We start from the raw sequence: 54898 nt of genomic DNA on the forward strand, positions 1-54898 counted from the left end.
ACGAGCAGCCGCGCGCCCCAGGTCATGCCGGTCCGCACCGGGCGGCGCACGGTGCGCCGGTCCGGACCGGGCTCCGGCGGTGCGCCGCCGAGCCCGCGCCGCGACGACGTGCCGGTCATCCGCCGATCCGACCGGCGGAGGAGGCGAGCGCCGACGCCGAGCGCCCGGCGCGCAGCGCGACGACCTGGGCGACGATCGACACCGCGGTCTCGGCCGGGGTGCGGGCGCCGAGGTCGAGACCGACCGGCCCGTGGACAGTGGCCAGGGCGTCCTCGGTGACCCCGGCGGCGAGCAGCCGCTCGCGGCGCGCGGCCTGGGTGCGCCGCGACCCGAGCGCCCCGAGGAACCCGCGGCCGTGGGCGAGGCCGTCGAGCAGGGCCGCGTCGAAGGCCGGGTCGTGGTCGAGCAGCACCAGCACGTCGGCCTCGGTGAAGGCGGCGACGGCGGCGCGCGCGTCGTCGACGGTGGTGACGGTGCGGGCGCTCCAGCCGAGCAGGCCCGCCTGGGCGTGCAGGGCGGCCCCGAGCGCACCCTCGCCGACGACCAGCACCGACGGGACCGGCACGAGCAGGTCGACCAGGACCGCGGTGCCGTCGACGTCGAGCCGCTCGGTGGCCGTGGCCCCCCGGCGCAGCAGCGCGCGGGTCTGCTCGGCCGCCGCGGCGGTGACCCCGCCGAGGTCGCCGGTGGACTCCTCCAGGCCGGGCCCGGTGAGGACGAGGGCCGCGCCGGTGTCCACGACCGACAGCAGCGCGGCGGGCCGACCGGCCTCCAGTGCCTCCCCCAGCGCGGCGGCGGGACCGGCGGGCAGCGGGTGGGCGAGCAGCGTCGCCCCGCCGGCGCAGGCGAGCCCGGCCGCGACCGCGGAGGACTCCCCGACGTGCGCCTCGCGCACCGTCGCCGTCCCGGACGCCGCCTCGGCGGCGAGCGGGTGCGCGGAGTCGTCGAGGGCACCGAGGTAGAGCAGGCCGCCGACCTCGCCGTCGGTGGTGCCCGCGACCAGCTGGCCGGACTCGACGGAGCCGAACCCGTGCCGGTCGAGCACCCGGACGACGCCGATCCCCGGGCCGCCGGTCACCGCCCAGCGGCGCAGGGCCGCGCCCAGGTCACGACGGGGGTCGGCCGGTGGCCGTGCCGCGGAGGAGGTCGCCGAGGTGCTCACGGTCGCCAGGGTAGCGACGGGGCCTGACGGTGAGCTGAGAACGGGCTACAGCGCGCCGCACAGGTTCAGCGTGTTGCCGTCCGGGTCCCGCACGTGGGCGACCCGCTGCCCCCACGGCATGTCGGTCGGGTCACCGGAGACGGTGCCGCCGAGCTCGACGACTCGTGGGAGGAGGGCGTCGACGTCGGCGGCCGCGCCGACCTCCGCCGAGAGCAGGAACCGCTGCGGCCCGTCCGGGGCCGACGCCTCGCACACGACGCCGAGCCGGGCCCCCGACAGCTCCATCCCGAGGTAGAACGGGGCACCGTCGGCGGGGAAGCGCGCGGTCTCGGTGGCACCGAGCAGGTCGCGGTAGAAGCGGGCGAGCCGCTCGCCGTCGCCGCTCACGAGGATCGTCTCCAGGGTCATGCCCGTACCGACCGTCGCGGCGGCCCGATCTCATCGGCGACGTCGGACAACGCCGGCGCAGGCGTGGACGGTCGGCACCGCCGGCAGCACCGTCCAGCCGAGCGCGGAACCCCGGATCACCGCCCCGGACCAGGTCGGACCGGCCTGTCCCGGGCGAGACGTGAGCACGGACGGGGATCACCCGCCCCTGCGTTGCACCGAACACCGGTACCGCCGTTCGGGCCATCACAGGGTGACCACCGCGACGGCTGCGTTCCGGAACCGTACGATTCCGGCACGCGTTGTACGCGTCGAACACCCATCAGACCGCGAGTCAGGAGTCATGGACCCCACCTGCAGTCCGCGCGCCGACCGTCCCCGTGACGGCCGGCGACCCCGCATCGTCCTCGTCCCCGCCCACGCCGTGCACATCCCGGCCGGGCCCGAGACCCGGGCGGTGACCTCCCGGTGATCGGCACGATCCTCGGCATCCTCCTGGGCATCCTGGTGGTCCTCGTGATCACCGCCCTGACCGGCTACTTCGTGGCCCAGGAGTTCGGCTACATGGCCGTCGACCGCTCCCGCCTCAAGGCCCGTGCGGCCGAGGGCGACACCGGAGCGTCCCGTGCCCTCGACATCACCCGTCGCACCTCGTTCATGCTGTCGGGCGCCCAGCTCGGCATCACCGTCACCGGCCTGCTGGTCGGTTACGTCGCCGAACCGCTGATCGGCAACGGCATCGGTGAGCTGCTGGGCCTGGTCGACGTCCCGCTCGGCGTCGGTGTCGCGATCGGCACCGTGATCGCGCTGCTGTTCGCCACCGTCGTCCAGATGGTGTTCGGCGAGCTGTTCCCGAAGAACCTCGCCATCGCCCGGCCGGAGCCGGTCGCGCGGTGGCTGGCGCTGTCCACCAAGACCTACCTGGCGCTGTTCGGGTGGCTCATCCGGATCTTCGACGCGGCCTCCAACCTGCTGCTGCGTGCGCTGCGGATCGAGCCGGTGCACGACGTCGAGCACTCGGCCACCCCGCGCGACCTCGAGGCGATCATCGACGACTCGAAGGACTCGGGTGACCTCAACCCGGAGCTCGCGGTGCTGCTGGACCGCGCCGTCGACTTCGGCGACCGCACCGCGCGGGCCGCGATGATCCCGCGGCCGCGGGTGTCGTGGGTCCGCGCCGACGCGACCGTCGAGAGCCTGGTCGGGCAGATGGCCGTCCAGCACTCGCGGTACCCGGTGCTCGGGCCGCCCGCCGAGGCGGCGGACCCGGAGAACGCGCTGGAGCTGGTGGGCGTGGTCTGCCTGAAGGACGTGCTGGCCCTCGCCGACCGCGACGACCGGCCGTTCGACGAGGTGCTGGTGTCGGACCTGATGCGGGCCCCGGTGCTGGTGCCCTCGTCGCTGCCGCTGCCGCAGGTGCTGGCCCAGCTGCGCGCCGACGACGAGGAGCTGGCGTGCGTGCTCGACGAGTACGGCGGCCTGGCCGGCGTCATCACCGTCGAGGACGTCGCCGAGGAGCTCGTCGGTGAGATCACCGACGAGCACGACCAGGCCGGGACGGACCAGGCACTGCGGTCCGACGACGGCTGGGTCGTGCCGGGTGACCGGCACGTCGACGAGGTCGGCAGGCTGATCGACGCCGAGCTGCCCGAGGGCGACTACCAGACCGTCGGCGGTCTGGTGATGGCCGAGCTGCAGCGGCTGCCGGACGCCGGGGACGCGGTCGTCGTGACGATCGCGGCCGAGAGCCCGGACGACGAGGACCGCGCCCTGCGCCTGGTGGTGCAGGAGGTCGACCGGCGGGTCCCGTCGGCGGTCCGCCTGGAGTGGACCGAACCGGTGTCCGCCGGTTCCGAGCAGGACAGCGACGAGCGGGAGCTGCGGGCATGAGTGCCTTCGAGATCGTGGTGTCGATCCTGCTCGTCGCGGCGAGCGCGTTCTTCGTGGCCGTCGAGTTCGCGCTCGTCGCCGCCCGGAACTACCGCCTGGAGGAGGCCGCGCTGACCTCGGCGTCGGCGCGGGCGGCGCTGCGCAGCGCCAAGGACATCTCGCTGCTGCTGGCGGGGTCCCAGCTGGGCATCACGCTGTGCGTGCTGGGGCTCGGTGCGATCACCAAGCCGGCCGTGGACTACGCGCTGCGCCCGGTCATCGAGGGCTGGGGCGTCCCCGGCGGGGTCGCCGGGGTGGCGTCGTTCGTCGTCTCCCTGATCGTCGTGACGTTCCTGCACCTGGTCGTCGGGGAGATGGCGCCGAAGTCCTGGGCCATCTCGCACCCGGAGCGCTCGGCGATCATGCTGGCGATCCCGATGCGCGCCTTCATGGTGACGGCCCGGCCGGTGCTGCTCCTGCTGAACGGCGCCGCCAACCGCTGCCTGCGGCTGTGCGGGGTCGAGCCGGTCGACGAGATGGCCTCGGGCCGCAACGCCGACGACCTGCGCCAGCTGGTCGACCACTCGGCGAAGACCGGCACCCTGGACCAGGGGCGCCGTGACCAGCTGGTCACGGCGCTGGAGCTGGAGCGGACCCCGCTCGGCGAGCTCGCGCGGGAGCCCTCCGGGGTCGCCGCGGACGACGACGTCGCCGCCATCCAGGCGACCTGTCGCCGGACCGGTCACCTCCGGCTGGTCGTCCGCGACGGCGACACCCCGATCGGGTACGTGCACGTCCGCGACACCCTGACGCGGGCCCCGGGGACCCGGGCCCGGGACCTGATGCGCCCGGTGCTCACCCTGTCGGCGGACACGCAGTACCACACTGCGGTGAACACGATGCGTGAGCAGCGTGCGCACCTGGCGCTGGTGGAGTCCGACGACCGCCCGGTCGGCATCGTCACCCTCTCCGACCTGGTGGAACGGCTCCTCCCCGAGCCGGTGTAGGAGCGACCCCGGACCGGGTACCCAAGCTGCGCCCGGTCCGGGGCGGTCCTACTCTGGGTCGCCTCCCGATCACCCACGGAGGTTGTGATGACCGCTCCGACGCTGCGTCCCGCCGATCTCGACGACACGGCGCTGGCCAGGCTCAAGCAGCTCGAGGACCGCATCGGCGGCCCGCTCGTGGCTTACCGGCCCGAGTCGCCCTACGCCGCGCTGACCGCCGAGCAGCTGGAGGAGGTGCGCCGCGCCGAGTCCGAGCTGGGCGTGCAGCTGCTGGCCTACCGGCGCTGACCCACTCACGACGAACGCCCCCGCCCGGATCCCGGGCGGGGGCGTTCGTCGGTCCGGAGCCTGCTCAGCAGCCGAGCAGGCGCGTCGCCAGGTAGGTCTCGACCTGGTCCAGGGCGACCCGCTCCTGCGCCATCGAGTCGCGCTCGCGGATCGTCACCGCCTGGTCGGTGAGGGTGTCGAAGTCGACCGTGATGCAGAACGGGGTGCCGATCTCGTCCTGGCGGCGGTACCGGCGGCCGATGGCGCCGGCGTCGTCGAAGTCGACGTTCCAGTTCTTGCGGAGCTGCGCGGCCAGGTCCTTCGCCTTCGGCGACAGGTCGGCGTTGCGCGACAGCGGCAGCACTGCGGCCTTGACCGGGGCGAGCCTGCGGTCGAGCTTCAGCACGACGCGCTTGTCGACGCCGCCCTTCGCGTTCGGCGCCTCGTCCTCGGTGTAGGCCTCGATGAGGAAGGCCATCATCGACCGGCCGACACCGGCGGCGGGCTCGATCACGTACGGCTTGTACCGGGTGTCGGAGGCCTGGTCGTAGAACGACAGGTCGACGCCCGAGTGGTTCGAGTGCGTCGTCAGGTCGAAGTCGGTGCGGTTCGCGATGCCCTCGAGCTCGCCCCACTCCTGGCCGGTGAAGTTGAACCGGTACTCGATGTCGACGGTGCGCTTCGAGTAGTGGGAGAGCTTCTCCTTCGGGTGCTCGTACTGCCGCAGGTTCTCCGGGTCGATGCCCAGGTCGGTGTACCAGCGGGTGCGCTCGTCGATCCAGTACTGGTGGATCTCCTCGTCGCTGCCAGGCTCGACGAAGTACTCCATCTCCATCTGCTCGAACTCGCGGGTCCGGAAGATGAAGTTGCCCGGGGTGATCTCGTTGCGGAAGCTCTTGCCGATCTGGCCGATGCCGAACGGCGGCTTCTTCCGCGACGTGGTCTGCACGTTCAGGAAGTTCACGAAGATGCCCTGCGCGGTCTCCGGACGCAGGTAGGCCATGCCCTCCTCGGACTCCACCGGGCCGAGGAACGTCTTCAGCATCATGTTGAACTCGCGCGGCGCGGTGAACTGGCCGCGGGTGCCGCAGTTCGGGCAGGGCACCTCGGACAGGTCGTTCGGGTCGGCCTGCTCCGGATCGCGGCCCTTGCGCTCGGCGAACTCCTCGGCCAGCTGGTCGGCGCGGTAGCGCTTGTGGCACGAGGTGCACTCGACCAGCGGGTCGGTGAACGCGTTCACGTGACCGGAGGCGACCCACGTCTGGCGCGGGAGGATGACCGAGGAGTCCAGGCCGACGACGTCGTCGCGGCCGGTCACCATGGTCTTCCACCACTGGCGCTTGATGTTGTCCTTCAGCTCGACGCCGAGGGGCCCGTAGTCCCACGCCGACCGGGTACCGCCGTAGATCTCACCGGAGGCGAAGACGAATCCGCGCCGCTTGGTCAGCGCGACGATGGTCTCGATCTTGGCGGAGGTGGGCTTGCTGGCCACTGGCGGTACTCCAGAGAAGGTGGTTCGGAGGTCCCCCGGATACGGGGCGTCCCAGGTTACCGACCCGCCGTGCATCCCCACCCCCTGCCCCGCCCCCAGCCCCGCCGCGGTGGCTCCGACCGGCCGACCTCGCACAGGTTCCTGCGACCTCGCACACCCTGCAGAGGCTGCGAGGTCGCAGAACGGTCTGCGAGGTCGAGCGCTCACGCGGCACGGTCCAGGGCGCGGTGCAGGCGGGCGACGGTCGGGGCGAACGACGCCGCGCTGTGCAGGTCGGCCCACACCCAGCGCACCACCGCGACGCCCTCGGCCCGGATCGCGTCCTCCCGCAGCTTCTCCCGCCACAGGACCTCTTCGAGGTCGCCGCCGGGGTCGAGCCGCCGGCCGTACTTGATGCGCCCGTCGAACTCCCCCGCCACCCGGGCCTGCTCCCACCAGAAGTCGACCCGGCCGAGGAACCGTCCCGCCGGATCCCGAAGCTCCTGCTGGGTGGCCGGTGCGGGCAGGCCGCAGGAGTGGAGGAGGAGCCTGCTGCGGGTCTCCCCCGGGCCGTCCGCACCGCCGTCGGCCGCGGCGAGCACCCGGCGGGCGGCCGGGGTGCCGGGACGCCGCGCGGACCGGGCCACGGCGGCGGCGAGCTCGTCGGCGGTGACGGCTCCGGCGTGCAGCGCCGCGTCGGTGACCGCGACCGCCACGACGAAGGGCAGAGCGCGGGCCAGGTCGACGACCGTGCGCGGGACCGTCGTCACCGGGACGCCGTCGACGACGGTGATCTCGTCCGCGGCGAGCGTCGCCGCGTGGCACCGCGCCGACGGCGCCGTCCGCGCACCGCTGCGCCGGTTCCTGGTCACCTCCACCCGGTCGAGCGGGACCCGCCACAGCCCGATCCCGTGCGTCGCCGCCGCCGAGACGTGGCTGAACACCGCGTCCGGGGACAGGGTGCGGACCGCCGCACGCACCGTCTGCCGGTGTCGTTCCACCGGTCCGAGGTCACCGGCTCCGACGTAGGCGCCGCGACGCAGCCGGACGAGCCGGCCCGAGGCCCGGAGCCTGCGGAGCTCGTCGTCGCCCACCCCCGCCGCGACCAGGTCCCGGCGCAGCACCGGGGCGGGCGAACAGGGCGCCGGTCGCGGGTCGGAGTCCATGTCCCCACCGTCGCCGCGCACCGGGAGCGGGGGAAGCCCGTCACCCGTCCGGCTGTGGACGGTCCCGGCTCGCGCCGGGCGTCGAGCGCGCGCTGTGGACAACCAGGCCCCTCCGCCGCACCTCGCACACGTTCCTGCGACCTCGCACGCTCTGCAGCGGCTGCGAGGTCGCAGGAACGTGTGCGAGGTCGGAGGTCAGCTCAGCAGGCTGGGGTGGTGGACGGGGGTGGCGCGGGGGGTGACCGTGATCAGGGACTCGTAGGTCGCCTCGGTGGTCGTGTCGGCCTCGGCCAGCAGCGGGTGCACGTGCTCACGGACCTCGAACGGCCCCAGGGCGCGTCGGTAGGCGTCGACGGAGTCGAAGCGGACGGTCAGGACCCACTGCCCGGCGTCCTCGATCGCCCGGCCCGCCTCACCCCCGCGGCAGCCCGGCCGGGCGGCCAGGAGCTCCAGGGCACGGGCCGCGCGCGTGGTGAACGCGGACTCCTCGGAGGGGGACACGCGGAAGCGGCAGACCAGCAGCACGGCGCGACGATAACGAACACGCCTACCATGTCGGGTGCGGCCGGCACGGCACAGCAGCGCCGGGGGGTGTGGCCGCCGCCTCCGGGGAACGGACGGGTCCACCACATGTCTGCCGCAGCCCAGACCACGCACGCACCGGGAGCCGGCCCGGGTGCGGACGACGACCACCACCCCGCGCCCGAGCCCGGCCCGACCCGCGACCCGCGCACCCTCGCCGCCGCGGGCGACCTGCTGCGGGCACTCGCCGCACCGGTCCGGATCGCCATCGTCCTGCAGCTGCTGGAACACTCCCGGTGCGTCCACGACCTGGTGGACGCGCTCGGGGTCACCCAGCCCCTGATCAGCCAGCACCTGCGGGTCCTCAAGGCCGCCGGGGTGGTCGAGGGCGAGCGGAAGGGCCGTGAGGTGCTGTACTCGCTGGTGGACGACCACCTGGCGCACATCGTGGTGGACGCCGTCGCCCACGTCGAGGAGGACACGTGACGGAGACGACCGACCGGACGACCGCGGCGACGATCACACAGCGGTCCACCGCCGGGCCGCGCGGCATCCGCGCCACCCGGCAGCGGGCCGCCGTCACCGCGCTGCTCGACCGCCTGGAGGACTTCCGGTCCGCCCAGGAGATCCACGAGGAGCTGCGGCGCGCCGGTGAGGGCATCGGCCTGACCACGGTCTACCGGACCCTGCAGACCCTCGCCGACGGCGGCGAGGTCGACGTGCTGCGGGTCGCGTCCGGCGAGGCGGTCTACCGGCGCTGCGAGACAGAGCACCACCACCATCACCTGGTGTGCCGCCGGTGCGGCGCCGCCGTCGAGATCGAGGGCCCCGCGGTGGAGTCCTGGACCGAGTCGGTCGCGCAGAAGCACGGCTTCACCGAGGTGTCGCACACCCTGGAGATCTTCGGCCTCTGCGGCCGCTGCTCGGCGGGCTGACGCCCCGGGCTCAGTCCCCGCAGCCGGGGACGGCGGGCAGCTCCCGGTCCCGGGCGAACGGGTCGGCCGGGCGCGGGTCCGGGGTGGGCGCCCACCGGCCGTCGACGAGAGCGTAGGTCCAGGCCGGACCGCGCCGCGCCAGGTCGGTCAGCGCGTCGACCAGCCGGTCGACGTCGGAGGGGCCGGTGCGCAGGCCCAGCGAGGCGCGCACCGCGTCGCCGCCGCCGGTGAGCCGCTCCAGCAGCGGGTGCGCGCAGAACCGCCCGTCGCGGACACCGATGCCGTACTCGGCGGACAGCGCCGCCGCGACGAGGCCCGCGGGCAACTCGCCGAGGGTGAACGAGACGGTCGCGGTGCGGTCGGCGTCGGGCCCGTCGTCGAAGCAGGACAGGACCCGCAGGCCGGGGGCGGTCGCCAGGCCCGCGCGCAGCCGGGCGGCGAGCTCGCGCTCGTGGGCGGGCACGGCGTCGTCGATCAGGTCCTCGAGGGTGCGGCAGGCCGCGCCCAGCGCAGCGGCGCCGAGCACGTTCGGGGTGCCGCCCTCGTGGCGCTGCGGTGCGGGCAGCCACTCGGTGACGGTCTCCCCACCGGCCACGGCGACCGAGCGGACCGCTCCCCCGCCCGCGACGTGCGGCTCGGCGGCGTCGAGCCAGTCCCGGCGACCGACGAGGACCCCGGCGCCGTAGGGCGCGTAGAGCTTGTGCCCGGACAGCGCGACGTAGTCCGCGCCCCACCCGGCCAGGTCGACGCGCCGGTGCGGGGCGAGCTGCGCGGCGTCGACGCACAGCCGGGCGCCCGCGGCGTGCGCGATCCGGGCGATCTCGGCGACCGGGAGGAGCTCGCCGGTCACGTTGGACGCACCGGTGACCGCGACCAGCGCGGCGTCGGGACGGGCGGCGAGCTCGGCCCGCAGCGCGTCGAGGGTCGCGGCGATGCTGCGACCGGCCCGCACGACCCGGTGCTCGGCGCCGCCGGTACCGCCCCGCCAGGCCAGCAGCGTCGCGTGGTGCTCCAGGTCGAGGGTCACCACCGGGCCGGGCACGGCGCGGGCGAGCAGGCCGAGCGCGTCGGTGGTGTTGCGGGTGAACACCACGACGTCGTCGGCGCGGGCCCGGACGAACCGGGCGACGTCGGCGCGGGCGTTCTCCACCAGGGCGGTGCAGACCTTCGAGGTCCAGCCGGCGCCGCGGTGCACGCTGCCGTGGTAGGGCAGCACCTGCGCGACGTGCGCGGCGACGCTCTCCAGCGCCGGCGCCGACGCGGCGGAGTCGAGGTCGCAGTAGCGGGCCCACCCGCCGTCGACGAGCGGGACGGTGAGGTCCGCGCCGACGACACGGGGCAGCGCGTGCTGGACGGAACGCGACAGGGCGAGGGTCATGATCGGGCCTCCGGCCGATCTCGGGGACCCGGCGTGGCGCACGGATCCGCGCTTGCCGACTGCGGGTGTCGCGTCGGCCCGGTCATCACCCGGGGCACCCCACCGCGGAGGAGGGTTGCCGTCCAGCGAGCCGGGGCTTCGCGCTGGCACTCGTGACCTTCGCCGCCGAAGCTAGCACACCGTCTCAGAAGGAGACACCGTGACCGTCGCCACCCCGGATAGCGTCTGAACGATGACCGACACGCAACCCGCCCCGGGCACGGTACGGCGGATCGACGTCCCGGAGTCCGGCGAGCTTGCCCAGCTGGCGGCGGTGTTCGACGACCTGCAGTACGTGCTGCAGTGCTGCGAGCACCTGGTGACCGCGCTCGGCGGTCCGGAGTCCGGCCCGGTCCGGGTGGCCGCCGACCCGGCCCTGGTCGAGGCACTGTGGACCGGCGCGGTGATCGGCTACGTGCGCTGCTTCTCCGGCCGCACCAAGACCCTCACGAAGGACGACCTGTCCACCCTGGAGCTCGAGGGTGACGTCACCGGGTTCCACGACATGATGTCGACGCTGCGCGACCACTACGCGTCGCGGCACGTCAACCCGCGTGAGTCCTACGAGATCGGCGTCGCCCAGTCCAACGACGGCGCCCCGCGCGGTGTCGCGGTCGTCTCCACCCCGCGCCCCCAGGTCGACGAGACCACGGTGCGGCTGCTCGGCCGGGTCGCCTACGGCCTGTCCGGGCTGGTGGACGCGCGGATGACCAAGGCCCAGAACGACGTGCTGGGCGTGGCGCACGCGATGACCGCGGGCCAGCTGGCGGCGCTGCCGATCGTGCACCTCAGCGACGCCGGGGAGGCGGACCCCGCCGGGGAGGGCTGACCGTCGTGCGGCCGTCCCGTGCATGGACGGCCGCACACCGGCTATCCGGTCACCGAACGTCCACGACGAGAGGTGACCCCATGACATCCCGTACGACGACCGCCGACGCCGTCCGCAGCGCCCTGCACGGTCTCGAGTTCCCCGCCTCCAAGGACGACCTGGCGTGGACCGCCGAGCGCAACGGCGCCGACGCCGCGACGGTCGAGGCCCTGCGTTCGGCACCGGCCGAGGACTACACCTCGGTCGACGCCGTCGTCGCGGCCGTCGACACCGGCGAGTGACGGGTCCGGCCGGGGGTGCGCCCCCGGCCGGGCGGTCTCAGCTCCCGACCAGCTCCGCGCGCATGCTCGACGCCGAGGACACGACCAGCATCAGCAGGGTGCCCATCGGCCCCTCGCCCAGCCCGGCCGCGGGGAAGGCGTAGCGCAGCGTCACGTCCCAGCCGCGCTCGCCGCGCACCACCCGGGGCGTGCCGAACAGGCCCTCCCCCACCCCGAGGCCGACCCGTCGCGGCACGTCGTGCTCCGGGTCCGCGGACTCCGGCAGGTCCCACGCGACGACGCAGGTCAGGTTGAGGACCGGCAGGCCCTCCTCCAGCTCGGTGCCCTGCACCACGCACAGCACGCCGCCGTGGGCGAAGGTCAGCGCGCCGTCGTCGTCGGTGGTGACGTCGTGGAACCGCTCCAGCGCACCCTTGGCGGTGGCGAGCATCCCGGAGATCACATCGGTGGTCACGGTGTCACTCCCGTCGTGGCGTCCACGGCTCCCCCGAAACGCCGGTCCCGGCGCGCGTAGATCTCGATCGCCTGCCAGATGTGGCGGCGGTCGAAGTCCGGGAACAGCGTGTCCAGGAAGACCATCTCGGCGTAGGCGCTCTGCCAGAGCAGGAAGTTCGACGTCCGCTGCTCCCCCGAGGAGCGCACGAACAGGTCGACGTCGGGCATGTCCGGCTCGTCGAGGTACCGGGCCAGCATCCGCTCGTCGATCTTGTCGGGGTTGATCCGGCCCTCCGCGGCGAGCCGGGCGAGCTGCCGCACCGAGTCGACGATCTCGGCGCGGCCGCCGTAGTTGACGCACATGGTCAGGTTCAGCACGTCGTTGCCGCGGGTGCGCTCCTCGGCGATCTCCAGCTCCTTGATCACCGAGCGCCACAGCCGCGGGCGCCGGCCCGCCCAGCGGACCCGGACCCCCATCGCGTCCATCTCGTCGACGCGGCGGCGGATCACGTCGCGGTTGAAGCCCATCAGGAACCGGACCTCGTCGGGGCTGCGCCGCCAGTTCTCGGTGGAGAACGCGTACGCCGACAGCCAGCGCACGCCCAGGTCGATGCAGCCGCGGGCGACGTCCATCAGCGAGGCCTCGCCCCGCTTGTGGCCCTCCGTGCGGGGCAGGCCGCGGGCGTTGGCCCAGCGGCCGTTGCCGTCCATCACGAGGGCGACGTGGCGCGGCACCAGCTCCGGCGGGATCGCCGGGGGCCGGGCACCGGACGGGTGCGGTGCGGGAGGCTGGAACGGCACGTCGCCGACCTTACGTCGGGGACGGCGGACGGGTTCAGTCGCGGTGGTCGGGCTGCGGCCAGGCCGGCACGGCCGGGTCCTCCAGCCGCTCGATGGTCTCGCGCAGCCGGCGCATCCCGCGGTGCCCGCGGATCCGGTCGGCCTCCGACATCGGCTCGGACTCGTCGGGCCGGATCACCGGCAGCATCGGGATGGCCGGCCACGCGCCGTCCTCGGTGCGGGCCCGGACCTGACGCATCGCGCGGGTCGGCCCGTCCTGCGGGGACTCCGGCATCGCCTCGGTGCGGACCGGGAACTGCTGGGTGGGCGGCACCGGGATGCGCTGCGTGGCGGCCGGGAGACGGTGGGTGCGACCGGTGTGGTCGTCGTCCGGCGGCGGGGTGTGGGGTCGGTTCACGACTGCCTCTCCGACGGGGCTGGGGTCCCCTCGATCACAGGAGCGTAACGAGACGGCGGAACCGGTTGCCCGTCGAAAGCGACGATCACCCGGTGGAGTCGGCGGAAGTCCCGTGCGACGCGACCGGCGGCACCGCGACGGGCGGCGCGCCCGCACGTCAACCGCTCGACGAAGCGGACGGGCCGCTCACGGCACCCCACACGGGGACGAAAGTCTGATCGGACTAGCCAGGGAGGGCGTCCGGGGGTGTCGCCGCTCCGCCGTCCGGCGGTTCCGGGGCGGGCCCCGGCACCCCGGGTGCGACGACGGCGGCGGGCCGGACCCGGGCGCGGCGGTCGACCAGGGGCAGCGAGCGCAGCTGCCGCTCCAGGTGCCACTGCAGGTGCGCCGCGACCAGGCCGCTGGCCTCACGCCGGGTCGGGGTGCCCGAGGCGTCCGCGGTGTCCCAGTCGCCGTGCAGCAGCGCGGACAGCAGGGCCACCGTCTCGGTCGCCGGGGTCACCGAGCCCGGCGGGCGGCAGCGCGGGCACACCATGCCGCCGCCGGCGACGGTGAACGACCGGTGCGGGCCGGGCGTCGCGCAGCGCGCGCACTCCGACAGCGACGGCGCCCACCCCGCGTGGCTCATCGCCCGCAGCAGGAACGCGTCGAGCACCAGGGCCGGTTCACGGGCGCCGTCGGCCAGCGCCCGGGTGGCGCCGAGCAGCAGCAGGTACACCCGCAGGCTCGGCTCACCCTCCTCGGACACCAGCCGGTCCGCGGTCTCCAGGATCGCGCAGCCGCAGGAGTACGCCGACCAGTCCGCGACGATCGCCGGGGCGAACGCGTCGACGGTCTGGGCCTGGGTGACCACGTCCAGCGTGCGGCCGGTGTAGCACTGGACGTCGACGTGGTTGAACGGCTCCAGCCGGGCACCCCACCGCGACCGGGTGCGGCGCACGCCCTTGGCGACCACCCGGATCTTGCCGTGCTGACGGGTCAGCATCGTGATGATCCGGTCCGCCTCGCCCAGCTTCTGCACCCGGAGCACGATCCCGGTGTCGCGGTAGAGCTGGGCCACGCACCCAGTCTAGGTCCTGCTCAGAACCCCAGCTTGCGCAGCTGCTTCGGGTCCCGCTGCCAGTCCTCGGCGATCTTCACGTGCAGGTCGAGGTGCACCCGGGTGCCCAGCAGCTTCTCGATCTGGCGACGGGCGTCGCTGCCGACCTGCTTGAGCCGGGCACCGCCCTTGCCGATCACGATGCCCTTCTGGCTGGACCGCTCGACGTAGATGATCGCGTAGATCTCCAGCAGGTCCTTCTTCTCGATCGTCTCCTCGACGACGACGGCGATCGAGTGCGGCAGCTCGTCGCGCACGCCCTCCAGCGCCGCCTCCCGCACGAGCTCGGCGACGAGCACGTCGGTCGGCTCGTCGGTGAGGTCGCCGTCCGGGTAGAGCTGCGGGCCCTCCGGCAGCAGCCCGACCAGCAGGTCCGAGAGCAGCGACACCTGGAAACCCGACCGCGCCGAGGTCGGCACGACCTCGGTGAACTCCATCAGGGCCGACACCTCGGTGAGCCGCTCGGCGACCTGCTCGGGGCGGGCGGTGTCGGTCTTGGTGACGACGGCGACCACCGGGGTGTGCGCGGCGATCCGCCGCAGCTCCTCGGCGATGAACCGGTCGCCCTTGCCGACCTTCTCGTTGGCGGGCACGCAGAACCCGACGACGTCGACCTCGGACCAGGTCTCGCGCACCAGGTCGTTGAGCCGTGACCCGAGCAGGGTCCGCGGGCGGTGCAGCCCCGGGGTGTCGACCAGGACGATCTGGGCGTCCGGGCGGTGCACGATCCCGCGGATCGCGTGCCGGGTGGTCTGCGGGCGCGAGGAGGTGATCGCGATCTTCTCCCCGACCAGCGCGTTGGTCAGCGTCGACTTGCCGGCGTTGGGCCTGCCGACGAAGCAGGCGAACCCGGACCGGAAGCCCTCGGGCTGTGCGCCGGTCACGCCGCACCCAGCCGGTCGAGGATCTCGCGGCCGATCGGCAGGGCCGCCGTCGCCGCCGGGGAGGGTGCGTTCAGCACGTGCAGGATCGAGCCGGGGCGGCCCGCGCCGTCCGGACCGGCCTGGTCGAGGAACAGGAAGTCGTCGACCAGGGTGCCGTCGGCCTTCACCGCCTGGGCCCGCACCCCGGCGCCGGCCGGGTGCAGGTCGGAGGCGGTGACGTCGGGCAGCATCCGCTGGATCTGGCGGACCATCGCCCGCGTCGACAGCGAGCGGCGGACCTCGCCGATGCCGTAGCGCCAGTGCGTGCGCGCCACCCTCACCATGCCCGGGTAGGTCAGCGTGCCCAGCAGCTCCTTCGGCCTGACCGTGCGCCAGTCGTAGCCCTCTCGGGCCATCGCGAGCACGGCGTTCGGGCCGGCGTGGACGGTGCCGTCGATGCCGCGGGTGGCGTGCACCCCGAGGAACGGGAACGCCGGGTCGGGCACCGGGTAGATCAGGCCGCGGACCAGCGAGGCGGCCCGCTCGGAGAAGCCGGAGTACTCGCCGCGGAACGGCACGATCCGCACCCCGGGGTCGGCGCCGGCCAGGCGGGCGAGCTCGTCGCAGCGCAGGCCGCCGCAGACGACCGCGCGGGTGCCGAGCAGGTCACCGCGGGTGGTGCGCACGACGACGTCGGACGGGCGGCGGGCGAACCCGGTGACGGTGCGGCCCAGGTGGACCTCACCGCCGTTCTTCTCCACCAGCTCGCCCAGCTTCTCCGCGACCAGCCGGTAGTCGGTGATCCCGGTCGAGGGCACCCACAGCGCGGCGAGACCGCGGACGTCGGGCTCGTAGGTGCGGATGCCGTGCTCGTCGAGGCGGTGGTTCTCCACGCCGTTGGCGTCGCCGCGGCGGGCCAGCTCGTCGAGCCGGGGCAGCTCCTCGGGCTCGGTCGCGACGACGAGCTTGCCGCACACCTGGTGCGGCAGGTCGTGCTCGCGGCAGAACGCGATGGTCTCGGCACACCCGGCGACGGCCAGGCGGGCCTTGTAGCCGCCCGGCGCGTAGTACAGCCCGGAGTGCACGACGTTGGAGTTGTTGCCGGTCTGGTGGTTCGCCAGGCGCTGCTCACGCTCGACGACGGCGACGCTGAGCCCGTTGCGGGTGGCGGCGTACGCGGTGGCCAGGCCGACGATCCCACCGCCGACGACGACCAGGTCGTAGCGCGGTGTCGTGGGCAGCCCGGTCACCGGGCACGCTCCGCGGGGATGGTCGTGCGGGCAGCCATCAGGTCCTCCTCGCGTCCCACCCGTGGCGGGACGGTCACGTCCGTCGGTCGCTCCCCGTGGCCGGGGACGGCCAGGTCAGTGCCGGTCGGCGCCGGCGTGCTCGGTGGGGTCGCCCGCGACGTGGTCGGGCACGTCGGACTCCCGGGTGTCCCCGCGCGGCTCGTCGTGGTCGGTGTCCTCGGTCTCGGCCGGCTCCAGCGGGCTGACCAGCACCGAGGTGATGCGGACACGGCCGCGGGCGTCCTTGCCGCCCTCGCCCTGCAGCCGCAGCAGACCGTCCAGCTCGGCGGTGGCGCCGGGCAGCGGCACCTTGCCCAGCCGCTGGGCGAGCAGCCCGCCGACGGTGTCGACGTCGGCGTTCTCCAGCGCCTCGTGCAGCTCGTCCTCGCGCGGGGTACCGCGGAACCGGCCGGCGAACAGCTCCTCGAGGTCCTCGGCGGGCAGCCGGGCGGAGACCCGGAAGGCGCCGTCGGAGGCCTCGGCGACCTCGGGCACCTCCTCGGTGTCGTACTCGTCGGTGATCTCGCCGACGATCTCCTCCAGGATGTCCTCGATCGTCACCACGCCCGCGGTGCCGCCGTACTCGTCGACGACGACGGCCATGTGGTTGCGGGTGCGCTGCATCTCGCGCATGAGGTCGTCGCTGCGCTTGGAGTCCGGCACGAAGGCCGCGGGGCGCAGGATGTCGAGCAGCGGGACCTCCCGCTCGCCGCGCCGGGCCTCCTCGCGGGCCCGGACCAGGTCCTTGAGGTAGGCGATGCCGATGACGTCGTCCACGCCCTCGCCGAGCACCGGGATGCGCGAGTAGCCGCTCTTGAGCGCCAGGCGCAGCACCTTCTCCACCGGGGTGTCGCGCTCGGTCCAGATCAGGTCCGGCCGCGGCACCATGATGTCGCGGACCGGGGTCTCCCCCAGCTCGAACACCGAGTGGATCATCTTGCGCTCGCCCTCGTCGACCACGCCGCGGTTGCTGGCCATGTCGACGAGCTCGCGCAGCTCGACCTCGGTGGAGAACGGGCCGTCGCGGAAACCGGGGCCCGGGGTGATCGCGTTGCCCAGCAGGATCAGCAGCTTGGCCAGCGGGGACAGCACGACGCCGATCGCGCGGATCGGGCCCGCGAGCAGCAGCCCGATCCGGTACGGGTGCTGGCGGCCCAGCGTCCGCGGGCCGACACCGATCAGGACGTAGCTGGCGAGCACCATGAGCACGCCGGTGAGCAGCAGCCCGATCCAGGTGGCGGAGAACAGCGGCGCGAGCGCGAGGGCCAGCAGGATGATCGCGACCGTCTCGCAGGTGACCCGCAGCAGCATCAGCAGGTTGACGTGCCGCGGCCGGTCCGCGACGACGGCGGCGAGCGCCTTCGCGCCGGCGCGGCCGGCGCGCACCACGGCGTCCACCCGGGCGCGCGAGATCGACATGAGGGCCGAGTCCGCGGCGGCGAACACCCCGGCCAGCAGCACGAGCAGGACCGTCGCGACGATCAGCCAGACGGTGGTCACTTCTGCTCCTCGGAGAACGTGGTCGTGGGTCTTCCGGTCACCGGCCGGACTCGTCCTCGAAGCCGGCGGCACCGAGCAGGCGGTCGTCGCTGCGCTTCTGGGCGTCCCGGGCGCGCTCGCGGGCCCGGTCCTCCCGCCAGCGGACCAGCAGCCGGTTCTGCAGCGCGAACATCTCGCGCTCGTCCTCGGGCTCGAGGTGGTCGTACCCCAGCAGGTGCAGGATGCCGTGCACGGTCAGCAGGTGCAGCTCGTCGGCCAGGGTGTGCCCGGCCTTGCGCGCCTGGTCCCGGGCGAAGGCCGGGCAGAGCACGACGTCGCCGAGCAGGGCGGGGCCCAGGTCCGGCGCGTCGGGGCGCCGGGTGTCCTCGGCGAGGGAGTCCATGGGGAACGCCATGACGTCGGTGGGGCCGGGCTCGTCCATCCAGCGGACGTGCAGCTCCTCCATCGCGTCCAGCCCGACGGCGGTGATCGCCAGCTCGGCGGACGGGCTCACCTTCATCGCGTCCAGCGCGTACCGGGCGACCGACACGATCTGCGCCTCGTCGACCGTGATCCCGGACTCGTTGACGACCTCGATGCTCACGCCGCCGCTGCCCTGCCCCTGCTCGCCGATACGGATGTAGGGGGCAGCCTAGACGGCCGTACCGACGGTCCCGGTGCCACCCGCCCCCCGGTCACCGCCGCCGGTCGGGACGCCGCGCGGGGCCGTTGCGGGGTGCGCCGTTGCCGACGGCGGCCGTGCGGTGCTCGGACGCGTCGAACCGGGCGTAGGCGTCGACGATGTCGGACACCAGGCGGTGCCGGACCACGTCGGCGCTCTCGAGCCGGGAGAAGTGCACGTCGTCGACGCCGTCGAGGATGTCCTGCACGACGGCCAGGCCGGACCGGGCGTTGCCCGGGAGGTCGACCTGGGTGATGTCGCCGGTCACCACGATCCGCGAGCCGAAGCCGAGCCGGGTGAGGAACATCTTCATCTGCTCGGGCGTGGTGTTCTGCGCCTCGTCGAGGATGATGAACGCGTCGTTCAGGGTCCGGCCGCGCATGTACGCCAGCGGCGCGACCTCGATCGTCCCGGCGGCCATCAGCTTCGGGATGGACTCGGGGTCGAGCATGTCGTGCAGCGCGTCGTAGAGCGGGCGCAGGTACGGGTCGATCTTCTCGAACAGCGTGCCGGGCAGGTAGCCCAGCCGCTCCCCCGCCTCGACCGCGGGCCGGGTCAGGATGATCCGGTTGACCTGCTTGGCCTGCAGCGCCTGCACGGCCTTGGCCATCGCCAGGTAGGTCTTGCCGGTACCGGCCGGGCCGATGCCGAAGACGATCGTGAACGCGTCGATGGCGTCGACGTAGCGCTTCTGGTTGAGCGTCTTGGGCCGGATGGTCTTCCCGCGCCGGGACAGGATGTCCAGGCTCAGCACCTCGGCCGGGGACTCGCCCAGGCGCTCGTCGGCGGTGTTCTCCGCCGAGAGCATCTGCACGGTGCGGCGCACGGTGTCCGCGCCGACCAGCTGGCCGCGCTCGGCCAGGGTGATCAGCTCGGTGAAGACCCGCTCGGCGAACGCGACGTCGCCCGGGTCCCCGGACAGGGTCAGCTCGTTGCCGCGGACGTGGACGTCGGCGGTCAGCTCCTCCTCGGCGGCGCGCAGGCTCTCGTCGCGCGAGCCGAGCAGGGACAGCAGGGCGGTGTCCGGCACGGCCATCCTCGACCGGACGGTCCCGCCCGGTGCCGCGGTGGACCGCAGGTCGGTCCGGGGGGTGGAGCCGGGTTCGGTGCCGGTCAAGAGTGTGTTCGCCTGCCTCGTACGTCGGGTCGCCGGACTGCGCCGATCGTACCGGTCGGACCGCCGACGGCACCCGCGGATTCTCCCCGCGGATCAGGCGGGGGTGCTCAGCCGTTCCACGGCCTGCAGCGCGGCGGCCCAGCCGGGGTGGGCGACGTCGATGAGCTGCAGGTGGTTCGCGCCCTCGACCCGCACGAGCTCCGACCGGTCCCCGGCGGCCGTCGCCGCGGCGACGAAGTCCTCGCTCTGGGAGAGCGGGACCACCTCGTCGGCGGTGCCGTGCACGCACACCGACGGCACCCCGAGCGGGACGGCCTCCAGCGGGCTGGTCGCCCGGAAGCGGGCCGGGTCGGCGCCCGGGGTCGCCGCGACGAGGTCGGCGACGGCGCCGTCGCCGAGCAGCATCCCGCCGGCCAGGTCGAGCACCCCGGCCAGCGAGACCACCCCGGCCGGGCGGACCACGGGCGTCGCGCCCGGGTCGCCGGGGGCGAGCTTCGCGCGCATCGCCAGCCAGCTCGCGAGGTGCCCGCCCGCCGAGTGCCCGAGCACGACGAGCCGGCGCAGGTCGAGCCGGGTGGAGCGCAGGGTGGCGAGGTGGTCGGCGGCCATCGCGACGTCGTCGAAGGTGGAGGGCCAGCCACCGCCGGCGTCCACCTTCCGGTACTCGATGTTCCAGACCGCGAAGTTCGCCGCGACCAGCGCGTCGACGACCGGGCGCATGATCGTGAGGTCGGTGCCGGCCCGCCAGAACCCGCCGTGCACGACGATGACGGCGCCGCGGGGCAGGTCCCGGCTCGCCGGGAAGGTCAGCTCGCCGAACTGGTCGGGCTGGCCGCCGTAGGCCATCCGCTCGGTCCGCGGGGCGGTCTCGTCGCGCGGGGGCCGCCGCGGGGCCGCGGGGGCGTCGTTGCCGCAGGCGCCGAGCAGCGGGGCGGCGGCGAGGCCGGCCAGCAGCGCGCGGCGTCCGATCCGGGGAGCGTGGTCACTCACGCGGCGGATGATGACACCCGCGCCCCGTCCCCGACGACCGGTTCGCCGGATCGTGACCGGCGTCCGCGGGTGGCGGTGACGCGACCGGACGGCTCAGCGGGCCCAGCGGCCGGTGCGCACGGCGAGCGCGCCGAGCGCGACGCAGGCCGCGGTGGAGGCCCGCAGCACCTCCGGCCCCATCCGGACCGGGACGGCGCCGGCCTCGGCGAGGCGGTCGAGCTCGGCGTCGTCGACGCCGCCCTCCGGTCCGACGGCGAGCAGCACCTCCCCCGCCGCGGGCAGCGTGACCGAGGCGAGGTCCTCGCCCGCGGACTCGTGCAGCACCAGCGCGGTGTCGGCGGCACCGACCCGGGCGGCGAGCTGCGCGGTGGTCACCGGGTCGGCGACGTCGGGCTGCCACGGGCGGCGGGCCTGCTTGGCGGCCTCGCGGACGGTGGACCGCCAGCGTTCGAGGGCCTTCGCGCCGCGCGGGCCGTCGTCCCAGCGGGTGACGCAGCGGGCCGCCTTCCAGGGGACGAACCCGTCGGCGCCGGCCTCGGTGGCGGTCTCCACGGCGAGCTCGCCGCGGTCGCCCTTGACCAGCGCCTGCGCGACGACGACGCGGACCGCGGGTGCGGGCACCCGGGTCACCTCGTGCAGCCGCACGGTCAGCGCGTCCCGCCCGGCGACATCGACGACCTGGGCGCGGGCGAGCCCGCCCCGGCCGTCGGACAGCACCAGCGCCTCGCCGGGGCGCAGCCGTCGCACGGTCGCGGCGTGGCGCCCCTCCGGGCCGTCGAGCACCGTGTCGGAGCCCGGGCCCGGGAGGGACGCGACGTCGTCGACCAGGAACAGCGGCGCCGTCGTCACCGGGTCAGCGTCCGGTCCAGCTGTCGCGCAGCTTGGAGAACAGGCCGTGCCCGTTGCGGGAGCCGCCGATCAGGTCCGGCTGCTCCTCACCGCGCAGCTCGGCGAGCCGGCGCAGCAGGTCGGTCTGCTCCTTGTCCAGCCGGGTCGGCACCGCCACCTCGACGTGCACGAGGAGGTCGCCGTGGCCGTCGATGCGCCCGGTGGAGCGCAGCCGGGGCATGCCCTTGCCGCGCAGCGTGCGGACCGTGCCGTGCTGGGTGCCCGCCTCGACGTCGATCTCGGCGACCGAGCCGTCGAGCAGCGGCAACGGCAGCGTGGTGCCGAGCGCGGCCGCGGTCATCGGCAGCGGGAGCGTGCAGTGCAGGTCGGCGCCGTCGCGGGTGAACAGCTCGTGCGGCGCCTCCTCCACCTCGACGTAGAGGTCACCGGCGGGACCGCCGCCGGAGCCGACCTCGCCCTGGCCGGACAGGCGCACCCGCATGCCCTCGGCGACGCCCGCCGGGATCTTGACGGCGACGGTGCGCCGCGACCGGACCCGGCCGTCGCCCGCACACTGGCGGCAGGGGTCGGGGATGACCTCGCCGAACCCGCGGCAGGTCGGGCAGGGCCGTGCGGTGACGACCTGCCCGAGGAACGAGCGCTGCACGCTCTGGATCTCCCCGGAGCCGCCGCAGGTGTCGCAGGCGGTGGGGTGGGTGCCCTCGGCGCAGCCGGAGCCCTGGCACTGGGTGCACAGGACCGCGGTGTCGACGGCGAGGTCGCGCTGCACACCGGCGGCGCAGTCCTCCAGCGTCAGCTCCATCCGGATCAGCGCGTCGGCGCCGGGCTGGACCCGGCTGCGCGGGCCGCGCCCGCGTCCGCCGCCGGCGGTGCCGCCGAAGAACGCGTCCATGATGTCGCTGAACCCGCCGAACCCGGCGAACGGGTCACCGCCGCCACCACCCCCGCCGCGGGCGTCGAGGGGGTCGCCGCCGAGGTCGACGACCCGGCGCTTCTCCGGGTCGGTCAGCACCTCGTAGGCGGCGCTGACCTCCCGGAACCGCTCCTGTGCCGCGGGGTCGGGGTTGACGTCCGGGTGCAGCTCACGGGCGAGCTTGCGGTACGCCCGCTTGATCTCCGAGGCGTCGGCGCCGCGCTCGACGCCCAGGATCCCGTAGTAGTCGCGTGCCACCTGGCTCTTTTCCTCAATGAAGTACGTACAACAACGATGAAAGGTCTACCGACCGGTCAGGATCTCACCCACGTACCGGGCGACCGCATGCACCGCCGAGATCGTGCCCGGGTAGTCCATCCGGGTCGGTCCGACGACGCCCATCCCGCCCAGCGGGGTACCCGATCCGTACCCCACCGTGACCACGGACGCGGTGCGCAGGTCCTCGGCCTCGTTCTCCTCGCCGATCCGGACCGTGACCAGCCCGGAGTCCTGCGAGGCCGCGAGCAGCCGCATGACCACGACCTGCTCCTCCAGGGCCTCCAGGACCTGGCGCAGCGAGCCGGGGAAGTCGGCGTGGCTGCGGGTCAGGTTCGCCGTGCCGCCCAGCACCATCCGCTCCTCGGGGTGCTCGACGAGGGTCTCGATGAGCACCGTCGCGAGGTGCAGCAGCGGGGTGCGCAGGTCCTCCGGCGCGGTGTCGGGCAGCTCGGCGACGGCCGCGGAGGCCTCGGCGAGCTTGCGGCCGTTGAGGGCGTTGCCGAGCATCTCGCGCAGCCGGGCGACGTCGGTGTCGGCGAGCACGTCCCCCAGGTCGACGACGCGCTGGTCGACGCGCCCGGAGTCGGTGATCAGCACCAGCATCAGCCGGGCCGGGGTCAGCTGCACGACCTCGAGGTGGCGGACCGTGGAGCGGGTGAGCGTCGGGTACTGCACGACGGCGACCTGGCGGGTCAGCTGCGCGAGCAGCCGCACCGAGCGGCGCAGCACGTCGTCGAGGTCGACCGCGCCGTCCAGGAACGTCTGCACGGCCCGCTTCTCGGCCGACGACAGCGGCTTGACCTGCGAGATCCGGTCGACGAACTGCCGGTAGCCCTTGTCGGTGGGGATCCGGCCCGCGCTGGTGTGCGGCTGCGCGATCAGGCCGTCCTCCTCGAGGACGGCCATGTCGTTGCGCACCGTCGCGCTCGACACCCCGAGGTTGTGCCGGTCGACGATGGCCTTCGAGCCCACGGGCTCCTGCGTCGACACGTAGTCGGCCACGATGGCCCGCAAAACGGCGAACCGCCGCTCGTCGGCGTTCATCTCCTCGCACCTCCCCCGGTGTGCCCCGTCCATCCTAGGCGCCGTCGTGGCCGCGCGGCCGGGGCACGCGGCGTGGCACGGTGGGTGGGGTGATGTCCGCACGCCGCTTCGGCCGGCGCTCCCTGCTCGTCGGTGCCGGTGCCGTCGCCCTGGTCGCGGCGGGCACGACCGACCGCTGGCTCCCCGTCGGCGACGTCGCCGGGACCTCGGACCCGGTCGCGCTGCGGGCCCGGATCCTGGCGGGTGTCGTCCCCCACTCCGGCCTGGCGACGGCGACCGGCCGGCTCGGGCTGCCCACCGTCGCGCCGATCGGGTCCGCGGCCCGGCTGCTGTCCACGACCACCCGGATCCGCGTGCAGGTCGCCGACGCGGGCCGCTGGCGGGTCGACGAGCTGACCCCGGTCGGCGAGGTCGACACCTACCGCGACGGACAGGTCGAGCGGATCTGGGACTACGGCGCGAACCGGCTGACCACGGTCTCCCCGCTCGCCCCGGTGCGGTTCCCGCGGGCCTCGGACCTCGCCCCGGCCGACCTGGCCCGCCGGCTGCTCGGCGCGACCCCCGGCGACCCGGTGACGGCGCTGCCGGCACGGCGGGTGGCCGGGCTGGCCACGGCCGGGCTGCGGGTGACCCCGGCCGACCCGGACAGCCTGGCCGGGCGGATCGACGTGTGGTCGGTCCCCGTCGGCGACGGCGCCCTCCCGGTCGCGGTCGAGATCGCCGCCCGGGACGGCGCGGGCCCGCTCCTGGAGACGGCGTTCGAGGCGCTGGACACCGCCGCACCGCGGGCCGCGGCGCTGGTCCCGGCGCCGCCGTCGTCGGCGGAGCGGGTGCGGGCCCGTCCCGACGACCTGACCGGCTCGCTGCGCGGGGTCGGCGCGGTGCCCCCGCCGGACCGGCTGGCCGGCCGGGACCGGGTGGAGCTGCCGGTGTCCGGGGACGTCCCGGCCGCCGAGCTGCTGCCCGGGGTCGGTGTCTACGGCACCGGGGTCGGCCGGTTCGTGCTGGTCCCGGCCGGGCCGGAGGTCGTCGACGGGATCGTGCGCGGCTCGGCCGCCGCGGGCGGGGTGGACGTGCCGGGCCTGCCCGGCGGCTCGGCCGCCCGGGTGGCGACGCCGCTGCTCAGCCTGGTCGTCGCCCGTCGGCGACGGCGCGGGGTGCTGCTGGCCGGGACGGTGCGGCCCGGTGTGCTGGAGTCCGCCGCCGTCGAGCTGATGGGGACCCGCCGGTGAACGACCCGGTGCTCGCGACGCACGCCCTGACCAAGCGGTTCGGCCGGGTCACCGCCGTCGACGGCGTCGACCTGGCGGTGCCCGCCGGCTCCCGGTTCGGGCTGCTGGGCCCGAACGGCTCCGGCAAGACGACGCTGGTGCGGATGCTGCTCGGGCTGGTGCACGCCACCTCGGGGTCGATCGAGGTGCTGGGCTCGCCGATGCCGCGGGCCGCCCGCACGGTGCTGCCGCGGGTCGGTGCGCTGGTCGAGTCCCCCGCCGCCTGGCCGGGGCTGTCGGGCCGGGCGAACCTGACCCTGCTCGACGCGGCGGGCTCGGTGGGCGGCCCGCTGCACCGGCCCGCCGACCGGCGGCGACGCGTGCAGGAGGCCCTGGAGCAGGTCGGCCTGGGCGGGGTCGACCGCCGCCCGGTGCGGGCCTACTCGCTGGGGATGCGCCAGCGCCTGGGCATCGCCTCGGCGCTGCTGCGCTCCCCGGAGCTGCTGCTGCTCGACGAACCGACCAACGGCCTGGACCCGCGGGGCATCGGCGAGATGCGCGCCCTGCTGACCGCGCTGAACGAACGGGGCACGACCGTGGTGCTGTCCAGCCACCTGCTCGCCGAGGTGGAGACGCTGTGCACCCGGGTCGGGGTGATGGACGCCGGGCACCTCGTGCTCACCCAGGACCTCGACGAGCTGCGGGCGCCGACCGGCCGGGTCGTCGTCTGCACCCCGGCCCCGGCGGCCGCGGCGCGGGTGCTCGGCCGGGCGCTGGAGTCCGCCGACGGCGACCGGCTCGTGGTCCGCTCCGTCGACCCCGTCGACCTCAACGCGCACCTGGTGCGGGCCGGGGTGCCGGTGGCGTCGCTGGAACCGGAGCGTCGCACCCTGGAACAGGTGGTGCTGGAACGGACCGGTGACGGCTCGGACCGGGTGGCGACGGCCGGGCCGGGGGTGGCGCGGTGATCCTCGTCGAGCTGGCGCTGCTGCTGCGCCGCACCCGGGTGTGGCTGTGCTGGCTGCTGTTGTGCGCGCTGCCGGCGCTCGTCGCGGTGGTCGTGTCGGCCACCGGGATCCTCCCGCCGCCCGGGCAGGGGCCGGCGTTCCTCTCCGCGGTCGCGACGAACGGGCAGATCTTCCCGGCGTTCGCGCTGGCGCTGGTGCTGCCGATCCTGCTGCCGATCACCGTGGCGGTGGTCGCCGGGGACACCGTCGCCGGGGAGGCTGCCGCGGGGACCCTGCGCTACCTGCTGATCCGGCCGGTCGGGCGGCTGCGGCTGCTGGTGGCGAAGCTGGTGTCGGTGGCGTTCTTCGTGGTCACCGCGGTGACACTGGTGGTGCTGACGTCCTACGCGGTGGGGATCGCGGTGTTCGGCACCGGCACCACCACCGCCACCGGTGGCCTCACCCTGCCCCCGGTCGACGCCGGGCCCGGCTCGGTCGCGTCGCTGTCCGGGACGGTGATCGAACCGGTGGACCTGGCGACCCGGACCGGGCTGACCGTGGCCTACCTGGCGCTGTGCATGCTCACCCTGGGCGCGCTGGGGATCTTCTTCTCCACCCTGACCGACTCGCCGCTGGCGGCGGCGCTGGCGGTGCTCGCGGTCGTGGTGACCAGCGCGTCGCTGCAGGCCCTCGACGCCTCGGCCGCCTTCGTCGAGTTCCTGCCGACGGCGCACTGGCTGGCCTGGATCGACCTCTACCGCGACCCGGTCCTCTACGACGCCGCCCGCACCGGGGCGTGGGTGCAGGCGGGCTGGGTCGCCGTCGCCGTCGGAGCGGCGTGGGCGAACCTGGCGACCAAGGACATCGCGAGCTGAGTGCCCGCCGCGCCGGCCCGCCTCAGCCCGCGGCGCGCAGGGTGCCGCAGGCGGCCGGGGCCTGCTCGATCGGTGCGGTGGACAGGGCACGGACGACCAGGCCGATCACGGCGTCGTCGGCGTGCAGGCCGCCGTGGCCCACGGTCGAGCCCGGGCACAGCTGCTGGAGCTCCACGTTGACCGCACCGTCGAGGCGGGCCGAGGTGGGCGGGGTGACGACCTGGTCGCGGTCGGTCCACACCGACAGCCAGGGCACCGCCGTCCCGGCCCCGGCGAGCTCGCCCAGCAGCGCCGACCCCGGGGCGAGCTGACGGCAGGCCTGCGGGCAGGCCTCCGGGGCGACGGCCGCGGCGGAGCCGGCCACCGTCGTCCCGGCCAGCGGGGAGCCGATCGACACGATCCGCCGGGCCCGGGCCGGGCCGTCGTCGCGGATCGCCCACAGCCCCGCGACGACGCCGCCCGCGGAGTAGCCGACGACGTCGACCGACGGCGCCCCGCCGTCGGTGGCGACGGTGACCGCGCGGTCCAGCACCGCCACCTGCCGGTCGAGGTCGCCGGTGCCGTCGCCGTCGAGGGCCAGGACGCGCGCGTCGCGGCCCTGGGCGCGCAGGGCCCCGGCGAGGACCTCCAGGCCGGTGCGGTCGCCGCCGTAGCCGGGGACGAGCAGGACCGGGCCCGGCCGGTCCTGGGCGACGGGCCCGCCCGCGCCGCGGGACCCCTCGGGCAGGGCCGCGACGACCGCGGCCACCACGCCGACCGCCACCAGCAGGGCGACGACGACCAGCAGCGCCCGGCGGCGCGGGCTCACCGGGCCCCCGCCGGGGCGTCGTCGGCGATCAGCAGGTCGGTGACGACCCGGTCGGCCAGCAGCCGTCCGCGGTCGGTCAGCACCGCGCGGCCCGCGGCGTGCGCCGCAAGGTCCAGCAGCCCCTCGGCGACGGCGCGGGCGGCGGCCGCGCGACCGCCGTCGCGCAGCAGGGTCAGGGCCATGCCCTCGGCGAGCCGCAGCCGCAGCATCACCCGCTCGGTGTGCCGCTCGTCCGCGGTGAGCTCCTCGCGCCCGCCCTCGGGGGTCTCCCCCGCGGCGAGCGCGCCGGCCCAGCGCGCCGGGTGCTTCACGTTCCACCAGCGCGTCCCGGCCAGGTGGGAGTGGGCTCCGGGGCCGATCCCCCACCAGTCGCCGTCGCGCCAGTAGCCCAGGTTGTGCCGGCACTCGGCGCCGGGCAGCGACCAGTTCGACACCTCGTACCAGGACAGCCCGGCATCGCGCAGCCGCGCGTCGAGCAGCTCGTAGCGGGTGGCGGCGACGTCGTCGTCGGGGGCGGGCAGCTCCCCGCGGCGGACCCGGCGGGCCAGCGCGGTGCCGTCCTCGACGATGAGCGCGTAGGCCGAGACGTGGTCCACCCCCGCGTCGAGGACGGCGTCGGCGGAGGCGCGCAGGTCGTCGTCGGTCTCGCCGGGGGTGGCGTAGATCAGGTCCAGGTTGACGTGGCCGAACCCGGCGGCCCGGGCCTCCCGGGCGGCGGCGACGGCGCGCCCCGGGGTGTGCGTGCGGTCCAGTACGGCGAGCACGTGCGGGGCTGCGGACTGCATGCCCAGCGAGATGCGGGTGAACCCGCCGGCCCGGAGCCGATCGAAGAACTCCGGCGAGACCGACTCGGGGTTGGACTCGGTGGTGACCTCGGCGTCCTCGGCGAGCGGGAGGTGCTCGCGGACCGCGTCGAGCATCGCGACGAGCCGGTCGGCGCCGATCAGCGACGGGGTGCCGCCGCCGACGAACACCGTCTCCACGGTGCGGTCCCCCACCGTGCGGGCGGCGAGCGCGATCTCGGTGCGGGCGGCGGCGAGCCAGCCGTCCGGGGACGCGGCGTCGCCCGCGAGCTCGGAGGCGGTGTAGGTGTTGAAGTCGCAGTAGCCGCAGCGGGTCGCGCAGAACGGCACGTGGACGTAGAGCCCGAAGGCCGGCGGCACGGAGGTCACGTCCGGCGAGTGTGCCACCGCCGGGCCGGTCGGTGCCGGGCGCACCTCGGGCCCGGACCGCTCCCCGGCAGGTCCGGGGCGCGCGGACGGGCCGGTCACGACGGGGGTGGCATCCGGGACCCCCGCGGTGGACGATGGGTTCCACCGCGCCCGTGACCCGGGGATTCCGGGTGAACCGGACACCGCACTGCGAACGTCCGGACCTATCCGCCCACCTCTCCCAGGATGCGAACATCACTTTGTGGCAGGTCCGGACACCGTGGCACCCTGTATCCGTGCCCGCACTCCGTCTCCGCCTCGTGGCGCGTCGCCACGTGGACCTGAACCGGACCCGTAGCGCGCTCTGTCGTCGTCGCTGACCCGACGGCCCCCTCCCGAACCGCCCCGGGCCGCTCCGTGCCCTGTCCCGGGCCGGGGTGTGCCCGATCCGCCCGACATCGGAGCACCCACCACATGGCGCCCTCGAAGACCGCACCCCGCCGCCCGAAGGGCCAGGGGCAGTGGAAGCTCGGCCACCGCGAACCGCTGAACCCCAACGAGCGCAGCAAGCGCGACGACAACCCGCTGAACGTGCGCGCGCGGATCGAGAACGTCTACGCCAAGCGCGGCTTCGACTCGATCGACCCCGCCGACCTGCGCGGACGGTTCCGCTGGATGGGGCTCTACACCCAGCGCAGGCCCGGGATCGACGGCGGCCGCACCGCGGCGCTGGAGCCCGAGGAGCTCGACGACTCCTACTTCATGATGCGCGTGCGCCTCGACGGCGGGTCGGTGGACGTCGCCCAGCTGCGTGCGCTCGGTGAGGTCTCGCAGCGCTACGGCCGCGACACCGCCGACGTCACCGACCGCGAGAACATCCAGTACCACTGGATCCGCGTCGAGGACGTCCCGGCGATCTGGAAGCTGATCGAGCCGCTGGGCATGCAGACCACCGAGGCCTGCGGCGACTGCCCCCGGGTGGTCATGGGGTCCCCCGTCGCCGGCGTCTCCGCCGACGAGGTGGTCGACCCGACCCCGGCCATCGACGAGATCGTGCGCCGCTTCATCGGCGACCGCGAGCTGTCGAACCTGCCGCGCAAGTTCAAGTCCGCGATCTCCTGGCAGCAGGACGTCGCGCACGAGATCAACGACATCTCCTTCGTCGGCGTCGAGCACCCCGAGCACGGCCCCGGCTTCGACCTGTGGGTCGGCGGCGGGCTGTCGACCAACCCGCGGATCGCCGAGCGGCTCGGCGCCTGGGTCCCGCTCGACGAGGTCCCCGACGTGTGGCACGGCGTCATCCAGGTCTTCCGCGACTACGGCTACCGCCGCCTGCGCCACCGCGCCCGCATCAAGTTCCTCATCGCCGACTGGGGCCCGGAGAAGTTCCGCCAGATCCTGGAGGACGAGTACCTGGGCCGCAAGCTCGTCGACGGCCCCGCCCCGGCGGTCCCCGAGCGGCCGATCGACCACGTCGGCGTCCACAAGCAGAAGGACGGCCGCAACTACGTCGGCGTCGCCCCGCCGTCGGGCCGCGTGTCGGGCACGACGCTGCTCGCCGTCGCCGACGCCGCCGAGCGCGCCGGGTCGGACCGGATCCGGTTCACGCCGTACCAGAAGATCGTCGTGCTGGACGTGGCCGACGACAGGCTGGACGGCCTCATCGAGGACCTCAACAGGCTGGGCCTGCCCGCGCGGCCGTCGACCTGGCGCCGCTCCACGATGGCCTGCACCGGCATCGAGTTCTGCAAGCTCGCGATCGTCGAGACCAAGGAACGCGCGATCCGGCTGGTCGAGGACCTGGAGAAGCGCCTCGCCGACGTCGTCCCGGACGTCCCGATCTCGCTGCACCTCAACGGCTGCCCGAACGCCTGTGCCCGCACCCAGGTCGCCGACATCGGCCTCAAGGGCCAGATCGTCACCGACGCGGGCGGCAACCAGGTCGAGGGCTTCCAGGTCCACCTGGGCGGCGGGCTGGGGCTGGACTCCGGTTTCGGCCGCAAGCTGCGCGGGCTCAAGGTCACCAGCGCCGAGCTGGGCGACTACGTCGAGCGCGTCGTGCGCCGCTTCGCCGAGCAGCGCGACGGCGACGAGCGCTTCGCCCAGTGGGTCCTGCGGGCCGACGAGGAGGACCTCAAGTGAGCGGGCGCGCCGCCACCTTCTACTGCCCGTACTGCGGCGAGGAGGACCTCCGTCCGGCCGAGCGGTCGGACAAGGTCCCCGGCGCAGCCTGGTGGTGCGCGGGCTGCCTGCGCACCTTCGTCGTGACCTTCGTGGGGATCGGCGTCCCCGAGACCTCGGGAGCGGAATCATGAGTGTTGCCCTGGAGACCGACCTGCGCGCCACCGCCGAGCGCGGCGCCGCGGACCTCGGTCCCGACGCGACCGCCGAGCAACTGCTCGACTGGGCCGCGGAGACCTTCGGCGACCGGCTGATCGTCGCCTCCAACATGCAGGACGCCGTGCTGGTCGACCTGGCCCAGCGGGCCCGGCCGGACATCGACGTGCTGTTCCTGGAGACCGGCTACCACTTCGCGGAGACCATCGGCACCCGCGACGCGGTCGACGCCGTCTACCCGCAGCTGCGCATCGTGAACGCGCAGGCGGACCAGACGGTCGCCGAGCAGGACGCCGAGTACGGCAAGGACCTCTTCGCCCGCGAGCCGGACCGCTGCTGCGCGCTGCGCAAGGTCGTCCCGCTGGAGCGGACCCTGTCCGGCTACGACGCCTGGGTCACCGGCGTCCGCCGCGTCGAGGCCCCGACCCGGGCGAACACGCCGCTGGTCACCTACGACGAGAAGTTCGGCCTCGTCAAGATCAACCCGATCGCCGCATGGTCCGACGAGGACATGGACGCCTACATCGCCGAGCACGGGATCCTGGTGAACCCGCTCGTCGACGCCGGCTACCCGAGCATCGGCTGCGCGCCCTGCACCGCGAAGCCGAAGCCCGGCGAGGACCCCCGCTCCGGCCGCTGGGCCGGGCGTGCCAAGACCGAGTGCGGGCTGCACGCATGACGACCGTGGAGGAGACCCCCGTGACCGCCGCCGTCACGACCCCGGCGCTGGACGCCCTCGACGCACTGGAGTCCGAGGCGATCCACGTGTTCCGCGAGGTCGCCGGCGAGTTCGACCGCCCGGTGATCCTGTTCTCCGGCGGCAAGGACTCGACGCTGCTGGTGCACCTGGCCATCAAGGCGTTCGCGCCGGCCAAGGTGCCCTTCGGCCTGCTGCACGTCGACACCGGGCACAACTACCCGGAGGTCATCGAGTTCCGGGACCGGATCGCCGCGCAGTACGGGCTCCGCCTGGAGGTCGCCCGCGTCGAGGACTACCTCGCCGACGGGCGGCTCGTCGAGCGCGCCGACGGCACCCGTAACCCGCTGCAGACCCAGCCGCTGCTCGACGCGATCACCGAGCACCGCTTCGACGCCGTGTTCGGCGGCGGCCGGCGCGACGAGGAGCGCGCGCGGGCCAAGGAGCGGATCATGAGCCTGCGCGACGCGTTCGGCCGCTGGGACCCGCGCAAGCAGCGCCCGGAGCTGTGGAACCTCTACAACGGACGGCACGCCGCCGGTGAGCACGTCCGCGTCTTCCCCATCTCCAACTGGACCGAGCTCGACGTCTGGCGCTACATCCGGCGCGAGGGCATCGACCTGCCGTCGATCTACTACGCGCACGAGCGCGAGGTCTTCCAGCGCGACGGCATGTGGCTCGCCGAGGGTCCCTGGGGCGGAGCGCGCGACGGCGAGCAGCTGGAGCGCAGGTCCATCCGCTACCGCACGGTGGGCGACGGCTCGTGCACCGGCGCGGTCGAGTCCACCGCCACCACCCTCGACGAGGTCATCGCCGAGGTCACCGCGTCGCGGCTCACCGAGCGCGGCGCGACCCGGGCCGACGACCGGCTGTCCGAGGCCGCGATGGAGGACCGGAAGAAGGAGGGCTACTTCTGATGGTCGACACCGCTGCCCCGCGCGACCTGCTGCGCTTCGCCACGGCGGGCTCCGTCGACGACGGCAAGTCCACCCTGGTCGGGCGCCTGCTCTACGACACCAAGTCGGTGCTGGCCGACCAGATCGAGGCCGTCGAGCGCGCCTCGGTCGACAAGGGGATGTCGACGCCGGACCTGTCGCTGCTCGTCGACGGCCTGCGCGCCGAGCGCGAGCAGGGCATCACCATCGACGTCGCCTACCGCTACTTCGGCACGCCGACCCGGGAGTTCGTCCTCGCCGACACCCCGGGCCACGTCCAGTACACCCGCAACACCGTCACCGGCGCGTCCACCGCCGAGCTGGCGGTGCTGCTGGTCGACGCCCGCAACGGCGTGGTCTCCCAGACCCGCCGGCACGCCGCGGTGCTGTCGCTGCTGCGCGTCCCGCGCCTGGTCCTGGCGATCAACAAGATCGACCTGATCGAGTACGACCAGGCGAAGATCGCCGACATCGAGCGCGAGTTCACCGAGCTGACCCGCTCGCTGGGCTTCACCGACGACGCCGTCCAGGTCATCCCGGTGTCCGCGCTGGTCGGGGACAACGTGGCGTTCCGCAGCGGGAACACGTCCTGGTACACCGGGCCGACGCTGCTGGAGCACCTGGAGTCGGTCCCGGTCGACGGCCCGGACGCCGACGCCCCGTTCCGGATGCCGGTGCAGTACGTGATCCGCCCCAGGACCGACGAGCTGCACGACTACCGCGGCTACGCCGGCCAGGTCGCCTCGGGCACCGTCCGCCCGGGCGACGAGGTCGTCGTCCTGCCCGAGGGGCACCGCACCACCGTCTCCGAGGTCCGGACCGCCGACGGCCCCCTGGCCGCCGCCGGGGCGGGCCTGAGCGTGACGGTGCTGCTCGCCGACGACATCGACGCCCCCCGCGGTGCCCTGATCGCGGCCGCGTCCGACGTCCCGGAGGTCACCTCCGAGATCGACGCGACACTGTGCTGGCTGGCCGAGAAGCCGCTGCTCCCGGGCGCGCGGCTGCTGCTCAAGCACGGAACGCGCACCACCCAGGTGATCGTCGGGGCGCTGGGGTCGCGGCTGGACACCGAGACGGTGTCCTACGCCGCCGCCCCGGAGAAGCTGGAGATCAACGACATCGGTCGGGTGTCGCTGCGCGTCGCCGACCCGCTGCCGGTGGACGAGTACTCCCGGGTCCGCACCACCGGCGGGTTCCTGCTGATCGACCCGCCGACGGGCAACACGCTCGCCGCCGGTCTGGTGGGCGACCCGCTCGCGGCGGTGCCGGCCGCAGGCTGACCCGCTCCGCGCCGTCCACGGCCCCCGCACCCGCTCCGGGTGCGGGGGCCGTGTCGTGCCGGGCGGAGGTGTCGTGCCGGGCGGGGGTGTCCGGACCGGGCGGTCGTGGCCCGGGTCACCCGGACCGCCCGGACGCGCCGACGCGGCACCCGCCACCGCGCGTCCCCGCAGGTCGGGGACCCGCGACGGCCACGTGTCCGGACAGGTTTCCCGTCGTCCCGACCAGCGGACGACGACTTGTCGACCCCCTCGATCCGTTCCACCATGGACGGGTGACCACGACCGCCGCCCCCGCCGACCGGACCCTCGCGTCCGGCCGCTCGGAGTCGGACCCGGCGGTCTCCTGGCACCTCGTCGCGCATCTCGAGCGGTTCTGGCCGTCGCGCCGGCTCGACGCGTTCGACGAGTTCTGTCGTCGGGGCTGACGCACCTCCCCCGACCGACCTCCACCACGTACCGCGTACCCCTCGCCCGGGTCACGGACGCTCCCGCACGCCCGGCGTGCGCAGGAAGCAGGATCATGTTCGACCCCTCGCTCGCGCTCGCCGGCCTGCTCGTCGGCTTCCTCGTCGGCCTCACCGGCATGGGCGGCGGTGCGCTCCTGACCCCGCTGCTCGTCCTGGTGTTCAAGGTCAACCCGCTCACCGCGATCTCCTCGGACCTGCTGACCTCGCTGGTGATGAAGCCGGTCGGCGCCGCGGTGCACGCCCGCCGGCGCACCGTGCACTGGCGGCTCACCGGGTGGCTGGTGCTCGGCGCCGTCCCCGCCGGGTTCGCCGGCGCGGTGGTCATCGGGATGATCGGGAAGGGCGTCGGCGTCGAGGACCGGCTCAAGGTGTTCATCGGGATCGCGCTGGTCGCCTCGGTGCTGACCACGCTGTTCCGGCAGGTCATGGACCGGCGCGGCAGCCGCAACGCCGTCGACGTCGACGCGCCGGTGGACGTCCGTCCGCTGCGGACGGTGCTGATCGGCGTCGTCGGCGGGCTGGCGGTCGGGATGACCTCGGTCGGCGCCGGGTCGCTGATCATCGCGATGCTGCTGCTCGCCTACCCGCAGCTGCACCCGTCGCGGCTGGTCGGCACCGACATCGTGCAGGCGATCCCGCTGGTCGCCGCCGCGACGGTCGGGCACCTGTTCTTCGGCGACGTCCAGTTCGGTCTCGCCGCGGCGCTGCTCGTCGGCGCCCTGCCCGGCGTGTGGTTCGGCGCGCGGCTGTCCTCCGGGGGCACCGGCCGGCTCATCAAGCCGGTCGTGACCGCGGTGCTGCTCGCCTCGGCGCTCGCGCTGCTCGGCGTCCCCGGCTCGTGGGTGCTGGTGGCGACGGCGGCCGCGCTCGTCGTGACCGTCGCCCTGCTGCCGCGCCGCCGCCCGGCCGTCGCCGAGCCGGAGCGGATCCCCGAGCCGGTCGGCGCCCGCGACTGACACCGCCACCGGACCGGCCTGTCCGGACAGTCGTCCGCCCGGTGGGCGACACCTTGTCCCCTTCGTCCCCGGCACGCACCATCGGCACATGACCGCCCGGATGCCCCGTCGCCTCGCGACGTCTCCGCGCGCGGCCCGGCACCTCACCCGGTGCCTCGAGGAGTTCTGGCCGTCGCGACGGCCGCACGCCTACGACGAGTTCTGTCCGCGGGCCCGCCCCCGCCCCTGACCGACCCGTCCCGAAGGAACTCCCATGTCCCGCACCACCTCCCGGGTACGCCCGTGAGCACCCCCGCCGACACCCCGTACGAGCCCGACGACGTCCCCGCGCAGCGCCGGCTCGCCCTGAACGAGGACTGGGCCGCGACGGTCGTCGGCCTGCTCCTGCTCGTCCTGGTCCTGTCCGGGCACTGGCCGGGATGGCTGGTCCCGTGACCGGGCCGGACGCCGGGCGACCGGCCGAGCAGCAGACCGAACCGCAGACCGGGCCGCACCCCGAGCCGGACACCGGGCCCGGGGCGGCGGCGCCCACGCGCTCCCCCGTCCCGTGGGCGCTCGGCGGCGTCGCGGTCGTCCTCGTCCTGGGCGGGCTCGTCCGCGTCCTCGAACAGACCGTCCCCGACGCCGCCGAGGGCACGGCGTTCTCCGGGATCGCCGACGCGGTCGAGTACCCGGTCTACGCGATCGCCCTCGGGCTGCTCGGCAACGTCGTCCTCACCCTGACCGGGCTGCGCGAGCGGCTGTCGGGTGGGTTCCGCACCGAGTTCTTCATCAAGACCGGCCTGGTCCTGCTCGGCGCCTCGATCGACTTCTCGGTGATCGTCCGCGCCGCCGGACCCGCGGTCGTGCAGGCGGTCGTCCTGATCACCGTGGTCTTCGGCTTCACCTGGTGGCTCGCCGGGCGGGCCGGGGTCGACGACAGGCTGCGCGCCCTGCTCGCCTCGGCCGTCTCCATCTGCGGGGTCAGCGCGGCGATCGCCGCAGCCGGAGCAGTGCAGGCCCGGAAGGAACAGCTCGCCTACACGGCCAGCCTGGTCATCATCTTCGCGCTGCCGTCGATCTTCCTGCTGCCCGCCGCGGTCGGGGCACTGGGCCTCTCCCCGGCCGTCGCCGGGGCGTGGATCGGCGGCAACATCGACACCACCGCCGCGGTCAGCGCGGCCGGGGCCATCGTCGGGGAGGAGGCGCTGCAGATCGCGACCATCGTCAAGACCACGCAGAACGCGCTGCTGGGCGTCGTCGCGGTGGCGCTGACGGCCTGGTTCACGCTGAAGGTGGAGCGCAGCGGGTCGGCGGGCAGGCCGGGGCTGCGCGAGTTCTGGGAGCGCTTCCCGAAGTTCGTGCTCGGGTTCCTCGCCGCCTCGGTGATCGCGACGGTGTTCGTCGCGACCGCCGGGTCCGACGTCGCGAAGCCGCTGATCGGCGACGTGAACGCCTTCCGGACGATGTTCCTGATCCTGGCGTTCGTGTCGATCGGGCTGGAGTTCCGGGTGGCGCCGCTGCGGGAGGCCGGATGGCGCCCGATCGCGGTGTTCGCCGCGGCGACCGGGGTCAACCTGGCCGTCGGTCTCGGGCTGGCGGTCCTGCTGTTCTCCGGGCTCACCGTGTGAGGACCCCGTCCCGCCCGGGCGCGCCGGGCGGGACGGCTCAGGCCGCCGGGACGGCGCGGGACGCGGCGCCGGGCAGTGCGCCCAGCACGGCGCGGGCGACGGCGTCGTTGTAGCGCAGGCTCTGCGCGTTCATCCCGGGCCGGGTGAACGCCCCGGCGACCTTGACCGTCGTGTGCGGCCCGACCGCGAACCGTCGCTCGTGCACCCCGCCGTCCGCGGTGTGCAGCGCGCCGTCGGCCGGACGGACCGACAGCAGGCCGGTGTTGCGCAGCGGGGCGCCGTCGTCGTCGTACAGGACCTCCTCGACGGCCTCGCCGCGGGCGAGCAGACCGCCCAGCAGCCCGTCCACCGTGCGCGAGACGCTCGGGTCGGGCAGCCGGGCATCGACCAGGACCCGGGTCGTCACCGGCTCGGCCCCGGCCAGGGTGGTGCTGGTGGCGTGGAAGCCGTCGGCGTCGACGTCGACGCTCATCCCGGCGCCGAGGAACCGCAGGTACCCGGCACGGGACAGGGCGAGCATCTGGCGGACCCGGAAGCCGGGCGGGCCGGAGGCGACCGAGTTGAAGAACGACTGCCACCACGGCATGTCCCGCGCCCGCGAGCGCGGCGAGAGCACCCCGGACCCGGCCAGGCGGGTGGTCTCGGTGTAGACCGACAGCATCGCGACGAACGCGCCGAGGTGCGGGGTGTGCCGCTCGTCGACGTGCTGGCGCAGGTCCTCGGCGATGCGCTCGCGCACCAGGGGTTGCAGGGCGTCGAGGTCCGGGGCGTGCACGCCGTCGAGCGGGCGGTCCAGCGCGGTCAGGTCGAGCCGGTCGAGCGGGTCGGGCACCAGCTCGGCGATCAGCGCCGCCTCCTCGGGCGAGCCGTGCGCGACGGCGGCGAAGCGCCCGGCGAACTCGTCCCACCCGGCGCGGACGCGGTCGGGGTGGCCGACGAACAGCTCGTGGTACCAGCCCCAGCCGATCTCCTTGGCCATCAGCGGCCACACCCGGGTGGCGACGTCGACCGGGCCGCCGGAGGCGATGAGGTCGTCGGTCACGTCGGGGCCGAGGAACCGCGGCAGCGGCGGACGCCCGGCCCGCAGCTGGTAGTGGGTCTTGGAGTGGTAGGTCGCGCCGCGCGGGGACCCGCCGACGAGCACCGGCTCCCGCCCGCACGGCTCGTAGCGCAGCCGGCCCGGGTCGGCGTCGTCCGGGTCGGCGACGAAGCGCCCGCCGCGCCCCTCGAACAGCAGCACCACGAGGTCGACGAACGCCAGCCCCAGCCCACGGGCCAGCACCGTCTCGCCCGGCGCGATCACCGAGAGGTCGGAGTCGGAGGTCTGCTCCGGGGGCAGGTAGCGCAGGCCGAGCTCGTCGGCGCGGGCGGCGAGCGCGATCTCGTCGTCGGTGGGAGTGGCGTCGAGGTGCCCCGAGGCGAGCACGACGGCGTCGCCGCGCAGGACGGTGCCGTCGGCGAGGGTCACGACCTGCCTGCCGTCGGCCTCGTCGAGGGCCTCGGCGGTGGTGCGGTGCACGTGCACCCGCATCCCGGCCGGCGCCCGGCCGACGACCTCGCGCAGCACCGCGGCCAGGTAGTGGCTCTGCAGCCGCCGCGACGGGAACGTCGACGCCGTGACCTGCGCCAGCTCCTCGGCGAGCTCCGGGCAGAGCTCGGCCCGCGGGTCGCCGTGCTCGCGCAGGTCCTGCGCCCAGTCCCAGAACGACGGGCCGGGTGCCACCGGGCCGTCGCAGACGACCGAGGAGTCGGTCCACATCGTGACGTCGGCGGCCATCGAGTTCATCGCGAGCAGCGGGGACTGCGCGTGCCGCCAGATGCGACCCGCCCCGGCCGGGAACGGGTCGACGAGGTGGACGTCGACGCCGGGGCCGGCGAGGGCGTCGGACAGCAGCTCGGGCGCACTCGCGACCATGCGTTCCAGCACGCCGGCCCCTCGGGGGCCGGCGCCGACGATCACGACGGACGGGGCGTGCGGACTACGGGACATCGGGGCGCTCCTGGGTCGGCGGGCGGAGGGGACGACCCCTCACGGCGCCCACCGCAGGCGGCACAGGTCCACGTGCCTGCGCCTCACCAGCCGGAGACCCATGGATGCCACGGTAGGTCGCCTCCCTCGCCGTGGCCACCCGCCACGGTCGGTCCACCGGCCTCAACGCCGCACCGGGCCCCCGGGATTCCGCACCCCGTCCACGGGCGCGGGACCGGTGGCGGCGCGGTCGTCAGGCGGACGGACCGGCCAGGGTGACGTGCAGCGGCCGGTCGGTCCCCGTCGTCGTGGCGACGGCCTCGGCGAGGATCTCCAGGACCGTCGCGTGGGTGCCGGGGTCGGCCGCGGCGAGCGGACCGTCGGCGACGACGAGCTCGACCGGTCCGGCGGGCAGCCAGGACAGGTCGCCCAGGCAGTCCGCCAGCGCGTCGAGGTTGTGGCCGTAGTACTCGGGGAAGCTCAGCGCCCGACCGAGGGCGGACAGGACCGCGTCGCGGTCCGCGACCCCGTCGACGACGGCGACGAGACCGGAGCCACCGGCCCGCCCCCGGGCCGCGTCGACGGCGGGGGCGGTTCCGGCGCTCTCACGGGGAAGGGTGCTCACCTCGAGACGTCTACCACGACGAACGAGGCGTAGTGGTCGGCCGTGTAGTAGTACTCCCCGCCCGATCCGGTGACGATCCGCCGGGCACCGCGGGTGCTCGCGCCGGGGGTCTTCACGGTGAACTCCTCGTAGTAGCCCGAGGACTTCGCGGGCAGGATCCCCTCCCGGTTCTGGAAGGTCGTCCCGTCCTGGCTGTACGGGTACGGCCCGCCGGAGCGGATCAGCCGGTAGGTGTCGGTGGCCTGCGACGGCAGCGACGACAGCGCCCGCACCGGCAGCCCGGACTCCTGCTCCCCCGGCACGGCGGCCGGGGCGACGGGAGCGGCGACGGCGGCCGGCACGGCCGGGGCGGGTGCGGCGGCGGCCGCGGCGGGCAGGGCGAGGCCGAGGGCGGCCAGCACGGCGACGAGTGCCCCGACGATCAGGGCACGCGTCCCGGACCGCGCATCCGGTCGAATGATCATGGTCCGGACGCTAGGCGGGGTCACCCGTTCGGGTACAGACGTCGCGACGAACCGCCACCGTCCCGTCACCCGCCGTTTCCACGGCTGCCGCGCCGACCACCCTCCGTTCGCCCGCCGACCGCATCGGCGGCCCCGTGACGGGCCATGATCACGACCGGTCACCGCGTAGGTGCACCCGGTCACCGTGTCCTGCGTCGCACCCCTGTTCTACGCGCAGTAAAAGCGCGTTGAAGCGGGTACAACGGAGTTCGAGAGACCAGGAACGACTGCGCATGACACGCCCCGATCCCGACACGTTCAACGGAGAACGTCGCATGACCGCAGAGCTGATTCACCCCCTGCCCGAGGCTCCCGCACCCGTGGAGCTCCCGGCACCCCAGGCCGGCCGCTCGACCGTGGACCGGCTGCTGGACTCGATCGACGACCTGGTGCGACGGCACCGCGCGCTCGCCGCGCACGACGGCGCCTCCGCCGCCCTGCACGCCGAGCTGATCGCGGCCGAGCTGGACCAACAGGTCGCGATCCTGCGGACGATGCCCCGCCAACCCGGCAGCTGACCGCGCGGGTCAGAGCTCGGCGGCCGCCGGGATGATCTCCGACCCGAACACCCGCAGCGGCTCGATCGCCGCCATGTCCGGCACCCAGGTGTGCACGTGCTGCACGCCGAGTGCCGCGTAGCCGCGCAGCTCCTCGACCACGGCCTTCGGGTCGGCCGGGTCGAGCCGCGCCATGACCGTCTTCTCGATCTCGTCGTAGTCGCGCCCGACCTCCTCGCAGCGGGTACGCAGCACGTCCAGCTTGCGCTCCAGCTCGGGGCCGCCGAACAGGTTGCACGCGTCGGCGTACTGCGCGACCAGGCGCAGCGTCTTCCGCTCCCCGCCGCCGCCGATCAGGATCGGCGGGTACGGCCTGCGCAGCGGCTGCGGCGTGTTCATCGTGGCGCCGAGCCGGTAGTGGGTGCCCTCGAAGGGGCCGTCGTCGTCGCTCCACATCTGACGGGCGATGCGCAGCGTCTCCTCCAGCCGCTCGAACCGCTCCGCGGTCGGCGGGAAGAACAGGCCGAGCCCGGTGGCCTCCTCGTCGTTCCAGGCGGCGCCGATGCCCAGCATCGCGCGACCCTTCGACAGCACGTCCAGGGTGGTCACGGCCTTCACCAGCAGGCCGGGGTCGCGGTAGGTCACCGCGGTCACCCAGGCCAGCAGGTCGACCTTCTCGGTGCGGGCGGCCAGGTAGCCGAGCACGGTGTACGCCTCGAGCATGTCGGTCTCGACCGGCCCGACCGGCCGGATCTGCCAGAGGTGGTCCATGACGCTCACCCGGGAGAAGCCCTGCTCCTCGGCCGCGACGGCGATCCGGGACAGGTCGTCGGCCAGACCCGCCGGCCCGGCCGGGTAGGTGAAGTCCGCGATGTGCAGTCCGATCTTCACGGCATGTCCTCTCATAAACGGAGCCAACTCCGTTTCGAGCGTAGCCCCCTCCCGGCGACCGGCGCCACCGCGCCCATCGGACCGCGGGCGTCGCCGGTTCGGTCGGCTCCGTCACGTCGCGCACAACCGTTCGGTGCGGTTCACTGATCGCGTGATCGCGCTCGTGCGGAGGCTGCACATCGACCTGGGCCGGACGGCCGGGGCCCTCTGTCCCCGCTCCTGACCCGTCCCCCCGCAGCCCCTCGTACAGGAGATCACCCATGCCTCTCGTCACCTTCGCCGTCAGCGGTCAGGGCACCGGCGTCGCGCAGACCGTCGCGGTCGACGGCGCCGGCTACGTCATCGAGACCGACGCCTACCCCGCCTTCGGCGGCAAGGACGAGCACCCCAGCCCGCTCGCCTACACGCTCGCGTCGCTGTCGTCGTGCAACCAGGTCACCAGCTCGATCGTCGCGAAGGAGCTCGGCATCACGATCGAGCACGTGCGCTTCGACGTCGCCGCCGACTTCAACCCGACGACGATGACCACCGGTACCCACCGCGACGGCGAGACCACCTTCCAGAACCTGCGGGTCGACGCCGTGATCACCACCGACGGCACCGACGAGCAGGTCGCGCAGCTGGCCCGGGAGACCGAGCGCCGCTGCCCGGTGTCGCAGCTGTTCGCCCTGGCCGGGGTGTCGATCACCAGCACCTGGACGAAGGCCTGAGGTCCTAGTCTGCGGGGGTGGCAGACACCGTCGACTCCCCCGAGCTCGTCCACCTGGCCGTCGAGGCCGGGATCGCGACGATCACCCTGGACTCCCCGCGCAACCGCAACGCACTCTCGGCGCAGCTGCGCCGGGAGCTGATCGCGCACCTCGACGCGGCGATCGCCGACGACGCGGTGCGGGTCATCGTGCTGACCCACACCGGCACGGTGTTCTGCGCGGGCATGGACCTCAAGGAGTCCCGCGGTGCGGGCGCCGAGCAGCAGGGTGTCACCGAGGTGCCGCGGATCCTGACGACGCTGTGGGACTCCCCCAAGCCGGTCGTCGCCCGGCTGTCGGGCCCGGCCCGCGCCGGTGGGGTCGGGATCGTGGCGGCGTGCGACATCGCCGTCGCCGCCGAGCCGGTCACCTTCGCCTTCTCCGAGGTCCGCATCGGGGTCGTGCCCGCGGTCATCTCGGTGACCGTGCTGCCCCGGCTGTCCGCCCGCGCCGCGCACGAGCTCTTCCTGACCGGGGAGACCTTCGACGCGCGGCGCGCGGCGGCCGTCGGGCTGATCAACAGCGCCGTCCCGGCGGAGACCCTCGACGACGAGGTGGCCCGCTACACCGGCATGCTGCGCCTCGGTGCGCCCGGTGCCCTGGCCGGGGCGAAGGCGATGCTGCGCCGCGAGCGCCCGGCGACGATGACCGACGACTTCGCCGCGATGAACACGCTGTCCGCCTCGTACTTCGCCTCCGAGGAGGGGCAGGAGGGCATCCTGGCCTTCGGGGAGAAGCGGACGCCGTCCTGGGTGCCGGAGGGCTGAGCCCCGCGCCCCGGCCCGGCCCTGGCCCGCCCCGGCTCGCAACGACCTGGCTCGGCCCGGGCCGGCCCGGCGAGTGGCACACCAGGCACCTCGGACCCCCTCGGGCGGGTTCACGGCGTACCACTCGGCGCGTGGTCCAGCGCCCGGCCGATCTCCGCGACGATGCGCCCCGGCTCGTCGCGCAGGTCGAACCGGGTGTAGCGGTAGATCCGCCACCCGGCGTCGACGAGTCGGGTCACCCTCGTGGCGTCGCGCAGGACCCGGTCGGAGCCGGTGTGGTCGGCGCCCTCGTACTCGATGCCGACGCGCACCGCGGGATAGGCGAGGTCGAGCCACACCGCGCGACGCCGGGCGTCGTCGAGCACCGGGTGCTGGACCTCCGGTCGCGGCAGGCCGGCCCGGACCAGGAGCAACCGCAGCCGGGTCTCGGGCGGGGACATGGCACGCCGGTCGGCGAGCCCCAGGACGCCCGGAACGCCGGCCACCCCGCGCAGCCCCCCGTAGCGGACCGCGAAGTTCAGCAGCAGGTCCGGGGCGAACCCGTGCCGGAACGCCAGCGCGTCCACCGCGACGACGGCGTCGGTCTCGTCGCGGCCCCGGGCCAGGTCGAACGCGGTCCGCAGCGGCGTGGTGACCCGGACCCCGTCGCACCACCCGATCTCACCGGGGTGCAGCCGGTCGCGGCGCACGCGCACCCCGGCCGGGGTCCGGGCCCGGACCGGGAGCACCACGTCGACCGGCGCCCCGACCGGCGCGCACGGGGCGCCGGACAGCTCCGCCGCGGCCCATCCCGCGATCACCCCGCGACCGCCGGACCAGCGGAACACCGCCCGGCACCGGTCGGCGTGCCCGAGCGGGACGAGGTGCCGGGCGGCCCAGGTGTCGGGCAGCACCCGGACGAACGCCGGGCCCTGCAGCCGTCGCGCCGTCACGAGGCCCGCGCCGACGGCGGCCGAGCCACGGAAGATCAGGGGCCACCCCGGCACGTCCACCGACGCAGGATCCGGGCACACCGCGCCGGGCGGGGCCGTTCGGCGTCCCCGGTGTGCGATCGCGAACCGGTCCGGTCGCCGGGGTCCGCCGAGTGGCACACCACGGCCCCGGGACCGGCCCCCGACGGGTTCATGGCGTGCCACTCGGCGTATGCCGGCGGGGCGGAGGAGCGGGCCGCCGAGGGGCGGGGAGCCGCCGGGCGCGCCTACCCTGGAGGGCATGAGCGTCCCCGTCGTCAGCACCGACCCGGGCGCGGCACTGGACCTGCTCGGTGGGCGGCGCCTCGTCGTCCTCACCGGGGCCGGGCTGTCCACCGACTCCGGCATCCCGGACTACCGCGGTCCGGGCTCGCGACCGCGCAACCCGATGACCTACTCCGAGTTCGTGTCCGGGGAGCCCGCGCAGCGGCGGTACTGGGCGCGCAGCCACGTCGGCTGGGCCCGGATGCGCCGCGCCGACCCCAACCCCGGACACCGCGCGCTGGCCGCGCTGGGGGCGGCGGGCGTCGTCGACGGGCTGATCACGCAGAACGTCGACGGCCTGCACTCCGTGGCCGGCAGCCGCGGCGTGGTCGACCTGCACGGGCGCATCGACGAGGTCGTCTGCCTGGACTGCCGTCGGATCACCCCGCGCGACGCGCTGCAGGCCCGGCTCACCGCGCTCAACCCCGGCTTCACCGAGGCGCACAGCGCGCAGGTCGAGACGGCCCCCGACGGCGACGCCGCGGTGGAGATCACCGACGGCTTCCGGATCGCGCCGTGCGCGTCCTGCGGCGGGGTCCTCAAACCGCACGTCGTGTTCTTCGGGGAGAACGTGCCGAAGGACCGGGTGGCGCGCTGCTACGCGATGGTGGCCGCGCTGACCCCCGAGGACGGCGCGCTGCTCGTCGCCGGGTCCTCGCTCACCGTCATGTCGGGGCTGCGGTTCGTCCGGGCCGCGCACCGGGCCGAGGTGCCGGTCGTGATCGTCAACCGCGGGGTGACCCGGGGCGACGAGCTCGCCGACCTGCGCGTCGACGCGGGCTGCTCGGAGGCGCTGGCCGCACTCGCGGCCCAGCCGGTCTGAGCGCTCAGGCCCCGCCGCCGCGACGCCCGCGGGGCGTGTCGAAGCGCCGGGTGGCGCGGTCGGCACCGATCGCGACCAGCGCGCACGCGGGCAGGACCACCACCGTCACGAACACGACCTGCACCACGAACGGCAGGCCGGTGAGCCACAGCTCGAACGCGTCCCAGCCGTCGATGATCGTGCGCACACTCCACACGGTAGTCCCCGGGCCCAGGCATTAGGTTCGGGGCCATGTTCGCTGTCTACGCGCAGGAGCCCAACGCCGACGCTCCCCTCGACTCCCTCGTCGTGGGCGAGCGGCCCGACCCGGAGGTCCCCGACGGCTGGGTCTCCGTCAACGTCTCCGCCGCCAGCCTCAACATGCACGACCTGTGGACGCTGCGCGGGGTCGGCATCAAGCCCGACCAGTTCCCGATGATCCTCGGCTGCGACGGCGCCGGGACCCTCGACGACGGCACCGAGGTCGTCCTCTACCCGATCATCGGCGACCCGGACTGGCGCGGCGACGAGACACTCGACCCGAAGCGCACCCTGCTCACCGAGCGCCACCAGGGCACGATGGCCGACAAGGTGATCGTCCCGGCGCGCAACGCGGTCCCCGCCCCGAAGGGCCTCACGCCCGCCCAGGGCGCCGTCCTGGGCACCGCCTGGCTGACCGCGTACCGGATGCTGTTCACCAAGTCGGGCCTGCAGCCGGGCCAGACGGTGCTCGTCCAGGGCGCCTCCGGCGGCGTCTCGACGGCGCTGGTCCAGCTGGGCCGCGCCGCGGGCTTCCAGGTGTGGGTCACCGGCCGCGACGAGGAGAAGCGCGCGCTGGCCGAGCGGCTCGGCGCGCACGCCACGTTCGAGTCCGGGGCGAAGCTGCCGGGCAAGGTCGACGCCGTCATGGAGTCGGTCGGCGAGGCCACCTGGAAGCACTCCATGCGGGCGCTGCGCCCCGGTGGCCGCATCGTCATCTGCGGCTCCACCTCGGGCCCGAACCCGCCCGCGGACCTGCAGCGGCTGTTCTTCCTCCAGCTCGAGGTGGTCGGCTCGACCATGGGGACGCGGCAGGAGCTCGCGGATCTCATGAACTTCGTGGCGACGGCCGGGATCGCGCCGGAGATCGGGACCGAACTGCCGATGGAGTCCGCGAAGGAGGCGTTCGAGGCGATGTCCGCGGGGCGCACGGCGGGGAAGATCGTCCTGACCCGCTAGGGCGTTACGTGATCCGGGTGTGATGCAGTCGTGATGTCGTTGGTGGACGTCAAGCGGTCTACGAAATCGCTGGTCGTCGGCCTGTCCGTCATCGCTGCGTGACGACCGCCCGGCGCTCGGGGGACGTTTGCCCAGGACAGGGTCGGATTTCGCCCGTTCGGCAAGTACAGTGCGTCATCGTGACCGAGCCTTTCAGTCGACGGGCGTCGGGGACTGCCACCATGGCTGCCCCGACGCCTGGAGCCGCGGGTGTCGTCGAGTTCCTGGACCGGGTCGACCACGCCGTGGCCACAGCCCTGTCCACCAACCCGTCCTCGACGGACGTCAGCCGTGACGGCTGGCGGGTCCTGTTGATGCTCGCCCGCGGCACCGGCCGCAGCATGGGCGAGGTCGCGGGACACACGTCGCTGCCCGCCCCCACGGCCACCCGGATCGTGGACCGCCTCGTCGAGAAGAAGCTGGCCTACCGGTCGGCCGACCCGCTCGACCGGCGCCGTGTGCTGGTGCACCTGTCGGCCGAGGGACGGACGGTCGTCGAGTCCGTCTGCCAGCGGGTGCAGCGCATCCTGTCGCCGCGCCGTGCCCCCGCCGCCCGGCCCGCGCCGTGCGACGGGCCGATCCCCGGCCCCCGGGCGGGCTCGGTCATGTAGACCGCCCCCCGCGCTCCCCCGCCCCCACCACGTACACCTCGGGCCCGACCCCCAGCTGGGAGTCGGGCCCGCTTCGCGCCCGGGGGCTACTTCTTGGGCTTCTCGGTGGCCGTCCCGCCGCCGGTGGACAGCGCGGCGACGAAGGCCTCCTGCGGGACGTCGACGCGGCCGATCGTCTTCATCCGCTTCTTGCCCTCCTTCTGCTTCTCCAGCAGCTTGCGCTTGCGGGAAATGTCGCCGCCGTAGCACTTGGCGAGGACGTCCTTACGGATCGCGCGGATCGTCTCGCGGGCGATGATCCGGGCGCCGACGGCGGCCTGGATCGGCACCTCGAACTGCTGGCGCGGGATGAGCTCGCGCAGCTTGGTCGCCATCGAGGTGCCGTAGGAGTACGCCGACTCCTTGTGCACGATCGCGGAGAACGCGTCGACGGCCTCGCCCTGCAGCAGGATGTCGACCTTGACCAGGTCGGCCACCTGCTCGCCGGCCTCCTCGTAGTCGAGGCTGGCGTAGCCGCGCGTGCGGGACTTCAGGTTGTCGAAGAAGTCGAAGATGATCTCGCCGAGCGGCATCGTGTAGCGCAGCTCGACGCGGGTCTCGGACAGGTAGTCCATCCCGCCGAGCTGGCCGCGCCGGCTCTGGCACAGCTCCATGATCGTGCCGACGAACTCCGACGGCGCCAGGATGGTGATCTTGGTGATCGGCTCGCGGACCTCGGCGACCTTGCCCACCGGCCAGTCGCTGGGGTTGGTCACCTCGATCTCCTCGCCGTCGTCGGTGGTGACCTGGTAGACGACGTTGGGCGCGGTGGAGATCAGGTCGAGGTCGAACTCGCGCTCGAGCCGCTCGCGGGTGATCTCCAGGTGCAGCAGGCCGAGGAAGCCGCAGCGGAAGCCGAAGCCCAGCGCGGCCGAGGTCTCCGGCTCGTAGGTGAGCGCGGCGTCGTTGAGCTGCAGCTTGTCCAGCGCCTCACGCAGGTCGGGATACTGCGACCCGTCGATCGGGTAGAGCCCGGAGTAGACCATCGGCTGCGGCTCGCGGTAGCCCGTCAGCGCGTCCGTCGCACCGTTGCGCTTGCTGGTGACGGTGTCGCCGACCTTGGACTGGCGGACGTCCTTCACCCCGGTGATGAGGTAGCCGACCTCGCCGACGCCGAGGCCGTCGGACGGTTTGGGCTCCGGGGAGACGATCCCGATCTCGAGCAGCTCGTGCTCGGCACCGGTGGACATCATCTTGATCTTCTCGCGAGGCGAGAGCTTCCCGTCGACGACCCGGATGTAGGTGACGACGCCGCGGTAGGTGTCGTAGACCGAGTCGAAGATCATCGCCCGGGCGGGGGCGTCGGCGTCGCCGACCGGGGCGGGGACCTGCGCGATGACGGCGTCGAGCACCGCCTCCACACCCTCACCGGTCTTGGCGCTGCAGCGCAGCACGTCCTCCGGCTCGCAGCCGGTGATGTGCGCGATCTCCGCGGCGTAGCGCTCCGGGTCCGCCGCCGGCAGGTCGATCTTGTTGAGGACCGGGATGATGTGCAGGTCCTTCTCCATGGCCAGGTACAGGTTGGCCAGGGTCTGGGCCTCGATCCCCTGCGCGGCGTCGACCAGCAGGATCGCGCCCTCGCACGCCTCGAGCGCCCGGGACACCTCGTAGGTGAAGTCGACGTGGCCCGGGGTGTCGATCAGGTGCAGCACGTGCTCGGTCTCGACACCGTCGGCGTTCTTCGCGGTCCACGGCAGCCGCACGTTCTGCGCCTTGATCGTGATGCCGCGCTCGCGCTCGATGTCCATCCGGTCCAGGTACTGGGCCCGGGCGTCACGCGCGCTGAGCACCCCGGTGACCTGCAGCATCCGGTCGGCCAGGGTCGACTTCCCGTGGTCGATGTGGGCGATGATGCAGAAGTTCCGGATGCGCTCCGGCGGGGTGAACGTGCGGTCGGCGTACGTCGTCACTCGGCTGTACTCGGCTTTCGCTCATGCGTGGGGCTTCGGGCACTTCGGGTGCTCAGGGCACTCGGGGCTCGGGGCACTGGGACCCATCGTCCCATGTCGGGCCGGGCGACCGCCGTGGTGGCACCGCAGGTCGTCACACGCCGTTCACGCGCGGGCTCCCGGCGTTGCCGCCCCCGGCCCGGGGCGCGCACGATCGGGTCCGCCCCACGCCGCCCGACGCAGGAGGATCACCGTGTTCGTCAGCCCCCTCACCCCGCTCGACCGGCTCGGCGCCGCCCGCATCGTGCTGGCCCAGAAGAAGCGGCTCGGCCTGCGCTGGGACGCGGTCGCCGAGGCCGTCGGCGCGTCCCTCGAATGGTCCACCTCGGCCCTGCTGGGCCAGCAGACGATGACCCGCGAGCAGGCCGAGGCCGCCGGGAACCTGCTGGACCTCGACGCCGACGTCGTCGACGCCCTCACCCTCCCGCCGGTCCGCGGCGCGGCCGCGGTGGACCTCACCGACCCGCTGGTCTACCGCCTCTCGGAGATGGTGCAGGTCTACGGGACGACGATCTCCGAGCTCGTCCGCGAGGAGTTCGGCGACGGCATCGTGTCCGCGATCGACTTCGAGCTCGACCTCGCGCGGGTGCCCGACCCGAAGGGCGACCGGGCCGTGATCACGCTGAACGGGAAGTTCCTGCCCTACCGCGTCTGGTGACCCGGCACAGGGCGCGACGACGCCGCTGGTAACCTTGTGCGTCGAGCGCTCGGCGTGCTCGCCCGAAACGGCCTGGACCCTCTCTCCAGTGATGCTGTTCGGTGCCGCCGGAGCGGACCCGGACGAGAACACTCACCAGCCGACCAGCAGGCAGGAAGACCAGAGGCAGACGTGGCCAACATCAAGTCGCAGATCAAGCGAGTCAAGACCAACGAGAAGCGCCGGCAGCGCAACAAGTCGGTGAAGTCGTCGGTCAAGACCGCGATCCGCCACTTCCGCGAGGCCGCCGACTCCGGCGCCGACAACGTCGTGGAGCTGCAGCGCAAGGCGGCCAAGGCCCTCGACAAGGCGGCCGGCAAGGGCGTCATCCACCGGAACCAGGCGGCGAACCGCAAGTCGGCCCTGGCCAAGCGTCTCAACGACGTCCAGGCCTGAGCCACCCCGGTTCTTCCGACGACGGCGCCGCCCCACCCGGGCGGCGCCGTCGTCATGTTTCCGGGCCCGCCCGGGGTCGCGCCGTCGGTGCGCTCCGGGGTCCGGCCGGGTCAGCGCGGGGTGCGCGCGGAGACGACGGCCAGCACGGCCCGCTCCAACGCGTACCCGGCGTCCGCGGCGACACCCTTGACGTCGGCGTTCACCCGCGCCGTCGCCGCGATCGCGACGGCGAGCTGCTCCGGGCGCCACTGCCGGACCGTCTGCTGCGCCTTCCGGATCTTCCAGGGCGGCATGCCCAGCTCCCCGGCCAGCCGGTTCGGGTCGCCCCGCCCGGCCGAGCCGACCTTGGCCAGTGTGCGCACCGAGTCCGCGAGCGCGTCGGCGATCAGCACGTGCGGGACACCGAGCACCAGCGCCCACCGCAGCGCCTCCATCGCCGCCCGCCGGTCCCCCGCGACCGCCGCGTCGGCCACCGCGAAGCCCGAGGACTCGGCCCGGCCGCGGTGGTAGCGCCGCACCCCGGCCTCGTCCACGGCACCACCGGTGTCCGCGACGAGCTGCCCGGCCGCGGCCGCCAGCTCCCGCAGGTCCGACCCGACCGCCTCGACCAGCACCGCGAGCGCCCCGGGCGTGATCGTGCCGCCGTGGCGGCGGACCTCGTCACGCACGAAGTCCGACCGCTCGTCGGCGCGGGTGATGCGGTTGCAGGTGACCGTGTGCGCCCCGGCCTTGCGCATCAGGTCCAGGACCGCCTTGCCCTTCGCTCCCCCGGCGTGCTGGACCACGAGCACGATCCCGTCGGCCGGGTCCTTCACGTAGTCGGCGATGGCGGCGGTCATGTCCTTGTTCGCGTCCTGACCGTGGGTGAGCACAATCACCCTGCCCTCCGCGAAGAGCGAGGGGCTGAGGTGCCCGGCGAGCTCGCCGGGTGCCACCTCGGAGGTGCGGAAGCGGCGCAACTCGGTCTCCGGATCGCGCTGCCGGGCGCGCCGGACCAGGTCGGACACCGCCCGCTCGGCCAGGAACTCCTCGTCCCCGACGACCAGCTGCAGCGGGCCCGGTTCGCTCGTGCTGCTCACACCCCCATGGTGGCCCACACCCCCGACAACGGGTGAGCCGCGTCCCGACCGGAGGACGTCGTCTGGCGGTGGGGTGCCCCGCTCGCGTACGGTCGTCGTCGATTCCGGCGCCCGGCGTCCGGAGCACCACAACCGCATATGGCTCATCCAGAGGGGCAGAGGGAACGGCCCGTTGAAGCCCCGGCAACCGGCGTCGCACGACGATCCGCCCAGACCTGCGCATCCCGCGTGGTGAGGACGTCGACGAACACGGTGCCAATTCCGGCCCGCCACGTCCGGCGGGACAGATGAGGAGATCTCGTGACTCTCACTGCTGCGCCCGAAACCACCTCCGCCTACGACCTCGGCTCCGCGCGCGCTCTCGCGTGCCGCGAGTGCCGCCACGAGATCCCGCTCGCCGCGGAGTTCGCGTGTCCGCGCTGTTTCGGCCCCCTCGAGGTCGCCTACGAGTTCCCGAAGGTCACCCGCGCCTCCATCGAGGCGGGGCCGAAGTCGATCTGGCGCTACAAGGACCTGCTGCCGGTCCCGTCGACCGTCGAGCAGCACGCGAACACCGAGCCCGGCCTGACCCGGCTGATCGAGGCCGACAACCTGGCCCGCGCGCTCGGCGTCCGCAAGATCTGGATCAAGGACGACACGGGCAACCCGACGCACTCGTTCAAGGACCGCGTCGTCGCCGTCGCCCTCGCCGCCGCTCGTGAGCTCGGCTTCTCGGTGCTGTGCTGCCCCTCGACGGGCAACCTGGCCAACGCCGTCGCCGCCGCGGCCGCCCGCGCCGGCTGGGACTCGGTCGTGCTGATCCCGTCCTCGCTGGAGCAGGCGAAGATCGTCACCACCGCCGTCTACGGCGGCACCCTGCTCGCCGTCGACGGCAACTACGACGACGTCAACCGGCTCGCCACCGAGCTGGCCGCCGAGCACGAGGACTGGGCGTTCGTGAACGTCAACGTCCGGCCGTACTACGCCGAGGGCTCGAAGACCCTGGGCTACGAGGTCGCCGAGCAGCTCGGCTGGCGGCTCCCGCAGCAGGTCGTCGTCCCGGTCGCGTCCGGCTCCCAGCTCACCAAGATCGACAAGGGGTTCACCGAGCTCGGCACCCTGGGTCTGGTCGAGCCCACCCCGTACACCGTGTTCGGTGCCCAGGCCACCGGCTGCTCGCCGGTCGCGCGGGCCTTCGAGGCCGGCCACGACGTGATCCAGCCGCAGAAGCCGGACACCATCGCGCGCTCGCTGGCGATCGGAAACCCGGCCGACGGCCCGTACGTCCTCGACTCGGTGCGCCGCACCGGCGGCTCGGTCGGCCACGTCTCCGACGAGGAGGTCGTCGCCGGCATCCGGCTCCTGGCCCGCACCGAGGGTGTGTTCGCCGAGACCGCGGGCGGGGTCACCATCGCGACCACCAAGAAGCTGCTCGAGGCCGGGGCGCTCGACCCCGACGCCGAGACCGTCCTCATGATCACCGGCGACGGCCTCAAGACCCTCGACGCCGTCTCCGGCGAGGTCGGCCCGACGGCGACCGTGCCGTCGACGTCCGCCGCGGTCCGCGAGGCGCTGGCGAACCTGGGCTGACCGGCCCCGCCGGCCGGGCGCCGGACGGGGGTCGCCCCGCGCGACCACCGTCAGCCCGGCCGGGTCGTCGCCGGTCAGGGCCAGGTCACCGGACCGGTCGGTGCGGGCGACGACGATCCCCGCCCCGGCCAGCCGGTCCACCAGCTCCGGGTTGGGGTGCCGGTAGCTGTTGCCGTTGCCGACGCTGATCACCGCCGCCCGCGGCGCGACGGCCGTGATCAGCCGCGGGACCACCTTGCGGGACCCGTGGTGGGGCATCTTCAGCACGTCCGCCCGCAGGTCGGCACCGGAGTCGATCAGGTCGTCCTGGGCGACCAGCTCGGCGTCGCCGGTCAGCAGGATCGTCGCGGCCGGGGTGGTCGCGCGCAGCAGCAGCGAGATGTCGTTGACCGCCGTCCCGTCGCTGCCGTCGACCGTCAGGGGCGGGTGGACCGGGCCGAGGACCTGCAGGCGCAGCTCCGGCCAGCCCAGCTCCATCCCGCGCGCGAGCCCCACCACCGGGGCACCGGCCTCCTCGGCGCGCCGGGTGATGTCGCGCAGCCCGGACGCCGGTTCCCGTACCGGCCCGACGGCGATGCCGCCCGCGGCGCGGCCACGCAGCGCGCCGGCGAGGCCGCCGTCGTGGTCGGCGTGGAAGTGGGTGATCACCACGAGCTCCAGGACCCGGACGCCGAGCCGGTCCAGGCAGGTGTCGACGGCGTCGTCGGTCGGCCCGGTGTCGACCAGGACGGCGTGCCCGGGGGTACCGGTGGCGAGGACGAGCGCGTCGCCCTGACCGACGTCGCAGGCCACCATCCGCCATCCGGCGGGCGGCCAGCCGGGCGGTGCGAACCGGGTCGGGACGAGGACGACGAGCAGCCCGACCAGCAGGGCCAGCAACAGCGCCCGCAGCCGGGGCACCCGGCCCATCGCCAGCAGCACGACCAGCACCCCGGTGAGCAGCAGCGCGCCGCCCGCCCCCGCGGGCCACGGCACGGTGGCACCGGGCACCGCGGCGGCCCGGTCCCCGACCACCACCAGCCACCACACGAACGGTCCCGCCAGCCAGGCGCAGCACCACGCGGCGGCCGGGCTCACCGCGGACAGCACCGCGCCGAGCACGCCCAGCACCGTCGCGGGGGCGACGGCGGGCGCGGCGAGCAGGTTCGCCACCACGGTGACCAGCCCGACTCCCCCGTTGAGCCCGGCGATCACCGGCGCGGTGGCCAGGGCCGCGGCGACCGGGACGACCAATGCCTCGGCCGGTCCGGACGGCAGCCCGCGCCGTCGCAGCGCCGCCGTCCAGCCCGGACCGAGCAGCACCAGTGCGCCGGTGGCGACGACGGAGAGCACGAACCCGGCGTCGACGGCCAGAGCGGGGGCGGCCAGCAGCAGGCCGAGCACGGCCACCGCCAGCGCGGGCACCGCCGATCGGGCCCGGCCGGCCGCGAACGCGATCAGCACCACCCCGCCCATGACCGCCGCCCGCAGTACCGACGGTGACGGCCGGGCCAGCACGACGAACCCGACCAGGGCGAGCATCGCCGCCGCGGCCGCGATCCGCGGGTCGGTCCGGAACAGGCGCAGGAGGAGCAGCACCGCCCCGGTGATGATCGCGACGTTGGCCCCGGAGACGGCGGTGAGGTGCGCGAGCCCGGCGGTGCGGAAGTCCTGCTCGGTCTCGGCGAGCTGGGCGCGGGTGTCCCCGATCGCGAGCCCGGGCAGCAGTCCCGCGGGTGCCTCGGGCAGCGCGGAGACCGCCGCGTCGCGCAGGCCGTCGCGCAGCGCCCCGGCACCGGTCTGCCACCAGGGCGGCGCGGTCACGTCCTGCGGCGCACCCCGGACCTTCAGCACGGCGACCGTGAGGTCGGGGCGCTGTGCGGGCATGAGCAGCCCGGCGGCGGAGACCTCCTGGCCGGGGAGCAGCCCGGTCCAGCTCGCCGCCGGGGCCAGGAGCAGGAGCTTCCCGCCGGTGGTCGCCCGGTCCCCGCCGACGGTGGCCGTGACGAGCTCGGTGGGTACCAGCGCCATCGCCCGGGCGGCGCCGGACTCGTCGCCGCCGCCGGTGGTGCTGCGCAGGAGTCGGGGGTCGTCGGTGAGCCGGACGCGGACCTCGGCGGCGGCGCCGCGGTCGGCGGGTGCCCGCAGCGGGTGCGACGCCAGCGCGGCCGCGTGGACGGTGACCAGGACGGCCGCGACGAGTGCGCACCCGGCCGCGGCGAGCACGATCGAGGACGGTGCCGCGGCGCGGGCGCTGGCCCGGGCGCGGAGCAGCGCGACCGGCAGGGCGAGCGCCGCGAGGACGGCGGCGGTGATCCCACCCGCGGTGCCGCCGAGCAGCCCGGCGAGGACGGCGGCCCACGTGGCGAGCGCGGCGGGGACGAGACGCAGGTCGGGTGGGGCGGGACGCTCGGCCTGTTCCTCGTGCTCGTCGTCGTGCTCCCCGTGGACCGGGTCCGC

61 protein-coding genes, 1 pseudogene and 2 riboswitches (1 of these 64 only partly in view) are annotated in these 54898 nt (G+C 74.4%); of the genes and pseudogenes, 31 read left to right on the forward strand and 31 right to left on the reverse strand.

Translation table 11 applies throughout. The features are described 5' to 3' along the window. The 3 genes from DMP17_RS17270 to DMP17_RS17280 all read right to left on the reverse strand — a co-directional run. Window positions 1-26 carry the 5' portion of a YdcF family protein gene (locus DMP17_RS17270; RefSeq protein WP_062404469.1) on the reverse strand. Its footprint begins 592 nt before the window's first position, so only the first 26 of its 618 coding nucleotides appear in the window; its start codon is at window positions 24-26; the stop codon falls past the left edge of the window. Between the two features lie 89 nt (window positions 27-115). Beyond that, complete coding sequence (locus DMP17_RS17275) at window positions 116-1162, reverse strand: XdhC family protein (RefSeq protein ID WP_337830079.1); 1047 nt, start codon at window positions 1160-1162, stop codon at window positions 116-118. A gap of 45 nt (window positions 1163-1207) precedes the next feature. Beyond that, window positions 1208-1570 (reverse strand): VOC family protein, encoded by a 363-nt coding sequence (locus DMP17_RS17280; RefSeq protein WP_337830080.1) that lies wholly within the window; start codon window positions 1568-1570, stop codon window positions 1208-1210. 322 nt (window positions 1571-1892) lie between these two features. On the opposite strand from DMP17_RS17280, the gene DMP17_RS17285 reads away from it, so the two are divergent. The 4 genes from DMP17_RS17285 to DMP17_RS17300 all read left to right on the forward strand — a co-directional run bounded on the left by DMP17_RS17285 (window position 1893) and on the right by DMP17_RS17300 (window position 4713). Next, window positions 1893-2021, forward strand: a complete 129-nt coding sequence (locus DMP17_RS17285; RefSeq protein ID WP_255625041.1) for a hypothetical protein — start codon at window positions 1893-1895, stop codon at window positions 2019-2021. After that, window positions 2018-3439, forward strand: coding sequence for a hemolysin family protein (locus DMP17_RS17290; RefSeq protein WP_337830081.1), 1422 nt, complete (start codon window positions 2018-2020; stop codon window positions 3437-3439). Before DMP17_RS17285 ends, DMP17_RS17290 begins: the two co-directional genes overlap by 4 nt. Further along, complete coding sequence (locus DMP17_RS17295) at window positions 3436-4425, forward strand: hemolysin family protein (RefSeq protein ID WP_337830082.1); 990 nt, start codon at window positions 3436-3438, stop codon at window positions 4423-4425. Before DMP17_RS17290 ends, DMP17_RS17295 begins: the two co-directional genes overlap by 4 nt. 87 nt (window positions 4426-4512) lie before the next feature. After that, window positions 4513-4713: a hypothetical protein gene (locus tag DMP17_RS17300; protein WP_073577983.1), complete on the forward strand. Its 201-nt coding sequence runs from the start codon at window positions 4513-4515 to the stop codon at window positions 4711-4713. A 64-nt stretch (window positions 4714-4777) separates the two neighbouring features. Here the strand turns inward: DMP17_RS17300 and DMP17_RS17305 are convergent, their stop codons facing one another. The 3 genes from DMP17_RS17305 to DMP17_RS17315 all read right to left on the reverse strand — a co-directional run bounded on the left by DMP17_RS17305 (window position 4778) and on the right by DMP17_RS17315 (window position 7854). Then, window positions 4778-6184, reverse strand: coding sequence for a glycine--tRNA ligase (locus tag DMP17_RS17305; protein ID WP_226356018.1), 1407 nt, complete (start codon window positions 6182-6184; stop codon window positions 4778-4780). A gap of 203 nt (window positions 6185-6387) precedes the next feature. Further along, window positions 6388-7329, reverse strand: a complete 942-nt coding sequence (locus tag DMP17_RS17310; RefSeq protein ID WP_337830083.1) for a type IV toxin-antitoxin system AbiEi family antitoxin domain-containing protein — start codon at window positions 7327-7329, stop codon at window positions 6388-6390. Window positions 7330-7524: 195 nt separating this feature from the next. Next, a complete protein-coding gene (locus tag DMP17_RS17315) occupies window positions 7525-7854 on the reverse strand; it encodes an antibiotic biosynthesis monooxygenase (protein ID WP_226356015.1) in 330 nt (109 codons plus the stop codon). 105 nt (window positions 7855-7959) lie between these two features. On the opposite strand from DMP17_RS17315, the gene DMP17_RS17320 reads away from it, so the two are divergent. Together DMP17_RS17320 and DMP17_RS17325 are read left to right on the forward strand one after the other, a co-directional pair. After that, window positions 7960-8337 carry an ArsR/SmtB family transcription factor gene (locus tag DMP17_RS17320; protein ID WP_020624590.1) on the forward strand — a complete coding sequence of 126 codons (378 nt, stop codon included), beginning with the start codon at window positions 7960-7962 and terminating at the stop codon, window positions 8335-8337. Beyond that, complete coding sequence (locus DMP17_RS17325; RefSeq protein WP_373324130.1) at window positions 8334-8786, forward strand: Fur family transcriptional regulator; 453 nt, start codon at window positions 8334-8336, stop codon at window positions 8784-8786. The genes DMP17_RS17320 and DMP17_RS17325 overlap by 4 nt, the downstream gene beginning before the upstream one ends. Window positions 8787-8796: 10 nt before the next feature. On the opposite strand, the gene DMP17_RS17330 is transcribed toward DMP17_RS17325, so the two are convergent. Then, window positions 8797-10164 (reverse strand): aminotransferase class V-fold PLP-dependent enzyme, encoded by a 1368-nt coding sequence (locus DMP17_RS17330; RefSeq protein ID WP_337830084.1) that lies wholly within the window; start codon window positions 10162-10164, stop codon window positions 8797-8799. A gap of 43 nt (window positions 10165-10207) precedes the next feature. Next, window positions 10208-10322, reverse strand: a riboswitch (SAM riboswitch). A gap of 74 nt (window positions 10323-10396) precedes the next feature. Here DMP17_RS17330 and DMP17_RS17335 point away from each other — a divergent pair. Beyond that, a complete protein-coding gene (locus DMP17_RS17335; protein ID WP_226356013.1) occupies window positions 10397-11032 on the forward strand; it encodes a hypothetical protein in 636 nt (211 codons plus the stop codon). A gap of 80 nt (window positions 11033-11112) precedes the next feature. Beyond that, entirely contained in the window at window positions 11113-11313 is a 201-nt protein-coding gene (locus tag DMP17_RS17340; protein ID WP_226356012.1) for a DUF2795 domain-containing protein, read from the forward strand. 37 nt (window positions 11314-11350) lie between these two features. Here the strand turns inward: DMP17_RS17340 and DMP17_RS17345 are convergent, their stop codons facing one another. The 13 genes from DMP17_RS17345 to hrcA form a co-directional block, all read right to left on the reverse strand. Continuing rightward, window positions 11351-11767 (reverse strand): hypothetical protein, encoded by a 417-nt coding sequence (locus DMP17_RS17345; RefSeq protein ID WP_226356011.1) that lies wholly within the window; start codon window positions 11765-11767, stop codon window positions 11351-11353. After that, window positions 11764-12549 carry an isoprenyl transferase gene (locus DMP17_RS17350; protein ID WP_226356010.1) on the reverse strand — a complete coding sequence of 262 codons (786 nt, stop codon included), beginning with the start codon at window positions 12547-12549 and terminating at the stop codon, window positions 11764-11766. The genes DMP17_RS17345 and DMP17_RS17350 overlap by 4 nt, the downstream gene beginning before the upstream one ends. Before the next feature lie 34 nt (window positions 12550-12583). After that, window positions 12584-12946: a hypothetical protein gene (locus DMP17_RS17355; protein WP_062401510.1), complete on the reverse strand. Its 363-nt coding sequence runs from the start codon at window positions 12944-12946 to the stop codon at window positions 12584-12586. A 223-nt stretch (window positions 12947-13169) separates the two neighbouring features. Then, complete coding sequence (gene recO / locus DMP17_RS17360) at window positions 13170-14006, reverse strand: DNA repair protein RecO (protein ID WP_226365795.1); 837 nt, start codon at window positions 14004-14006, stop codon at window positions 13170-13172. A gap of 20 nt (window positions 14007-14026) precedes the next feature. Continuing rightward, entirely contained in the window at window positions 14027-14929 is a 903-nt protein-coding gene (era, locus tag DMP17_RS17365) for a GTPase Era (protein ID WP_224403076.1), read from the reverse strand. Further along, window positions 14926-16158, reverse strand: coding sequence for an L-2-hydroxyglutarate oxidase (lhgO, locus tag DMP17_RS17370; protein ID WP_337830085.1), 1233 nt, complete (start codon window positions 16156-16158; stop codon window positions 14926-14928). The genes era and lhgO overlap by 4 nt, the downstream gene beginning before the upstream one ends. Window positions 16159-16272: 114 nt before the next feature. Beyond that, window positions 16273-17697, reverse strand: a complete 1425-nt coding sequence (locus tag DMP17_RS17375; protein ID WP_226356007.1) for a hemolysin family protein — start codon at window positions 17695-17697, stop codon at window positions 16273-16275. 37 nt (window positions 17698-17734) lie between these two features. After that, window positions 17735-18280 carry an rRNA maturation RNase YbeY gene (gene ybeY / locus DMP17_RS17380; RefSeq protein WP_226356006.1) on the reverse strand — a complete coding sequence of 182 codons (546 nt, stop codon included), beginning with the start codon at window positions 18278-18280 and terminating at the stop codon, window positions 17735-17737. Between the two features lie 91 nt (window positions 18281-18371). Further along, complete coding sequence (locus DMP17_RS17385; RefSeq protein WP_226356698.1) at window positions 18372-19436, reverse strand: PhoH family protein; 1065 nt, start codon at window positions 19434-19436, stop codon at window positions 18372-18374. A gap of 132 nt (window positions 19437-19568) precedes the next feature. Further along, a complete protein-coding gene (locus DMP17_RS17390; protein WP_337830086.1) occupies window positions 19569-20465 on the reverse strand; it encodes an alpha/beta hydrolase family protein in 897 nt (298 codons plus the stop codon). A gap of 93 nt (window positions 20466-20558) precedes the next feature. Next, window positions 20559-21314: a 16S rRNA (uracil(1498)-N(3))-methyltransferase gene (locus tag DMP17_RS17395; RefSeq protein WP_337830087.1), complete on the reverse strand. Its 756-nt coding sequence runs from the start codon at window positions 21312-21314 to the stop codon at window positions 20559-20561. 4 nt (window positions 21315-21318) lie between these two features. Then, window positions 21319-22485 (reverse strand): molecular chaperone DnaJ, encoded by a 1167-nt coding sequence (dnaJ, locus tag DMP17_RS17400; RefSeq protein WP_161151755.1) that lies wholly within the window; start codon window positions 22483-22485, stop codon window positions 21319-21321. Window positions 22486-22530: 45 nt separating this feature from the next. Beyond that, a complete protein-coding gene (hrcA, locus tag DMP17_RS17405; protein ID WP_226356003.1) occupies window positions 22531-23550 on the reverse strand; it encodes a heat-inducible transcriptional repressor HrcA in 1020 nt (339 codons plus the stop codon). Between the two features lie 89 nt (window positions 23551-23639). Between hrcA and DMP17_RS17410 the strand changes: the two genes are divergently transcribed. Genes DMP17_RS17410 through DMP17_RS17420 form a run of 3 tightly spaced genes read left to right on the forward strand, consistent with a single transcriptional unit; the run spans window position 23640 to window position 26583 of the window. Next, the gene (locus tag DMP17_RS17410; protein ID WP_337830088.1) at window positions 23640-24782 is read left to right on the forward strand and encodes a hypothetical protein; all 1143 of its coding nucleotides are present in this window, start codon (window positions 23640-23642) and stop codon (window positions 24780-24782) included. Next, complete coding sequence (locus tag DMP17_RS17415) at window positions 24779-25729, forward strand: ABC transporter ATP-binding protein (RefSeq protein WP_337830089.1); 951 nt, start codon at window positions 24779-24781, stop codon at window positions 25727-25729. The genes DMP17_RS17410 and DMP17_RS17415 overlap by 4 nt, the downstream gene beginning before the upstream one ends. Continuing rightward, window positions 25726-26583, forward strand: coding sequence for an ABC transporter permease (locus DMP17_RS17420; RefSeq protein ID WP_226365800.1), 858 nt, complete (start codon window positions 25726-25728; stop codon window positions 26581-26583). Before DMP17_RS17415 ends, DMP17_RS17420 begins: the two co-directional genes overlap by 4 nt. Before the next feature lie 22 nt (window positions 26584-26605). Here DMP17_RS17420 and DMP17_RS17425 read toward each other — a convergent pair whose 3' ends face one another. Both DMP17_RS17425 and hemW read right to left on the reverse strand, forming a co-directional pair. After that, the gene (locus tag DMP17_RS17425) at window positions 26606-27391 is read right to left on the reverse strand and encodes a lipase (RefSeq protein WP_337830090.1); all 786 of its coding nucleotides are present in this window, start codon (window positions 27389-27391) and stop codon (window positions 26606-26608) included. Continuing rightward, window positions 27388-28581 (reverse strand): radical SAM family heme chaperone HemW, encoded by a 1194-nt coding sequence (gene hemW, locus DMP17_RS17430; protein ID WP_374203870.1) that lies wholly within the window; start codon window positions 28579-28581, stop codon window positions 27388-27390. The genes DMP17_RS17425 and hemW overlap by 4 nt, the downstream gene beginning before the upstream one ends. A gap of 435 nt (window positions 28582-29016) precedes the next feature. On the opposite strand from hemW, the gene DMP17_RS17435 reads away from it, so the two are divergent. The 10 genes from DMP17_RS17435 to DMP17_RS17480 all read left to right on the forward strand — a co-directional run bounded on the left by DMP17_RS17435 (window position 29017) and on the right by DMP17_RS17480 (window position 36824). After that, window positions 29017-30684, forward strand: a complete 1668-nt coding sequence (locus tag DMP17_RS17435; protein ID WP_337830091.1) for a nitrite/sulfite reductase — start codon at window positions 29017-29019, stop codon at window positions 30682-30684. Then, a complete protein-coding gene (locus DMP17_RS17440; RefSeq protein ID WP_226355997.1) occupies window positions 30681-30857 on the forward strand; it encodes an Insertion element protein in 177 nt (58 codons plus the stop codon). The genes DMP17_RS17435 and DMP17_RS17440 overlap by 4 nt, the downstream gene beginning before the upstream one ends. Continuing rightward, window positions 30854-31558, forward strand: a complete 705-nt coding sequence (locus DMP17_RS17445) for a phosphoadenylyl-sulfate reductase (RefSeq protein WP_226355996.1) — start codon at window positions 30854-30856, stop codon at window positions 31556-31558. The genes DMP17_RS17440 and DMP17_RS17445 overlap by 4 nt, the downstream gene beginning before the upstream one ends. Beyond that, the gene (cysD, locus tag DMP17_RS17450) at window positions 31555-32493 is read left to right on the forward strand and encodes a sulfate adenylyltransferase subunit CysD (RefSeq protein WP_226365805.1); all 939 of its coding nucleotides are present in this window, start codon (window positions 31555-31557) and stop codon (window positions 32491-32493) included. Before DMP17_RS17445 ends, cysD begins: the two co-directional genes overlap by 4 nt. Beyond that, window positions 32493-33791 carry a sulfate adenylyltransferase subunit 1 gene (locus tag DMP17_RS17455; protein ID WP_337830092.1) on the forward strand — a complete coding sequence of 433 codons (1299 nt, stop codon included), beginning with the start codon at window positions 32493-32495 and terminating at the stop codon, window positions 33789-33791. Before cysD ends, DMP17_RS17455 begins: the two co-directional genes overlap by 1 nt. Before the next feature lie 272 nt (window positions 33792-34063). Then, on the forward strand, window positions 34064-34216 hold the full coding sequence (locus tag DMP17_RS17460; protein WP_226365807.1) for a hypothetical protein: 153 nt from the start codon (window positions 34064-34066) through the stop codon (window positions 34214-34216). 95 nt (window positions 34217-34311) lie between these two features. Beyond that, complete coding sequence (locus DMP17_RS17465) at window positions 34312-35214, forward strand: sulfite exporter TauE/SafE family protein (protein WP_337830093.1); 903 nt, start codon at window positions 34312-34314, stop codon at window positions 35212-35214. 88 nt (window positions 35215-35302) lie between these two features. Further along, window positions 35303-35443, forward strand: a complete 141-nt coding sequence (locus DMP17_RS17470; RefSeq protein ID WP_226355991.1) for a hypothetical protein — start codon at window positions 35303-35305, stop codon at window positions 35441-35443. Window positions 35444-35496: 53 nt separating this feature from the next. Further along, complete coding sequence (locus DMP17_RS17475) at window positions 35497-35649, forward strand: hypothetical protein (RefSeq protein WP_337830094.1); 153 nt, start codon at window positions 35497-35499, stop codon at window positions 35647-35649. Next, the gene (locus tag DMP17_RS17480) at window positions 35646-36824 is read left to right on the forward strand and encodes a YeiH family protein (protein WP_337830095.1); all 1179 of its coding nucleotides are present in this window, start codon (window positions 35646-35648) and stop codon (window positions 36822-36824) included. The genes DMP17_RS17475 and DMP17_RS17480 overlap by 4 nt, the downstream gene beginning before the upstream one ends. 37 nt (window positions 36825-36861) lie before the next feature. Here DMP17_RS17480 and DMP17_RS17485 read toward each other — a convergent pair whose 3' ends face one another. The 3 genes from DMP17_RS17485 to DMP17_RS17495 all read right to left on the reverse strand — a co-directional run bounded on the left by DMP17_RS17485 (window position 36862) and on the right by DMP17_RS17495 (window position 39882). Further along, complete coding sequence (locus DMP17_RS17485; RefSeq protein WP_337830096.1) at window positions 36862-38814, reverse strand: FAD/NAD(P)-binding protein; 1953 nt, start codon at window positions 38812-38814, stop codon at window positions 36862-36864. Between the two features lie 232 nt (window positions 38815-39046). Continuing rightward, window positions 39047-39418, reverse strand: coding sequence for a barstar family protein (locus tag DMP17_RS17490; protein ID WP_337830097.1), 372 nt, complete (start codon window positions 39416-39418; stop codon window positions 39047-39049). Further along, window positions 39415-39882, reverse strand: a complete 468-nt coding sequence (locus DMP17_RS17495; protein WP_226365812.1) for a ribonuclease domain-containing protein — start codon at window positions 39880-39882, stop codon at window positions 39415-39417. The genes DMP17_RS17490 and DMP17_RS17495 overlap by 4 nt, the downstream gene beginning before the upstream one ends. 314 nt (window positions 39883-40196) lie before the next feature. On the opposite strand from DMP17_RS17495, the gene DMP17_RS17500 reads away from it, so the two are divergent. After that, a complete protein-coding gene (locus tag DMP17_RS17500) occupies window positions 40197-40439 on the forward strand; it encodes a hypothetical protein (RefSeq protein ID WP_145983293.1) in 243 nt (80 codons plus the stop codon). Between the two features lie 9 nt (window positions 40440-40448). On the opposite strand, the gene DMP17_RS17505 is transcribed toward DMP17_RS17500, so the two are convergent. After that, window positions 40449-41309: an LLM class F420-dependent oxidoreductase gene (locus DMP17_RS17505; RefSeq protein ID WP_226365813.1), complete on the reverse strand. Its 861-nt coding sequence runs from the start codon at window positions 41307-41309 to the stop codon at window positions 40449-40451. Here DMP17_RS17505 and DMP17_RS46420 point away from each other — a divergent pair. The 3 genes from DMP17_RS46420 to DMP17_RS17515 are packed head-to-tail and all read left to right on the forward strand — an operon-like array spanning window position 41290 to window position 42825. Then, window positions 41290-41532 carry a putative leader peptide gene (locus DMP17_RS46420; RefSeq protein ID WP_374203841.1) on the forward strand — a complete coding sequence of 81 codons (243 nt, stop codon included), beginning with the start codon at window positions 41290-41292 and terminating at the stop codon, window positions 41530-41532. The genes DMP17_RS17505 and DMP17_RS46420 overlap by 20 nt on opposite strands. A gap of 37 nt (window positions 41533-41569) precedes the next feature. Further along, window positions 41570-42019: an OsmC family protein gene (locus DMP17_RS17510; RefSeq protein WP_073578011.1), complete on the forward strand. Its 450-nt coding sequence runs from the start codon at window positions 41570-41572 to the stop codon at window positions 42017-42019. 17 nt (window positions 42020-42036) lie between these two features. Then, window positions 42037-42825, forward strand: coding sequence for an enoyl-CoA hydratase-related protein (locus DMP17_RS17515; RefSeq protein ID WP_337830098.1), 789 nt, complete (start codon window positions 42037-42039; stop codon window positions 42823-42825). Between the two features lie 110 nt (window positions 42826-42935). On the opposite strand, the gene DMP17_RS17520 is transcribed toward DMP17_RS17515, so the two are convergent. Continuing rightward, complete coding sequence (locus DMP17_RS17520; protein WP_337830099.1) at window positions 42936-43817, reverse strand: endonuclease domain-containing protein; 882 nt, start codon at window positions 43815-43817, stop codon at window positions 42936-42938. A gap of 220 nt (window positions 43818-44037) precedes the next feature. On the opposite strand from DMP17_RS17520, the gene DMP17_RS17525 reads away from it, so the two are divergent. Beyond that, a complete protein-coding gene (locus DMP17_RS17525; RefSeq protein WP_337830100.1) occupies window positions 44038-44883 on the forward strand; it encodes an NAD-dependent protein deacetylase in 846 nt (281 codons plus the stop codon). A gap of 4 nt (window positions 44884-44887) precedes the next feature. Here DMP17_RS17525 and DMP17_RS17530 read toward each other — a convergent pair whose 3' ends face one another. Next, window positions 44888-45070, reverse strand: a complete 183-nt coding sequence (locus DMP17_RS17530) for a hypothetical protein (protein ID WP_337826363.1) — start codon at window positions 45068-45070, stop codon at window positions 44888-44890. 44 nt (window positions 45071-45114) lie between these two features. Here DMP17_RS17530 and DMP17_RS17535 point away from each other — a divergent pair, with 44 nt between their 5' ends. Continuing rightward, window positions 45115-46080, forward strand: coding sequence for a zinc-binding dehydrogenase (locus tag DMP17_RS17535; protein WP_337830101.1), 966 nt, complete (start codon window positions 45115-45117; stop codon window positions 46078-46080). A gap of 221 nt (window positions 46081-46301) precedes the next feature. Next, a complete protein-coding gene (locus DMP17_RS17540; RefSeq protein ID WP_062401445.1) occupies window positions 46302-46730 on the forward strand; it encodes a MarR family winged helix-turn-helix transcriptional regulator in 429 nt (142 codons plus the stop codon). A gap of 86 nt (window positions 46731-46816) precedes the next feature. Here the strand turns inward: DMP17_RS17540 and lepA are convergent, their stop codons facing one another. After that, window positions 46817-48679: a translation elongation factor 4 gene (lepA, locus tag DMP17_RS17545; protein ID WP_226365816.1), complete on the reverse strand. Its 1863-nt coding sequence runs from the start codon at window positions 48677-48679 to the stop codon at window positions 46817-46819. Window positions 48680-48911: 232 nt separating this feature from the next. On the opposite strand from lepA, the gene cynS reads away from it, so the two are divergent. After that, window positions 48912-49376 (forward strand): cyanase, encoded by a 465-nt coding sequence (gene cynS, locus DMP17_RS17550; RefSeq protein WP_226365817.1) that lies wholly within the window; start codon window positions 48912-48914, stop codon window positions 49374-49376. Window positions 49377-49547: 171 nt separating this feature from the next. After that, window positions 49548-49811 (forward strand): 30S ribosomal protein S20, encoded by a 264-nt coding sequence (rpsT, locus tag DMP17_RS17555; RefSeq protein WP_062401442.1) that lies wholly within the window; start codon window positions 49548-49550, stop codon window positions 49809-49811. A gap of 110 nt (window positions 49812-49921) precedes the next feature. Here rpsT and holA read toward each other — a convergent pair whose 3' ends face one another. After that, window positions 49922-50890, reverse strand: a complete 969-nt coding sequence (gene holA / locus DMP17_RS17560) for a DNA polymerase III subunit delta (protein WP_179760589.1) — start codon at window positions 50888-50890, stop codon at window positions 49922-49924. 140 nt (window positions 50891-51030) lie between these two features. After that, window positions 51031-51184, forward strand: a riboswitch (SAM riboswitch). Between the two features lie 6 nt (window positions 51185-51190). On the opposite strand from holA, the gene thrC reads away from it, so the two are divergent. Continuing rightward, entirely contained in the window at window positions 51191-52459 is a 1269-nt protein-coding gene (gene thrC, locus DMP17_RS17565; RefSeq protein WP_226365819.1) for a threonine synthase, read from the forward strand. Between the two features lie 240 nt (window positions 52460-52699). Here thrC and DMP17_RS17570 read toward each other — a convergent pair. After that, window positions 52700-54469, reverse strand: a pseudogene (locus DMP17_RS17570) (ComEC/Rec2 family competence protein); the annotation flags it as partial. Window positions 54470-54898 lie beyond the last annotated feature (429 nt).

The organism is Pseudonocardia sp. TMWB2A (genome assembly GCF_017312135.1).

Excerpts from the sequence above, each read along its gene's own strand:
- DMP17_RS17485 (WP_337830096.1), bottom strand. The coding sequence starts at position 38,814 with ATGTCCCGTAGTCCGCACGCCCCGTCCGTCGTGATCGTCGGCGCCGGC.
- DMP17_RS17335 (WP_226356013.1), top strand. The coding sequence starts at position 10,397 with ATGACCGACACGCAACCCGCCCCGGGCACGGTACGGCGGATCGACGTC.
- DMP17_RS17500 (WP_145983293.1), top strand. The coding sequence starts at position 40,197 with ATGACCGCAGAGCTGATTCACCCCCTGCCCGAGGCTCCCGCACCCGTG.
- DMP17_RS17510 (WP_073578011.1), top strand. The coding sequence starts at position 41,570 with ATGCCTCTCGTCACCTTCGCCGTCAGCGGTCAGGGCACCGGCGTCGCG.
- DMP17_RS17330 (WP_337830084.1), bottom strand. The coding sequence starts at position 10,164 with ATGACCCTCGCCCTGTCGCGTTCCGTCCAGCACGCGCTGCCCCGTGTC.
- DMP17_RS17535 (WP_337830101.1), top strand. The coding sequence starts at position 45,115 with ATGTTCGCTGTCTACGCGCAGGAGCCCAACGCCGACGCTCCCCTCGAC.
- DMP17_RS17495 (WP_226365812.1), bottom strand. The coding sequence starts at position 39,882 with ATGATCATTCGACCGGATGCGCGGTCCGGGACGCGTGCCCTGATCGTC.
- DMP17_RS17470 (WP_226355991.1), top strand. The coding sequence starts at position 35,303 with ATGACCGCCCGGATGCCCCGTCGCCTCGCGACGTCTCCGCGCGCGGCC.
- hrcA (WP_226356003.1), bottom strand. The coding sequence starts at position 23,550 with ATGAACGCCGACGAGCGGCGGTTCGCCGTTTTGCGGGCCATCGTGGCC.
- DMP17_RS17525 (WP_337830100.1), top strand. The coding sequence starts at position 44,038 with ATGAGCGTCCCCGTCGTCAGCACCGACCCGGGCGCGGCACTGGACCTG.
- DMP17_RS17300 (WP_073577983.1), top strand. The coding sequence starts at position 4,513 with ATGACCGCTCCGACGCTGCGTCCCGCCGATCTCGACGACACGGCGCTG.
- DMP17_RS17445 (WP_226355996.1), top strand. The coding sequence starts at position 30,854 with ATGAGTGTTGCCCTGGAGACCGACCTGCGCGCCACCGCCGAGCGCGGC.
- DMP17_RS17540 (WP_062401445.1), top strand. The coding sequence starts at position 46,302 with ATGGCTGCCCCGACGCCTGGAGCCGCGGGTGTCGTCGAGTTCCTGGAC.
- DMP17_RS17285 (WP_255625041.1), top strand. The coding sequence starts at position 1,893 with ATGGACCCCACCTGCAGTCCGCGCGCCGACCGTCCCCGTGACGGCCGG.
- DMP17_RS46420 (WP_374203841.1), top strand. The coding sequence starts at position 41,290 with ATGTGCAGTCCGATCTTCACGGCATGTCCTCTCATAAACGGAGCCAAC.
- DMP17_RS17320 (WP_020624590.1), top strand. The coding sequence starts at position 7,960 with ATGTCTGCCGCAGCCCAGACCACGCACGCACCGGGAGCCGGCCCGGGT.
- DMP17_RS17435 (WP_337830091.1), top strand. The coding sequence starts at position 29,017 with ATGGCGCCCTCGAAGACCGCACCCCGCCGCCCGAAGGGCCAGGGGCAG.
- DMP17_RS17280 (WP_337830080.1), bottom strand. The coding sequence starts at position 1,570 with ATGACCCTGGAGACGATCCTCGTGAGCGGCGACGGCGAGCGGCTCGCC.
- DMP17_RS17340 (WP_226356012.1), top strand. The coding sequence starts at position 11,113 with ATGACATCCCGTACGACGACCGCCGACGCCGTCCGCAGCGCCCTGCAC.
- DMP17_RS17455 (WP_337830092.1), top strand. The coding sequence starts at position 32,493 with ATGGTCGACACCGCTGCCCCGCGCGACCTGCTGCGCTTCGCCACGGCG.
- cysD (WP_226365805.1), top strand. The coding sequence starts at position 31,555 with ATGACGACCGTGGAGGAGACCCCCGTGACCGCCGCCGTCACGACCCCG.
- DMP17_RS17295 (WP_337830082.1), top strand. The coding sequence starts at position 3,436 with ATGAGTGCCTTCGAGATCGTGGTGTCGATCCTGCTCGTCGCGGCGAGC.
- DMP17_RS17310 (WP_337830083.1), bottom strand. The coding sequence starts at position 7,329 with ATGGACTCCGACCCGCGACCGGCGCCCTGTTCGCCCGCCCCGGTGCTG.
- DMP17_RS17465 (WP_337830093.1), top strand. The coding sequence starts at position 34,312 with ATGTTCGACCCCTCGCTCGCGCTCGCCGGCCTGCTCGTCGGCTTCCTC.